This is a genomic window from Massilia sp. DWR3-1-1 (genome assembly GCF_049898325.1).
Taxonomy (GTDB): domain Bacteria; phylum Pseudomonadota; class Gammaproteobacteria; order Burkholderiales; family Burkholderiaceae_D; genus JAFCUW01.
Genome location: NZ_JAFCXL010000028.1, coordinates 1 through 46,834 on the forward strand (window position 1 = coordinate 1; position 46,834 = coordinate 46,834).

Sequence of the window (46,834 nt, forward strand, 5' to 3'; positions counted from 1 at the left end):
ACCTACTCGCACCGCCCTGGCATCATCAAATCGAAGCCTCGGGTCCCACGTCCGAAATCGCACAAGTTCATGAGCCAGAAGCCGTGCTGAGACGCGGCGCTGCTAAGTTCGGTGGATTGATCAACCCCCCCAGTCGGATTTGGCGCATATGTATATTCATTTAGCCCGCCTGATAGTCCAATAGGGTCGCGTGTGACGTAGCGGCCTGAATCAGGATCGTAGTACCTGTACCGATTGTAGAACAGGCCCGTCTCGCCATCCTCGTACTGTCCCTGGAAGCGCAGCGGCTGCGCGATCTCATTCACGACCGAGTCGGGGGCGCCGTAGTGGCTGCCTTTGAGCGCGCGGCCCCAGGCTTTGAAGCGCGCGGCCCAAACGACCCGGCCCTTTTCATCGACTAGTTCACGCGGCGTGCCCAAGTGATCGCAATTGTAGAAGTCGATGCGGTCCAGCGGCGCGACGTCGTCCGCGTCCGTTTGCCGCAGCAAGCACGCGGCTTGGTGCGCTTCCTCGGCGGGGCCGTCGGCCTGCTCGAGCGCCGCGCGCTTGTCCGCGTGCGTCGGGCCGGGCACCAGCCACTGCTTGACATATCCGAGGTGAACGGGCAAGGCGACGGCGGCGCCTGTTCCGCCCGCCCCCGCGAGGCTGCCATAGCCGCCCCGCGATTCCACGCGCGCCATCGGCACGAAGCTGTCCGGCTCGTACAGGTAGGTGACGGTGGCCTTGGGCGTGAGCTCCTGCGCCAGCACATCGCCATCCCACACGAAGAGCGTGGTCGCTTCGCTAACGCGGTCGGGCGCGTCGCGCTCGATCTGCTGGCCGTGCTGCCACCATTCCTCGACGACGCGCTTGGCCACCCGGCGGCTGTAGGCGTCGTAAAAATATGAGGCGCTGCTGCGCCGCAGGGTGCCGGTGCGTACGCTGCGGCGCAGCCGGTTGTCGGCGTCGTACTCCAGCAAGAGCGAGGTGGCGCCGCTCTCGGTCGCGTCGGGCGCCGTGTGCTTGGCGGTGACGTTACCCTGCGCGTCGTAGGTATAACTGTGGCCGAGGAAGCTCCTGAGCAGGTTGGCGGTGATGGGGGGCAACCGCGACGGGTCTTTCGACGCCGGCGTTGCATTGGCGGTACGCTGCGCCAGGCCCGGGTCGAGCAGATTGCCGGCCGGGTCAAAAAAGAAAATCTCATCGAGTTCGGGCTGGCTCGCCGACAGCAACTGGCCCACTGGGTCGTAGCTGTATCTGAAGGTGCCCAGCGCGTGCCTGCCGTGCTCGATACTGAGCAGGTTGCCGACCGCGTCGTAACGGAAGCGCCGTTCACGCAGCGGGCGTGCGTTCGGCCCGTCGGCGGGGCGCGTGAGCGTCATGTTGGTCAGGCGCGATTGCGGGTCGTAGTCGCGCGTCGCGGCCAGGCGCTCGGCGTCGATGCTGCGGCCGAGGCGGCGCGTGCGCTCGCGGTACTGGGCGTCGCTCTCGATGTCAACGATGGACGCGCCTTGCCACTGCGTGCCGTGCCAGTGGCCGCTGCCAAAGCGCAGGGTGTCGATGCGGCGCCCGTTCGGCAGCGTGGTGCGGGTGCGGTTGCCCAGTTCGTCGTAGGCGTGCGTCATGACGAAGGCGGCATCGGCCGCGCGGCTGCCGTCGACCGGCACCACCACCGGCGGCGCGACGAGAAAGTAGGCAGCGCGCTCCTCGACAAGCTGGCCCAGTGCGTCGTAGGCGAAGCGCTGTTCGGCCTGCGGTGCCGCCACCGCGGTCATGCGGCCCAGCGCATCGTAGGCGTAGCGCACCATGCCGTCGGCGTTCATTTTCGCCAGCAGCAGACCGCGCACATCGCGCACCAGCTCGTTGCGCTGGCCCGCGCACTCGCTCGCCGTCAGCTGGCCGGCCTGGTCGTAAGTGTAGGTCGTCGTCTTGCCGTCAAACCCGGTTTCGGAGGTGAGCGCGCCGTCGGCGTCGTAGGCCAGCAGGTAGCGCTCGTCCTTGGCGTTGGCCAGCTCCACCAGCCGCAGCGCCGTGTCGTAGCGGTAGCGCACCGTCTGGCCGATGGCGTCGGTGCGCGCGACGGGCATGCCCTGGCCGTTGTAGCGGTAGTGGGTCTGCCGGCCCAGCGCGTCGGTGTTGACCAGCACATTGCCGTCGGCGTCATAGGCATAGTGTTCGGTCGTCTTGTCGGGGTGCGTGAGCGTAATCAGGCGGCCCAGCGCGTCGTAGGCGTAACGGGTGATTTCGCCCTGGCCGGCGGTGGCGGCGATCACCTCGGCCAGCCTGCCTTGCGCGTCGTACGCGTAGCGGGTGGCGTTGTCGGAACAGTCGGTGTAGGTGATCAGGCGGCCGGCGCGGTCGTAGGCGAAGCGCTTGCTGCCGCCCTTGGCGTCGATCTGCTCGATGAGCCGGCCCTTGTCGTCGTAGCGGTAGCCGCTGACGTGGCCGAGCGCATCGGTGACGCTGGCGAGACGGCCGTCGGCGTCGTAGCCGCGCAGCGTGGTGTGGCCCAGCGCATCGGTGATGGCCACTGGCTTGTTGGCGCCGTCGTAGGTGATGTGCGTGGTGTGGCCGGCCGCGTCGGTGCTGCTGGTGAGGTTGCCGGCGGCGTCATAGGCGTAACGCGTGGTGTGGCCGATGCTGTCGCTGTCGGCTAGCAGCATGCCGTCGCTGTCCCATTCGCGCGTGCCCAGCGATGTGGCCACGCCGTTCGTCACGCGGGCCACGCAGGTAACGAGCCAGTTGTGATCAAACGTGTAGTCGAGCACGTCGCCGTTGTCGCTCACGCGCGTGGTGTCGATGTCGCGGTAGGCGAGGGTGACGCCAGAGCCCTCGCTGCCGTCGGCGGCGCGGCTGGCAGTGGCGCGCGCCTGGTAGCTGGTGGTGGGCGTGATCGGGAACGCTTCCGCCAGGGCGGCGTCGTCTTGCGCACTGCCGGCCCAGCGTGCGCGCAATGCTGCCAGGCTGACCCACTCGACGGTTTGGGTGAAGCCCGTGTAGCTGGTGCAGGCGCTCAGCAGGTGGTGCTGGTAGGTATAGGTGCGGGCGTCGCCCAGCTGGTTGGTCTGGGCGATCAGGTTGTAGCTGGGGCCGGGGAAGGGTGTGGCCGGCGCTTCGCCGGTGGGGGACTGGGGCACGGGTGGGGCGCTTGGGTCCGGCGCGTAGCGGTAGCGTACGTGGCGGATCCGCGTGCCATCGTCCAGCACTTGCTCCACGCGGCCGATGCGCGGGTGGCCGTGCGGGTCGGACACGTTCGCGCGCTCGGCGCGCGCGCGATCAATGTCGGTCTTCGCTACGGGCAGTTCCTCCCGCATGGCCTCGACCACCGCGCCTTTGTCGTCGCAGCGCACCCGCAGCAGCAGCGCGCCGGGCAGCGCCTGCGGCCACTGCTCAATGGTGAGGCCCCGGCCGTCGCGTGCGGCGCTGCGCACGAGGACGAAGCGCTCGGCGCGCAACGGGGCGTCCGCCTCGCGCATAGGATTGACGCCAGCGTAGCCATGCGGCAAATAGCCGTCGGTACCACGCGCGAAGGTGTCGGTGCTGCCGTCGCGCCAGGTGAGTGTGAAGCTGTCGGCGTCCCTGCGCGCGAGGATGAATCCCTCCTTGCGGTTGTCATGCGATTGACCGGGCGCCAGATGTGGCAGGCATAGCGCGCGACCCGATTCGTCGTGGTACACGCAGCCTTGCGCCGTGAGCGACACACTGGTGGTGAAGGCGCTTGACCAGCGGGCGCCGAGCAGCCCCCAATCCTCGGTCTCTGCACCAGAGCGGTAGGTGCGCGTCCAGTCAATCGGGATCGCGCCGGCGATCGCAAAATCGGTCTGCTCTAAAATCTCCTGGCCGGTACCGAAGTGAATGGGCTTTTTGCTTTTGACGGGCTTGCCGGCAGGCGCCTTGTCCTTCGGGCAGCAGTCCGACGGCGGCTCGGACTTGGGCGCCTTCTTGCCACGACTCTTGCCGTCGTCGTCGTGGGACGCCGGCGGTTTCGGCGGCGGGCTCGGAGGGCCGCTCGGTTTTTTTGCGGGCAGTGCCTTCTTCAGCAGTTTGCCTCCCAGTGCCTTGACCTTGGTTCCCAGCCAGCGGCCGAGTGGACCGAGCTTGTTCATGACGAGGCCTTCAACGGCGCCTGTCACGACGGTCGTCGCCGCGTCCACGAGATCCGGCGTCTGTCCGGTCAGGACGAATGCGGCCGCCTGGTCCAGCACGGTGGCTGAGGTGCTCATGACCGCCCCGCCGGCTGCCGCTGTGGTGCCGACGGTCACGACAGCGGCGCCGGCCGCCGCCATCGGCGCCCCTGCAGCTGCGCCCACGCCTGTGGCGGTGAGCACAACGCCCGTGCCCGCGACAGCGGCACCTGCGAGCACCGTCTTGCCGCCGGCATCCATTAAACGCTCGCCGGTGGCGTGCATCGGCGCCGAGATATCGTCCTGGTAGGCTTGGGCGGCCGGCTTGAGCGAATCGCGCATGTCCGCCACTTTTTTGTCGACGACCGCTGACAGGGTGGCAAGTAGTGGCCTGGCGGTCTCGCCGTCACGCTCATAGATTTTACCGACCGTGTTACGTGCGTTCATCCATACCTCGCGCCCAACCTGCACCAGATTGGCGCCGTTGGCGTGATGGGTCGTGCTCGATGTCTTGGTGTCGACCTGCTTGCCGACCGTGCCGCTCTTGACACCCCCGGCACGACCTGGTGCGTCGCCCTTCACGGTGGGGATCGTGCTGCGTTGATGCAGGATTACCGGTTCGCTGTGGGACTTGACGTTCGGCGAGGCGTTTGTCGCCTCTGAGAATTCGCCGACTACCGTGTAAGGCAGCGGTGGCGTGCTCGCACCGACGGGCGTCTTGCAGATGTCTGGCGTCAGACTGACACAGTAGAACCGCCCGGATTTCGTCACGGTTTCGTTGGTCATCGCGCGGGCCCCTGAGCGGCTGCTTTGGCATGGGCAGCGATCTGTGAAGCTTGTAGCTGCTCCAACTGGCGTACCCGCGCAATCTGCGCCGCTTCGGTGACCTGCATCAGGCGCGCCACACGCAGGTCGCAGTCCGTCGGCAACAACGCACGCCAGGTCAGCTCGACTCTGCCCTCATCCGGTTCGACGATAACGGTATCGATCACCATGCGCTCGATCATCAGGTCGTCGCAGCCATCGACAGCAAGCAGAAACAGCGCTTGCATCGGTAGCGAAAAACGCAATACGGCATTGCCGTTGGCATCGCTCGTGGCAGATGGATGGTCGGGGCGGCACAGGTTCAACAGGGTGAAGCTTTCTTCGCCACGCAGATAGGGACACTGCTGGTCGCGCGGGGCGCAGTTGTAGTAGGCGAAGTCGAAATCCTCGGGCAGATTGGGAACATCGTCGTTGGCGTAGGTCGCGTTGGCGTCGAAGGTGCCAGCGAGCGCGCGGCGCGGCAGCCAGCCTCGCCCGACGATGCCGAGTCCAACAGGGTCCGGAAGCGCTTCTCCGTGGGCCGCGCGCCAGAATTGAAGCGCGGTGCAGGGCCTCCATTCGGCGCTGATGCGAGGCGCCGCCATGGTTTTAATGTCGCTGGCATCGAGATACCAGCGACGTGTAAAGCCGCGTCCGAGCGGGTTGGCGTCGGAGGACTCATGCGCGACTGGCCGGGCGACGTTGGCGTACGCATTGTTTGTTGCCGCCTCGTCGCGCGGCAGGCGTGCGTTCGTCGGCACGCGCTTGGCGGCGCCATCATCTTCATCAATGCGGCATTGGCCACCGTTAGCGAACTCGTAGCGCAGGGGGATTTGGGCGGTGTCGTCGGCCAAGGCAAGCCGCCATGGATTGGGGCGCAGCACACCAAACGTGACGACCTTGACTCCCCATTGCAGCAGGCGCAAGAGCGCGATCTTTTTTTTGAAATTGCGCTCGCCGGTGATGCTGAGTGTTTTGTCGATTAACGGCGCTCGTGCAGACTTGGGCGGCGTGGCGTGGCCCGTGGCGCCTTCGGACGGTTCGGGCGGCGCCGGCTGCACCGCCAGGCGTACGCGAAATGCGGAGGTTGGCTTGCCGCGCGGAGCATGGGCAGTGGCGTTGACGATGACGTCGCAGGCGGGCTTGTAGGGGGCGAAATCGCTTTCATGACGCACGCTCGCGTTGCTGTCATCATCGAAATGGAGGTCCTCCACATTGAGTTTGGCAGCTGGCGACAGCGCTATGAGGGGCGCCATGCCGGTGGCATCGTGCGCGCCCAGGCTGTAGGCAGTTTTGGCCACCACCACATGGAAGGACGATCCGTACTGGTCAACCATGTCGAATTGGGCAGCGTCGAGACGCGTGCGATTCTCGAAGACCAAATTGGGGATTGAGAAGTGGGGCGCATGCGCGCGCTCCGCGCCGGTGGATGCGTTGACCGCAACGCCGTCGAGGTGGGACGTTGCTGCATTCACGGTCTTCATTTCAGCTGAAAGCATGTAGTTTTCTTTCTGCTAAAGAGAACGGCGGACGGGTTCGCGCTGGGCTGCCAATTTATTGCGGAGTGTGTCGCTGCATGAAACTGAAAGATTAGCTTTAGTACCTGGTCACTCGCTCCGGACTAATTATTTAGGTACATGCCCTTTAAAATCTATGGAGTCAATTTTATGATGAACTTCCATACATTATCGCGCTCGACAAATTCGGCAATCGCTTTTTTTCCTGTTGGGCTAAAGTCAACGCCATTGATTGCATACTCCACGAACAATATGCCTTTTGGGATGGTTTCACCTTTCTCATAGTCGTAAGCCGCGCTATCAAATATAAATCTTCCTAGTTTGTCCATGCGTACGTCAAGACAGGATCCGAAAAGACCCGGCAATTTGAAAAGCTTGACCGACTTGGATTTCCGGGCGTCCAAAATGTAAACCGAAAAATGGCGAACCGCCGTACCGCTGGAAGAGTTAGCTTGCCCTTCGAAACACGCCCACGATGCCATTTCGTATAAAACCGAGTTTCTTCCAAGATCATCATCGTTTGCTATTTCTCCGGGAAATACGATAGCCGAACGTATGTTAATCCTATGATTTTTCCAGTTAAAAGTGCTGTCCTTCAGTCCGGTGTATTTTACTGTGGACTCTTTCTTGAAAATACTTCCTGGAATTGTCGGATAATATTTTTCGTATCCATCAAAGATTATTGATGATCTGTCAATTAAAGAAAAAGACATCGCGGATGTAAGAACTAGCTGGAGTATTTTCATTTGTAAGCCTTTCCGCCAGTAGCTGTTAAATAATCAGTATCGTGAATCCAGAATATGGTCTTACCATGTGCGGAAGTCGATTTCCATACACAGTTATATTTTCCGCGTATTTTTGAATTTATTTCTTTCCCGGTCTTCTTGTCTCTCACCTTCCAATATATCGTTATGTCAACATTTTTTTCTGCGACGTTGAATATATTATGTTCTGGACTTCCAAAATGAAACCCGTCTTTGACCTTCGGATGTCGGTTGTAATTCGTCTTGAAATCAACACCATCCCACCAATATGCGCCATTTGAAGGATCTGGCCCTTCATTCTTTAGCGCGCGGCGTGCCGATTCGAGCGCAATTCGCATGCCATTGTTCTTGTTGATGCTTTCCTCACTTCCAGTAGCCATAAGTAGTTCATAACGCGCGTTCCCATCTTTGACTGCATAGGTATAATTCGGATCTGCTGAAAGTAACTCATCAAGCGATTTTCCGTTCCATGCTCGCGCGCGATTTGCTACAGCGAAAGCGATTCCGGCTATTTCGTCTGGATCGTTTGCCGCTGAGGCCTCTCCATATGCAATGGCTGCCAGCTTCTTTGTCTGCGGATCAATCGTGGTCATCGCGATACCTTCCAGCCGGTAAATGTTATCTCTGCTCCCAAGGGAAACGCTTTCGTTGCTCCGGAACTGATCACTTCTTCCACTAATTTTGTCCCTTCTGAATCGACTCGATAGCTAAGGTTTGCGGGTTCGCCCGAGCTATCGGATATTTCAAAATATTGTTCGAGATCGTTCTGATCCGGTCCAGATTTCGGGGGTTCAGTTTTGTCCAGCGTTATTCCCCCGCCAGGGTTGTTGTCTATATCATCGCCGTGTATTTGAACCTTCGTTCGGCCTTGAATAATCACCTCATCGGCGAGGATTTCGATACGTGTCCCGGTGATCTTGATCATCGAATTGCCGACGACAATCTTGTGCTCAATGCCAGCAGATAGCGCACTCGTCTGCCCCACAAAAACGGTCTTTGAAAGACCGACTTCTTCGGTCTGTGCCATGGCGACGGTAGTATTCATCGCGCCACCCACGGTCGTCTGGTAGACGGCGCCGATGGTCAGCGCCTTGCCCAGCCCGATCGTCTCCTCCTTGGCCAGTGTGACGCGTTCGCTTTTCATGCCATGCACACGGACGATGCGGTTGCCGCCGATGCTGATATTTTCGTTGTGATCAACCCGTTCGTTGCGGTCGTTATGAACCGTGATCTTCTCGTCATGCCCCACCGTCTCGGTGCGGTCGTTCTTGATGACCACCGTCTCGTCGTGGTCGACGTTCTTTCTGCGGTCGTGGCCCACCCAATGCGACTCGTCGTGCTCGACCTCAATGCGCTGATCCTTTTCGGCGTGCAGCCACAGTTCCTCGGCGCCGCGCGCGTCCTCGAAGCGCAAGGCGTTGGCGGTGCTGTCGGAGCCGCCCTTGGTCGAGCGCGTCAAGATGCCGCTTTGCGTCTTGTTCTCGGGTAGCGGCCAGGGCGGCATGTGATATTCGTTGTAGACCGCGCCGATGATGAGCGGGCGTGATAAATCTCCCTCTATAAATTGAATGACCACCTCCATCCCCACGCGTGGCACACTGATCTGGCCGAAGCGGCTGCCGGCCCAGCCCGTCATCACGCGCACCCACGGCGAACTCATGTGGTCGCGCTTGCCCAGTCGGTCCCAGTGAAATTGCACTTTCACGCGGCCGTAGTGGTCGGTGTAGATTTCCTCGCCGGGCGGGCCGACCACGATGGCCGTCTGCACGCCGAACACGCGCGGCTCGGTGCTGTTCAATCCACGCCCAGGTCGCCAGTTCTGGCGCTTGAGCACGCAGGTGAATGTATTGCTGTAGCTCGACGTGGCGCCACGCCCGTGCAGGTAGTTGTTGCTCGCCTCGTGGTGCACGGACACGATCAGGTATTTGGTGCTGGCCGGGTTCTCGCCGTTGGGCGTGCTGAAATGCTCGTCGAGCCAGAAGGTGCGTATCGGTTCGGCCATGCGGTCGTTGCCCTTGGCGCGGAACTGCAAGGCGCCCGCGTCCATTTCCTCGATGCGCAGGCGGACCTGGGCATTGCCGCCGTCGGCGTCTTTATAGGGGTAGGCGCCAGCGTTTTCGCGCACCTCGCGCTTGATCACCTGGCCCTGGCCGTTGGCCGACTCGCGCTCACTCTCCAGAATATGCATGGTCTTGAAATCGGTACTGGTGGCCGTGGCCTTGCCGGAGGCGGCGACGTGCCACGGCTGCCAATCATGGATGCCGTCGTCCTCGGCCGAGCCGCCCTCGTCGTGGAAGCGCATCTGCGGACGCCCTTTGTAGAGCGGCAGGTCGGTGATGGCCGATCCGTCGATCAGCCACAGGGTGTGGCCGTCAGGGCCGTGCTCGTAATAGCAGATCCAGCCGCGTGCCTCCCACAGGCGGTGCAGCAGGTTGTAGTGCGATTCGTTGTGCTGGCACACATAAGTCATCTGCGCGTCGCCGTCGCCGATGCTGTAGGTCCACTTGGCGTCGAGATAGTCGGCGAACACGCGCCTGGTGAGCTCGATCAGGTTCAGGTCGTGAAAGGCGACGCAGTCCTCGCCCAGCTTGAGAAAGTCGAGCCAGGGGCCGAGCACCATGGTGTAGCAGGCGAAACCGCCGTCGGCGCTGGTCAGGCTGAACGCGAATACGTGGCCGCTGAAGTGGCGCAGCGTGCCATCCTCGCGCACCAGGTCAATGACGACGAGCTTGCCCAGCATGTCGGCAAGCGCAAGCTGCGCGTTGTCTGACAGTACGCCGACCGTGTACGTGAAGCTGCGCGAGAGGTATTCGTCGGCATCAAGCGTGTTCGCCAACAACTGAGTCCGGGGTGGGGCGTTGTTGCGTGGGAAGCGCATCCGCAGCAGGCGCTTGCCCTGCGCTTCGTTGGCCCATGTCGTCAACGTCGAAGTGTCGCCCAGAAACCGGTTCATCGCTTCTCCCATGGTCGTCCGCGGCGTAGAGCTGTTGCGTGCCGGAACTGATCACGATAGCGAGCAGATCGATACCGACCTTGATGAAGATCAACAAAGACAGGCTTGGCGTCCGGCACGTGTCCGTGCCAGTCTGCGCCTGGCAGTCAGGTGGTCAATTGAAAACGGCAGCGCGGCAACAGCGGGGACGCGTGCGCGCCCCAGCAACAGGATTTGGGGGCGCGCCGCCTGCCGCTTGCGTCTATGCCTGGCCAGCTGGAATGGGTTCTCGGCTTGTTTCCTCTGGCTTCAGCCCGGTGCAATATTCTGGTTCGACCGGAACAGATTGTGCGGATCGACCTGGGCCTTGATGGCGCGCAGGCGCGCGTAATTGGGGCCATAGGCCTCGGTGATGCGGTCCGGTTCGTCGGCCGTCAGGAAATTGACGTACACGCCGCTGGCGGCGAACGGCGCTGCGCGGGCGAAAAATTCGCGCGCCCAGCCGATGCAGGCGCTGTCCTGCGCCGGCTCTTGCCAGCGCGTGTGCACGTTCATCGCCCAGCGCGCGGCGCGGCTGGGGTAGGCGGTGGCGGTGGGCGCCGGCCGGCTGGCTGCGCCCCCGAGCAGGCCCAGGAAAATTTCGCACTCCGGCCCCGGCAGCTTGCCCGCGTAGTCGACGATGACGTCGATGGCCGGATCGGCCAGTCGATCGAAATTGTGCGACTTCCAGTAGTTGCGCTCGCCCGGCGCCAGCAGGGGATCGAAGGCCTGCTGCCAGCTGACGTACGGCAGCGCACCCACGTGCTCGCCGACGGGGCTGCCGAAGCTGCGCACTTGTGCGATGGCGTCCTGCAGGGCGTCGGCCGGCAGTAGCGAAAACAGCACCAGCGCCAGCACCTGCTTGCCGTGCCAGTCGTTGGGCAGGAACGGCAGCGGCGGCGCGTGGCGCAGCACGCCCCATACGGACAGGTCGTCGCCCATGGTGTCGACCATGTCGCGGTAGCGGCCCAGCACCTGCCGGGCTTCGTCCAGCGGGAACACGATCATGCCGGCGCTGACCTGGGGACCGACCGGGTGCAGCTCGAATTCGAAATGGCTGACCACGCCAAAATTGCCGCCGCCGCCCCGAATCGCCCAGAACAGGTCGGGCTCGTGGCTGGCGTCGATATGCAGGCGGCTGCCGTCGGCGGTGACGATGTCGGCCGCCACCAGGTTGTCGATGGTCATCCCGTATTTGCGGCTGAGCCAGCCGAAACCGCCGCCCAGGGTCAGCCCGGCCACCCCCGTGGTCGAGTTGATCCCCAGCGGGGTGGCCAGGCCGAACGACTGCGCCTCGTGGTCGAAGTCGTGCAAGGTGGCGCCGCCTTCGACGACGGCGCGGCGGCGCGCCGCATCGATGCGCACCGCGCGCATCGCCGACAGGTCGATCACCAGGCCGTTGTCGCACAGGGCGCTGCCGGCGATATTGTGGCCGCCGCCGCGCACCGCCAGCGGCAGGCCCTGCTTGCGCGCGTGGCCGACGGCAGCCAGCACGTCGGCGGCGCCGGCGCAGCGCACGATCAGCGCGGGCCGCTTGTCGATCATGGCGTTCCACAGTTGCCGGGCGCTGTCGTAGGCGGCGTCGGCGGGGGTGATCAGGCTGCCGCGCAGCTGGCTGCGAAAATCGTTGATCTGCTCATGGGGGATGGTGTCCATGGTCTCTGCTCCTTCCAACGGGGGGTCACTGTTTCATCATAGTGAGCGCGCCGGCCGATGCAAGCGGAGCAGGACCGCCCCGTCAGCCGGGCTTGTCGCCGTCGTTCCAGCTGTTCTGTTCCTGCTTGATCGCGTCGAGGTCGCGGGCGAACATGGCGTCGAGTTCCTCGCGCGACTGCCGGGCCATCGAGATGGTCTGGTCCTGGTCCTTGTAGAACGGGTAGACCGCCTGCAGCGAGGCGATGTTGTGCTGCCTGAACTTGTGCGCCGCCTGGCGCGCCTGCCAGGCGCCAAAGCCCAGCTGGCGCAGTACCTGCTGGCCCAGCCGCAGGGCCGACTCGAACGTCTCGCGCTCGATGATCGTCACGCCGCGGTCCATCAGGTCGTACAGGTGGGTGACGTTGCGGGCGCGCGCCATGATGGGCAGATCGGGAAAATTCGCGCGCACGGCGTCGACCAGCGCCAGGCTGTCCTCGATGCCGTCGATGGCCACCACCAGCGCGCGCGCCTTGCCGGCGCCGGCCGCCTTGAGCAGGTCGATGCGGGTGGCGTCGCCGTAGAACACTTTCAGGCCGAATTTGCGCAGCAGTTCGATCTGGTCGGGGTCATGGTCGAGCACCGTCAGGGCCACCTGGTTGGCGCGCAGCAGGCGGCCGATGATCTGGCCGAAGCGGCCGAAGCCGGCGATGATGACGTGGTCCTCCTGCGTTTCGATGCGGTCGGCCGGGCGCACTTTCGCTTCGCGCCAGCGGGGCGCCAGCACGCGGTCGTGAAACAGCAGCAGCAGCGGGGTCGCCACCATCGACAGCGTCACCACCACCACCAGCACGGCGGCGACACCGGCGCTGAACACCCTGGCCGTCTCGGCCGCGGCGAACACCACGAAGGCGAACTCGCCCCCTTGCGAAAGGATGAAGGCGAACAGCGCCTGCTGGCTGCGCGGCACCCCGAATGCCTTGCTGAGCAGGTACAGCACGCCCGTCTTGAGCACCAGCAGGGCGGCCACCAGGCCCAGAATCAGGCCCGGCTGGCCGAACAGCACGCCGAAGTCGACCGACATGCCGACCGCCGTGAAAAACAGGCCCAGCAGCAGGCCCTTGAACGGTTCCAGGTCGGTTTCCAGGGCGTGGCGGTATTCCGAGTCGGCCAGCAGCACCCCTGAAATGAAGGCGCCCAGCGCCATCGACATGCCGATCCACTGCATCAGCAGGGCGATGGCGATCACCAGCAGCAGGGAGAAGGCGGTGAAGATTTCGCGCATGCCGGTGGCGGCGATGTAGCGCAGCACGGGGCGCACCAGGAAGCGCCCGCCCAGCACCAGGCCGGCCAGCACCAGCACCACGCGCAGGCCGCCCAGCAAACCCTGCTCGCTGCCTTGGGCGGCGGCCACGCCCAGCACCGGCACCAGGGCGATCATGGGGATGGCGGCCACGTCCTGGAACAGCAGGATGGAAAACGAGGCCGAGCCGGTCGGCGTCGCCGTCAGGTTGCGCTCTCCCAGGGTGGCCAGCGCGATCGCCGTCGACGACAGCGACAATCCCAGCGCCGCAATCAGCGCCACCTTCCAGTCGATCCCCAGCAGCAGGGCGGCGCCGGCGAGGGCGACGGTGACCGCGCCCACCTGGGCGCCGCCCCAGCCGAAGATGGGCCGGCGCAGCGCCCACAGGCGCTTCGGTTCGAGTTCCAGGCCGATCATGAACAGCAGCAGCACCACGCCGAATTCGGAAAAATGCAGGATGTCGTCGACCTCGGTGATCAGGCGCAAGCCCCACGGGCCGATGGCGACGCCGGCGATCAGGTAGCCCAGCACGGCGCCCAGGCCGAAGCGCTTGGCGATCGGCACGGCCAGCACGGCGGCGCCCAGGTAGACCACGGCATTGACGAGAAAATTAGTTTCCATCGACGGCGCCGCGCTGGACCAGTTGCTGCAGGGTGGCGCTGAAGCGGGCCACGTGGGCATCGACGGCGGCGTTGTCGACGCCATGGGCGTCGTAGAGCACCAGCGGCGCCAGCCATTCCATGCCGCACACGCGCGCGGTCTGCTCGATGGGCGCCAGGAACTGGTCCAGCGGGCGGCCGTGGCGGCCGCCCGCCGCATAGTCGCCGTGCGCGCCGCCGGTGCTGGTGACGAGCCAGCAGCGGCGCCCGGCGCCGCTGGCGGTGGGCCTGACGCGCTCGACCTGCCAGGCGTCGTGCAGCACCACGTCGAACCATTCCTTGAGCAGCGCGGGCGCGGCGTACCACTGGGTGGGAAACACCAGCACCAGCGTGTCGGCGGCCGACACCAGCGCGCGTTCGCGGGCGACGTCGATGAAGAAGTCGGGATAGGTCTCGTACAGGTCGTCGACGCCGACCCCGTCGACCAGGCGGGCCGCCTCGGCCAGCTTGCGGTTGACCCGCGAGACGCGCGGATGGGGATGCACGTACAGCACCAGCACGCGGCAGGCGGGAACGGTGGGGACGCTGCGCAAGGCGGCGCCCGCTTCCAGGCCGGCGGGGACGATGGCGTCGCTGGACGACGCCGCTGTGGACTGGGGCACGGTCGGCTCCTGGCGAGGTAGATGGCAAGAACACCATTCTACAAGCTGGGCGCCGGCGCCGGGGCGCCCGTTGCTTCAGCGCCGGCTGGCGCGCCTGCCCGCTGGCAACTGGAACGGCCGCGCTGGCCGGCGGCGCAACACCACCAGCAGTGCGGCGATGCCGGCGGCGGCCAGCAGGGCGGGGCCGCGCCAATGGGGCGCGGGGCGGGTGGGAAAGACGGTCACAGGGTGCATGGCGGTTCTCGCTCCTTGGCGTGCGTGCGCTGCGCGCCGGCGCAGCATGGCTGGAAAGAATGCCCATAGTAGCAGCGTGCGCCGATCGGGGGCGCGCCTTGCGTGGCGTTGGCGCCGCTCAGGGCGCCGGTGCCGCCACCGCCACCCGGTTGCGCCCTTGTGCCTTGGCCTCGTACAAGCCCTGGTCGGCCGCCTCGAGCAGCAGCCGGATCGACTGGCCGGGCTGCGGCTGCAGGACGGCGACGCCGGCGCTGAGGGTGACTTGCCGGAACGGGCTGCGCTCGTGCGCGATGGCGCGCCGCGCCAGCAGCGCGCGCGCCGCCTCGGCCACCGCCAGCGCCCCTTCGAGGTCGGTATCGGGCAGCAGGATGGTGAATTCTTCGCCGCCGAAACGGGCGCCCATGTCGGTGGCGCGGCGCAGGCAGCCGCCGATGGCGGTGGCCACCTCCTGCAGGGCGGCGTCGCCTTCGACATGGCCGTGGTGGTCGTTGAAGCGCTTGAAATAATCGACGTCGAGCATGATCAGCGCCAGCCCGGTGCCTTCGCGCATGGATCGTTTGAATTCGAGCTCGAGACGCTGGTCGAAGTGGCGGCGGTTCGGCAGGCCCGTCAGGCCGTCCGACAGGGCCAGTTCCTGCAGCGAGGCATTGCTCGCTTCCAGTTCGCTCTTGGCATCGCGCAGTTCGCGCTGCAGGCGCTCGCGCACCAGCAACTGGCGGATCATCGCGCTGCCCAGCATCAGCAGGGCCGCCAGCAGGGCGGCGGTGCCGGCTGCGCCCAGGTAGGCCGTCTGGCGCCACCGTTCGAGCACTTCGCGGTGCGCCAGCCCGACCCCCACCAGCAGGGGATAGCTGCGCAGGTGTTCGTAGGCGTAGCGCCGCTTGATGCCATCGGCGCCGGTGACCATCTCGGGGCCGCCGGCGTCCTGGCGTTGCCAGCGCGCGAACATTGTGTCGGCGGCGGCGACGGGCCTGGCCCCGGGGGACTCGAGGTCGGCCGCCGCGAACGGGCGCCGCATGATCAGTTTGCCATCGTCGCCGGCCAGCGCGATCACCCCATGGGCGCCGATATCGAAGCGCTCGAAGTAATTACGGAAATAGTCGTGGGTGACGGTGGCCAGCACCACGCCGGCGAACCTGCCGTCCGGGTGCTCGAGCCGGCGCGAGACGGGGATCACCCAGTTGCCGCTGGTGCGGCTGCGCACGGGCGCGCCGATGTGGGTGCCCAGGTCGCCTTGCAGGCGGTGATAGTTGAAGTACGCGCGGTCGCCGATATCGAGCGGTCCGGGTAGCGGATCTTCGAAGGAATTGAGCAGCCAGGTGCCGTCGGCGTCGTAAATGGCCAGGACTTCCACCGGCCCGGTGCGGGCGGCCATGATCACCAGGAACTCGCGCAGGCGCGCGCGCTCCGCGCCCAGGCCGTCGTGGCGGATCTGTTCGATCACGCCGGCCAGCACGCTGTCGACTTGGTCAAACACGCTGTCGGCATGGTCGGCCATGGCGCGCGCCACGTTCTGGGTGGCGACGTGCGCTTCGCGCAGCGACGCCGCGCGCGAACTGTAGATGCTCCAGCCCTGCACCGTCAGCAGCGACACGCACACCAGCGCCAGGAACAGGGTCGCCAGCCGCGCCGCCGAGCGACGAGGGCGCGGCGGCAGGGCGGCCGACAAGGACCGGTCCATCACGCCGGCCCGCATGGGGCCGACAGCAGTTTGGCAGTGAACATGCGTGACAATTGAAGGGCCAAGGGGCGCCAGCGGACGGCGCGGCGGAGTGCGGCGCGGGCGTCGTGCCCGCATGACGGCATAGGTATGCTACCGCAATTGTGGCATTTCGTGACAATTCAGATTGGAATGTTGCATTTCGATCGGTCGCGCCCGGTGCCGCTGGCCGTGTCCGGTGTTTAAAACAGGCTCGCCGTGGTGGCGCCCGGCTTGCCGCGCGGCGGCGGCGGCGCGGCGACGGCGACCAGGCGGTCGGCGTCATACGGCCGGTACAGCGCGGGATCGTTGACCAGCGCCCCTTCCAGCCACGGCTGGTACTGCTGCGGATCGAGCAGCACCAGCATGCGTTTTTCATCGTCCGGCTTGTGGAAGCGCTGCATCAGGGAATGGCCGTCGGCATTGATGGTCAACATCGAAAACGACAGCAGCGGCACGCCGCCGGGTCCATCGGCTTTCCACTCCCAGATGCCGGCAATGGCCAGCGCCTGGCCGTCGGCGCCGGCGATGCGCCAGCGCACCGGCTTGCCGCTCTCGTAGTTGGGCTCGTAAAAATTTTCGGCCGGCACGATGCAGAACTGGTTGCGCTTCCACGCATTGCGAAACGAGGGCTTGCTGGCCACGGTTTCGGTGCGCGCATTGTAGGTCTGGCGCGCCAGCTTCGGATCGGCCCAGTGCGGCACCATGCCGAACATGGCGGGGCGCGCCTCGACGACGCTGGTGCCGCTGTCGGCGTCGATCGCTTCGCGCAGGATCGGCGCCATATAGCCGGGAAACGCGTCGGCCGGATAGTCGAACGGGGCAGCGGCGCGGATGTCGAACAGGGCGCGCGCCAGCCCCCGCCGGTGGTTGATGGCGTCGACGCTGGCGGGGGTGTAGTTGGCGCACATGGGACGCTTACGCGCTTGCGGGCGCCAGCAGGGCGGCCAGGCGCGCCACCGCCGCTTCGATGCGCTCGAACGAGGTGGCGTACGAAAAACGCACGTGGCGCTCGGGGGCGGCGACGCCGAAGTCGGCGCCGGGCACGATTGCCACGCCGGTCTCGCGCAGCACCGCCAGGCAGAAGGCGGCGCTGTCGCCATGGTCCGGGTGCGGCAGGGCGCTGATGTCGGCGTAGACGTAGAAGGCGCCGTCGGGCATGACGGGGATGCTGAAGCCCAGCGCGCGCAGGGCTGGCACGAGGTAGTCGCGGCGGCGCTTGAACTCGAGCCGGCGCGCCTCGTAGGTGGCCAGCGAGGCCGGCTCGAAACAGGCCAGCGCCGCATGCTGGGCGATGGTGGACGGGCAGATGAACAGGTTTTGCGCCAGTTTTTCGAACACCGGCACCAGCGCCTCCGGCACCACCAGCCAGCCCAGGCGCCAGCCCGTCATGTTGAAATACTTGGAAAAGCTGTTGACGGTGATGACCGCGGGATCGAAGCGCAGGGCCGTCTCGGGCGCGGCGTCGAAGCTCAGGCCCTGGTAGATTTCATCGACGATGGCGAAACCGCCGTGCGCGCGCACCGCCGCCAGCATCTGCGCGAGCTGCGCCGCCGTCATCGCCGTGCCGGTCGGGTTCGAGGGCGAGGCGACGATCACGCCGCGCGTGCGCTCTGTCCAGTGCGCGTCGACGTCGGCGCCGCTCAGTTGATAGCGCTGGTCGGGGCCGGCCGGTACCAGCACCGGGTCGCCGCCGAAGGCGCTGACGAAATGGCGGTTGCACGGATAACAGGGGTCGGGCATGAGCACCTGGTCGCCTTCGCCCACCAGCGCGGCGCAGGCCAGCAGCAGGCCGGCCGAGGCGCCGGCGGTGACGATGATGCGGCGCCGGTCGATGGCGATGCCGTAGGTGGCGGCGTAGTGCGCGGCGATGGCCTCGCGCAGCGGTGCCAGGCCCAGCGCATCGGTGTACTGGGTGGCGCCGGCGCGGATGGCGGCGATGGCCGCCTCGGCCACTTGTTCGGTGGCGGTGAAATCGGGCTCGCCCACGCTCATGCTGATGACATCGACGCCGGCGCGCGCCAGTTCGCTGGCAGCCTTGACCACTTCCATGACGTGAAACGGTTCGATGGCGTGGACCCGCGCGGCCACCTGCATGGTGTGGGCGCTGGGGGTATGAGTCGCGGCTGGCTGGTCGGGCATGCTGGTCCTTCTGCTGTACGGTATGGGAGCGGGAAGCAAAATGGTACACGAAGCGGGGCCGGGCGGGGGTACGGCGCGCCGCACCCGATTCGGTGTAAGCTGACCGGTGCCGACCCGGCCGGCCTGAAGGAGCATTGTTTGACATCCGTACTGCAACAAGCACCCGCATCGAGCGATGCTGCCGGCGCAGCCGCGCCCGCGCCGCTGACCCTGGAAATCGGCGGCATGACCTGCGCCTCCTGCTCGGCGCGGGTGGAACGGGCCCTGCGCAAGGTGGCGGGGGTGGCCGAGGCCAGCGTCAACCTGGCCACCGAAAAGGCCACCGTCACGCTGGCCGCGCCGGTGCCGGCCGCCACGCTCATCGCCGCCGTCGAAAAAGCCGGCTACGCCGCGCACGAGGAAGCTGCCCAGCTTGATGTCGTCACGGCGCCGTCGTCGACCCTGCCCGCGTGGTGGCCGGTGGCGGCCGCGGCGGCCTTGTCGCTGCCCCTGCTGGCGCCCATGCTGGCCGAGCTGGCGGGGCTGCACTTGATGCTGCCCGGCTATCTGCAGTGGGCGCTGGCGACCCCGGTGCAGTTCTGGCTGGGCGCGCGCTTCTACCGCGCCGGCTGGCGCGCCGTGCGCGCCGGCGCCGGCAATATGGACTTGCTGGTGGCGCTGGGCACCAGCGCCGCCTACGGCCTGTCGGTGTACCTGCTGCTGGTCCACGGCGCCGGCCATCACCTGTATTTCGAATCGTCGGCGGTGGTCATCACCCTGGTCTTGCTGGGCAAGTCGCTCGAGGCGCGCGCCAGGTTCCAGGCCATCGAGGCGATCCGCGCGCTCGAGTCGCTGCGTCCCACCACGGCGCTGGTGCGGCGTGGCGGGGTCGACGTGGCCGTGCCGGTGGCGCGCCTGCGGGTGGGCGACCTGCTGGTGGTGCGCCCCGGTGCGCGGGTGCCGGCCGATGGCGTCGTCATCGAGGGCAGCAGCGAACTCGATGAAGCGCTGCTCACGGGCGAGAGCATGCCGGTGCCGAAAAGCGTGGGCGGACACGTTTCCGGCGGCGCCGTCAACGGCGACGGCCTGCTGCTGGTCGAGGCCAGCGCGGTGGGGCTCGACACGGTGCTCTCGCGCATCATCAAGCTGGTCGAGGACGCCCAGGCCGTCAAGGCGCCGATCCAGCACCTGGTCGACCGGGTGGCGGCCGTGTTCGTGCCGGTGGTGCTGCTCATTTCGGCAGTGACGCTGCTGGCGTGGGGCTGGCTGACGGGCGACTGGCAGCAGGCGCTGCTCAACGCGGTGGCGGTGCAGGTGATCGCCTGCCCGTGCGCGCTGGGGCTGGCGACGCCGACGGCGATCATGGCCGGCACCGGGGTGGCGGCGCGCCACGGCATCCTGATCAAGGACGCCGGCGCACTCGAGACGGCGCACGCGGTGGACGTGGTGGTGTTCGATAAGACCGGCACCCTCACCGAGGGCAAGCCGGCGCTGCTGCGGGTGCAGGGCGCCGGCGAAGGCGAGGGCGCCAGCGATGCCTGCCTGGCGCTGGCCTGGTCGGTGCAGCAGCACAGCGACCATCCGCTGGCGCAGGCAGTGGCGCGGGCGGCGGCGGCGCGCGCGCTGGCGCCGACGGCGGCCACGGATGCGCAGGCGCTGCCGGGGCGGGGCGCGCGGGCGCAGGTGGGCGATGCCGTGCTGTACCTGGGCAACCGTCGCCTGATGGACGAACTGGGGCTGAGCGCCGGCGCCGCCCCGCCGGACCAGACCGTGTCGTGGCTGGCGCGCCAGCGCGCCGGCCAGCCGGCCGAGTTGCTGGGCATGCTAGCCTTCGGCGACGCCGTGCGGCCCGGTTCGCGCGCTGCCGTGGCGCGCCTGCGCGCGCTGGGCATCCGCGCCATCATGCTCACCGGCGACAACGCCGGTGTCGCCGCCGTGGTGGCGGCGCAGCTGGGCATCGACGAGGTGTACGCGGGCGTGCTGCCGGCCGAAAAACGCGCCCGCATCGACGCCCTGCGCGGCGCCGGCGCGCGCGTGGCGATGGTCGGCGACGGCATCAACGACGCGCCCGCGCTGGCCGCCGCCGACGTCGGCATCGCCATGGCCGGCGGCACCGACGTGGCCATGCACACGGCCGGCATCACCCTGATGCGGCCCGATCCCACGCTGGTGGTCGACGCCATCCTCATCTCGCGGCGCACCTGGCGCAAGATCGGCCAGAACCTGGGCTGGGCGTTCGCCTACAACCTGGTCGGCATCCCGCTGGCCGCGTGGGGCCTGCTCAATCCCGTGCTGGCGGGGGCGGCGATGGCGGCCAGTTCCGTCTGCGTGGTCGGCAATGCGCTGCTGCTGCGGCGCTGGCGCCCGCAAAGGCCCGCCTGATACGAGGGCGCACAGCCGTTCCCGTATTTTCCCGCCGCTCAGATATACTTGCCGGTTGGGATTAATCTGACTATTGGACCACCTACAGTGAACGAACAACCGTGAACGAATTCTGGAAGCGCCTGCAAGTGCGCCTGCTCAAGGCCTTCGACGGCGCCCGCGGCCTCGCGCAACTGCGCTACGCGCACGCCCGGCACACCCTGTCGCGCCAGCCGCCGTGGGCGCGCGTGGTGCTGGTGGCCCTGTGGGCGCTGCTGGCACTGCTGGTGCTGTTGCTGGTGTACGTGCTGATCCTTATTCCCGTCACCCCCGGCATCCGCGACCTGAAGCAGGCGCGTGCCGCGCGCGCCTCGGTGATGGTGTCGGCCGACGGGCGCGAGCTGGCCAGTTTCGACCAGGGCCTGCAGGAGCGCGTGAAACTGGCGCAGATTTCGCCCAACGTCATCAACGCCCTGATCGACACGGAAGACAAGCGCTTTCGCGACCACCATGGCATCGACTTCAAGCGCACCGCCGGCGCCATCGTCTACAGCCTGCGCGGCGACGCCCAGGGCGGCTCGACCATCACCCAGCAGCTGGCGCGCAATATGTTCCCCGAGGAGATCGGCCGCTCGCGCAATCTGAACCGCAAACTCAAGGAGCTCATCACCGCCCTGAAGATCGAGGCGACCTACAGCAAGGATGAAATTCTCGAGGCCTACCTGAACACGGTGCCCTTCCTGTACAACACCTTCGGCATCGAGATGGCGGCGCGCACCTACTTCGACAAGAACGCCGCCCAGCTCGACATTCTCGAGTCGGCCACGCTGGTGGGCATGCTCAAGGGGACCAATTACTACAATCCCGTCACCAATCCGCAGCGGTCGGTCGAGCGCCGCAACGTGGTGCTGGGGCAGATGGTCAAGGCCGGCCACATCACCGAGGCGCGCTTCAGGCAGCTCGCCAGGCGCCCCTTGCGCGTGCATTTCAGCCGCCAGGCCGAGCGCCCCGGCACCGACAGCCACTTCACCGCCTACGTGCGCAAGTGGCTGATCGACTGGGCCGACGAGAACGACTACAACCTGCAGCTCGATGGCCTGGTGGTGCACACCACGCTCGACTTCGCCCTGCAGCAGGCGGCGGTGTCTGCCGTCGAACGCCAGGCCAATGCCTTGCAGGCGGTGGCCGACGTCGAATGGAGCCAGGCGGGGGTGAGCGGGGCGACCAATGTCGGCGCCTACACCGCGGTGCGCGCGTCGGTCAGGCCGTTTCAGTATTTCTGGCAGTCGCACCCGGCACTGGGCGACGCCTTCGTGCGCGAAACGGGCGAGTACCGCAAGGCGGTCGAGGGCGGCGAAGGGGCCGCCGCCGCGCTGGCGCGCCTGAAGGGTGACCGCGCCTTCATCGCCAGCCTGCACGCCGTCAAGTCGCGCCTGGAAGCGGGCTTCGTCGCGCTCGATCCGGCCAGCGGCGCCGTGCGCGCCTGGGTCGGCAGCCGCGACTTCCAGCGCGACCAGTTCGACCACGTGGTCAAGGCGGCGCGCCAGCCGGGATCGACCTTCAAGCCCATCGTCTACGGCGCGGCGCTGGAAAAAGGGCTGCTGCCCGATCACCCCTACCGCGACGCCGTCACCAACATCAAGGCGGGCGACGGCACCATCTGGCGCCCCACCGACATGAGCGGCACCACCGGCAACACCATGACCATGCGCGACGGCCTGGTGTTCTCGAAAAACACCATCACCGCGCAAGTGATGCAGGATGTGGGCCTGCCCGGCATCGTCAGCCTGGCCAAGGCACTGGGCGTGAACCAGAGCAAGCTGCAGGCGGTGCCCTCGCTGGCGCTGGGCACCAGTCCCGTGACCTTGCTGGAAATGGTCAATGCCTACGCCACCATCGCCGCCCAGGGCGAGTACCGCAAACCCATGTTCGTCACCCACATCACCGACCGCGACGGCAAGGAAGTGGCGCGCTTCGCCGTGACGGCGCCTGTCCGCGCCATGTCGCAGGCGGGCGCCGTCACCCTGATCGACATGCTGCGTGGCGTCGTCAACCGGGGCACCGGCACCGCCATCCGCAACCGCTTCGGCATTCTTGCCGACGTCGCCGGCAAGACCGGCACCACCCAGAACAATACCGATGGCTGGTTCATCCTGATGCACCCGAACCTGGTGGCCGGCGCCTGGGTGGGTTTCAATGACAACCGCGTGGCCATGCGCAGCAGCTACTGGGGACAGGGCGGCCACAACGCCTTGCTGCTGGTGGGCGACTTTTTCAAGAACGCCCTCGACGCCGGCAAGATCGACGCCGCCGCGCAGTTCCCCAACGCGCCGCCGCGCAGCGCCACACCGCGCCCGGAGGTCGAGGAAGTCATGGAAGAGGGCGGCGACATGCAGCAGGATGGCGTGGCGCCGGCGCCGGAGATGCCGGCCGGCCCCGTCATCGACGAGTTCGAGCCGGTGCCCGAGCGGCGCGACGACCGCGCGGTGCGCGAGCGCGACGCCGAAGTGGACCGCCAGATCCGCGAGGAGCGCCAGCAGCAGTACGAGCGCCAGCAGATCGAACGGCAGTTCCGCCAGGACGCCCCGCAGCAGGCGCAGCCCGAGCCGAATAACTGAGGGGCGCGTCGTCGATTGTCAGATCGGACGCCGTGACTTGGAAACAACGGTGGCCGCTTGAATCATTTGGGAATTTAAGTTTTTCTTGGGCATCATCTCTTGGGTGGGTTAAAGTTGTTCGAATTGAAATTTCGCGCATCTTAACGGAGTCATGATGGCCCTGCTGTCCCAATTATTCAGCCGCAAACCGAAGTACCAGTCGCTGGTGGCGGAGCGGGCGGTCGCCGTGATCGACAAGGTGATCTACGACGTCGGCGTCGACGCCCTGGTAGGCGGCACCTTCGTGCTCGATAAAAAATTCCGCCTGCGCTTTGTCGGTGCGCCGACGCCGGTCGGGCCGAACGTGCACGCCGCCGTCAAGGTCGGTGAGATCGCCGAAGCGCAGCTGTTCCGCGCGCTCGGCTACGACGCGCCGATCGAAAGCACCATCCTGAAGGCGCACGGCGCCACCCTGGCGCAGGCGGTGGTGCGCGAGTTGGGCAGCCGCTCGCCCGCCTTCGGCGCCCTGCCGGCCAGCCGCCAGGCCTGAGCCGGCTGGCGTTCAGGCGCCGGGCAGCGCCCCGCCTTTCCACGATGAGCGCAGCGCCGACGACTCGAAATAGATCGTGTGGATCGCCCCGTTGTGGGCGTTGACGGCGCGCTCGAGCCGGTCGATGGCCTGTTCCACCTGGTCGATCGTCATGCCGCGCTTGAACTGCACGGCCGCCGTCAGCAGGATGTCGCTGGGCCCCATCTGCATGCTGGCCAGTCGCCCCACCTGTTCGATGGCCGGGTCGGCGTTGATCACCGCGCGCAGGGCGGCGGCGGCCTCCTTGCCCATGCCTTCGCCCACCAGCAGGGCGCCGGTCTCGCGCGCCAGGGTGAAGGCGGCGCCGATCAGCAGCAGGCCGATCACCACCGAGGCGGCCGGATCCCAGCGCGCCTCTCCCGTCCACTGGGCCAGGCCGATGCCGGCCGCTGCCACCAGCACGCCCAACAGGGCCGCGCTGTCTTCGATGAAGACGGTGAACACGGAGGCGTCCTTGCTGGCGCGTACCGCCTGCCACAGACTGCTGCCCGGCTTGCGCAAGCTGTTCAGGCTCAGGCGGGACACATTCCAGCTGTAACCCTCGAACACGAAGGCCACCGCCAGCACCAGGTAGCTCCAGAACGGGTCTTGCAGCGGTTCCGGCGCCATCAGGCCGTGCACGCCGTGGTTGATCGACAGTCCTCCCCCCAGCGAAAAGACGGACAGGGCCACCACCAGGGCCCAGAAATAAATCGATTTGCCGTAGCCGAAAGGGTGCCTGGCGTCGGCCGGCCGGCTGCTGCGCTTTTCGCCGATCAGCAGCAGCAACTCGTTGCCCGTGTCGACCGCCGAGTGGATCCCCTCGGCCATCATGGCGGCGCTGCCGGTGACGGCGGCGGCGATGAACTTGGCCACCGCGATGCCCAGGTTGGCGGCGACGGCGGCATAGATGACCTTGCGGGTGGCGGCGGCCTTGTCGTGCCGGTCGGGGGCGTCGGCGTCGGGTGTTGCGAATGTCATTGCCGGTCCTGAGCGCTTGCGAAAAGCGCAAGTATAGGCAGCGGCGGCAAATCCGGTAGCACGCCAGCGCCGCGCCCGCTTATTTGGGCCTGGCGCCGCGAAAGCGCACGTCTTCCTGGACGACGGGCGCGTTGGCGGCGGTCTTGGGCTTTTTCGGCTTTTTTGGCTTTTTGACGATCTCGCCGCGGGTGTCGGTGAGCGGCACCCGGTGCTCGGGCTCGAAGCCGGCTTCGTCGATCCGGCGCAAGGTCTGCCCCGTCAGCACTTCGATGGCGGCCAGTTGCACCACCTCGTCGGCGCACACCAGCGACACCGCTTCGCCGGAGGCGCCGGCGCGGCCCGTGCGGCCGGTGCGGTGGACGTAATCCTCGGCCACGATGGGCAGGTCGAAATTGACCACCAGCGGCAAGTCGTCGATGTCGAGGCCGCGCGCGGCGACGTCGGTGGCCACCAGGATGCGCGCTTCGCCCGCCTTGAAGCGGTTCAGCGCGCGCAGGCGGGCCGGCTGCGGCTTGTCGCCGTGGATCGAATCGGCGGCGATGCCGTGCGCTTCGAGCGTCGCCACCAGCTGGTCGACGCCTTTGCGGGTCTTGACGAACACCAGCACCTGGCCCCAGCGGTGCTTGTTGAGCAGGTGCATGAACAGCTCGGGCTTGCGCTTTTTGTCGACCGGCACCAGCGACTGCGTGATCGCCTTGACGGTGGTGTTGGGGGCGCTCACCTCGATCTGCACGGGGTCGGCCAGCAGCTTGGCCGCCATGGCCCGGATCGGCTCGGAAAACGTGGCGGAAAACAGCAGCGTGCGCCGGCGCGCCGGCAGCGCCGCGAACACGGCGTCGAGCTCGCGCGCAAAGCCCAGGTCGAGCATGCGGTCCGCCTCGTCGAGCACCAGGGTGGCCACTTCGTCGAATCTGACGGCGTTCTGGCGCTGCAGGTCGAGCAGGCGGCCCGGGGTCGCCACCAGCACGTCGAGGCCCTTGCGCAGCTTCATCATCTGCGGGTTGATGCTGACCCCGCCGTACGCGACCGCGGTGCGCAGCGGCAGCTGGCCGCCGTAGCTGCGGAAACTCTCGTGCACCTGCTCGGCCAGTTCGCGCGTGGGCACCAGCACCAGCGCGCGCACGCAGTTCGGGCTGACCTGGCCGGCCAGGGTCAGCATCTGCAAAATCGGCAGGGCGAAGGCGGCCGTCTTGCCCGTGCCCGTCTGGGCGGCGGCGAACACGTCGCGCGCGGCCAGCACGGCCGGAATCGCCTTGGCCTGCACGGGCGTCGGGTTGTGGTAGCCGAGCGCCTCGAGGGTGCGCAGCAGGGGATCGATCAAACCGAGAGAAGCAAACGACATGGACAACCTGACGTAACAATGAACAGGCTGCAGTTTACCTCTTGTTCGGGCCGGCAGGGGAGTCGGCCGCCGATACGGCCGGCGCCGCGCCCACGGTGGGCTTGAGCGGATCGTGTTTTTCGCGGCAGCCGGCCAGGCCGGCGAGCAGGGCGGCGGCGATCAGGGCGCCACGCGCCAGCCGGTGCAAGGGCCGGCCGGCGCGGCGAATCGGACGAATTGGGCGAGCGGCGGCTGCCATGATGGACTCCGGTGCGCAAAATACCATCATACGGGCGCGCCCGATCGGGTGGCGCGCGCCGCGCCAGGGCCTTGCTCCCGGGTTAATTGTTGCATATCATTATCGCTTCGCGTGATTCTCTGCCCCGCTTTTCCCCGTTTCGTCGGCCTGATGCCCGTTTCGTCGGAAACGGGCACGGCCCCCGCCCGGCACTTGCTACGGTGGCGCCATCTTCAATCACCCAGGGGTTCACCATGTTTGCCAGCCTGTTTTTCATTGCCCGCCTGAGCGTCGCCTGGTTCTTGCTGTACCTGCCGCTTGCCATCTTCACGCACGAAGTGGTTTTCAGGCACAACGGCTCCGATGGCTTTATCGTCGCGATGGGGGCCTTGCTCGTCGTCGTCACCATCACGGGCGCCTTTTCGCACGTCAACCGGGTGCGCCTGATCGCCGGCCACGTCACCGCGTCCGCGCTGTCGCGGCGCCAGCGGCGCCAGGTCGAACTGCCGCTCGAAGCGGGCGAGGCGTTCGACCTGGTCGACGCGGCCATGCGCGAGCTGCCCGGCGTGCGCGCCGTCGAATCGGCGCGCGACAGCCTGCAAAGCCGGGTGCGCATCACCCGCGTCAATCCCTATCCGGGCGACTCGGTGTCGTGGCGCTGGATCACCAACTTGCACAGCCTGCGCAACCAGGTGTCGATGACGGTCACGCCGAACGGCGACGCCGGCAGCGTGATGCTCATTTGCGAGCCGGAGCGGGCCGCCTGGACCGACTGGCTGTTCATCGACTACGGCACCAACCTGGAAACGGCCGAGGCGCTGTCGCGGGCGATTGCCCGCCGCGTGGCCGAGCGGCGCCGCACGGAAAACCTGTCGGCGGCCGAGTCGGCCACCGAGAAGGCGCTGACGGTGGCCAAGCTGTCGCTGCTGCACGCCCAGGTCGAGCCGCACTTCCTCTACAACACCCTGGCCAGCGCGCAGATCCTCACCCGCAGCGACCCGGCCCGCGCCGACGCCATGCTGGGCAACCTGATCACCTACCTGCGCCACTCGCTGCCGCGCACCGGCGACGACCTGTCGACGCTGGGGGTGGAACTCGAGCGCGCCCACGCCTACCTCGACATCCTGAAAATCCGCATGGGTAGCCGGTTGCAGTTGCAGGTCGACGTGCCGGCCCCGCTGCGCCAGCTGGCGTTTCCGCCGATGATGCTGCAGACGCTGGTGGAAAACGCCATCAAGCACGGTCTCGAGCCGCAAAGCGGCGGCGGCACCGTCTGGATCCTGGCGCGCCAGCTGCCGGGCGATGCGCTGATGCCCTTCGGCGGCGTGGCGGTGACGGTGGCCGACGACGGCCGCGGCTTCTCCAGCGAAGGCGGCGGCACCGGCATCGGCCTGCGCAATGTGCGCGAGCGCCTGCGCCTGGCCTACGGCGCCGGCGCGACGTTCAATATTGTTGCCAATTTTCCCGCCGGCGTGGCCGCCACCATCAGCGTGCCGGGGGTGGCGCCATGATGGGGCGCGCCACCTGTGTCGTCGCCGAAGACGAAGCGCTGCTGCGCGATGAGCTGGTGCAGCAGTTGATGCGCGCCTGGCCTGGGCTCGACATCGTCGCCGCCTGCGAGGACGGCGGCGCCGCGCTCGAGGCGATCGCCGCGCACCAGCCCGATGTGGCCTTTCTCGACATTCGCATGCCCGGCCTGACGGGGCTCGAGGTGGCGGCGGCGCTGGCCTCGTGCAGCCCGCGCACCGAAGTGGTGTTCGTCACCGCCTACGACCAGTACGCCATCGACGCCTTCGAGCGGGGCGCCGTCGATTACCTGCAAAAGCCGGTCAGCGCCGAGCGCCTGGCCGCCACCGTGCAGCGCCTGCAGCGGCGCGCGGGCGCCGCGCCCGACGCGGCCCGGCTGGCGGCGCTGCTGCGCCAGCTGGGCGCGGCGCCCGCCGCGCCGAAACCGCCGCCGCTGGTGTGGCTCACCGCCAGCGCCGGCAGCGAAACGCGGCTGATCATGGTCGACGATATCGCCTACTTCCAGTCCGATTCGAAGTACACGGTGGTGATGACGGCGGCCGGCGAAGCGCTGCTGCGCAAACCGATCCGCGAACTGCTCGAGGTGCTCGACCCGGACATCTTCAAGCAGATCCACCGCTCCACCATCGTCAACCTGAAGGCGATTGCCGCCATCAGTCGCGACGAGACGGGACGGGGCGTACTGAAACTGAAGACGCGGCCGGAAACGCTGGCCGTCAGCCAGCCCTTCATGGCGCTGTTTCGCTCGATGTGAGGCGGGCCGGGGTGCGCCGGCCGTGTTACCACATGTAAGTCTGGTAAGAATGGTACTCCAGCGTACAGACAGCGCCGGGCGCTCTGCTAGAGTAGCCCCATCGTGACAGCACACCTGTGCCACCATTTCAAAGGACCACCATGAACACTTCCCGCCTGGCGCGCCTGCGCCGCGCCGCCCAAGCAGCCGTCACCATCGCCACTGTCGCCCTTGGCGTCGGCATCGCGGCCCCGGCCGCCGCCCAGGTCAGCATCAACATCGGCCAGCCGGGCTTTTATGGCCAGCTCAACGTGGGCGGCTACCCGCCGCCCGTGCTGTACTCGCCGCGCCCGGTGGTGATCGAGCGCAGGTACTCGGGCGCGCCGGTCTACCTGCGGGTGCCGGAAGGCCATCGCCGCCATTGGTCGCGGCACTGCAACCGCTACAACGCCTGCGGGCGCCAGGTGTATTTTGTGCAGGACAGCTGGTACCAGAACACCTATGCGCCGCGCTACCGCGATGGCCATTACGGTGGCCGCCCCGCGGTGCGTGAACAGTTCTATCGGGAGCCTCATCGCGAAGGCCACCGCGACATGCAGCGGGGCCCCGAGCGTGGTCCCGACCGTGGCCCCGGGCGCGATGATCACCGCGGTGACCGCGGCGAGCACGGCGGCGGCCACGGCCGTGGCGGCCACGACCGCGGCGATAACCACGGCAACGGCAACGGCCACGGCAACGGCAACGGGCACGGCAGGTAAGCTGCCTGCCAGCGTGTAGACTAATGGCGTGTTCGATAACATCGACACGCCATTTTTTAATGCTGGAGCGAAAGCCCGCGGTGTCGTCGCCGCGTGACAAGGAGAACTGAGTGCGTAGCGAAATCGTGGTGGTCGGTGGCGGGGCGGGCGGGCTGGAGCTGGCCTGCAAACTGGGACGCAAGCTGGGGCCGAGCAAGGTGGCGCTGGTCGACAGCCGGCTCTACCATATCTGGAAGCCGTCCCTGCACGAAGTGGCCGCCGGCACCCTCGATATCCACCAGGAAGGCCTGTCCTACCAGATGCTGGCACACGACAACGGCTTCACGTTCGTGTACGGCGCCATGACGGGGCTCGATACGGCCGCGCGCCGCATCGACGTCGCCGCCGTCGGCAGCGGCGGCGAGGAAGTGCTGCCGGCGCGCACCGTCGAGTTCAGCAAACTGGTGCTCGCCGTCGGCAGCACCTCGAATTATTTTGGGGTGCCGGGCGCCGCCGAGAACACCATTTCGCTCAACGCCACCGAAGACGCCGAGCGCTTTCGCCTCAAGCTGCTGCGCCTGATGACCATTGCCGACCAGAGCCGTAGCGGCAAGGCGGCCGCGCCCGAGCTGGCCAAGGGCGAGGGCGGCGGCGTCGACATCGTCATCATCGGCGGCGGCGCCACCGGCGTCGAACTGGCCGCCGAGTTGCGCGAGGCCAGCAGCGCGTACGCCAGCTACGGCTTCGAGCGCCTCGACGCCTTGCGCGACGTCCACCTGACCTTGCTGGAAGGGGCGCCCCGCATCCTCTCGCCGCTGCCCGAAAAAGTCTCGAACGCGGCGCTGGGCCTGCTGCACGAGCGCGCCATCAAGGTCGTCACCAACTGCCGCGTCACCGCCATCGAAGCGGACCACGTGCTCGACGCCGCCGGCAACCGCTACCCGGCCGACCTGTGCGTGTGGGCGGCCGGCATCCGCGCGCCCGAATGGCTCTCGGCGCTGGGCTTACCGACAGGGCGGGGCGGCCAGATCGAGGTGGACGAGCGCCTGCAGGTCAAGGGGGTGCCCGGCATCTACGCCATGGGCGACTGCGCCGCCTGCATCGATGCGAAAGGCGCCAGCGTGCCGCCACGGGCGCAGGCGGCGCACCAGCAGGCCGCCTACCTGCTCGACTGCTTCGTGCGCGCGGCGAAGGGCCAGCCGGCGCCGGCCAAGGGCTATGTGTATACCGATTACGGCTCGCTCGTCTCGGTGGGCAATACCACCTCGGTGGGCAGCCTGATGGGCGCCTTGCAGGGCTTTAACTGGTTCGTCGAGGGCATGTTTGCCCGCATGATGTATGTGAGCCTGCACCTGATGCATCACCGCGCCGTGCTGGGCACGGTGCGCACGGCCCTGCTGGCGCTGGCCCGTTTCCTGATCCGGCGCACCGCGCCGCTGGTGAAACTGCACTGACGGTTCAGGCGATGCCGGCATCCTGGCGTGGCAGGATGAAGGTCAGGCAGGTGCCGCTGGCCCCTTGCGGCGCCGGTCCCACCACCAGGCTGCCACCCAGGTAGAGGGCGCGCTCGCGCAGGCTGCGCAGGCCGTGGTGCTCGCCGCTGAAGGCGGCCGCGCCGATGCCGATGCCGTTGTCGCGCACCGTCAGCATGACCTGGTCGCCATCGTCGTCGAGAATCACGTCGACCTCGGTGGCGCCGGCGTGGGCGACGATATTGCTCAAGCCTTCTTCCAGCGCCCGCATCAGCGCCGCCGCCTGCTGGCGCGGATAGCTGACTTCCTCGTCTGGCAGGCTCAGGCGGGCAACCAGGCGCTGGCGCTCGCGGAAGCGCTCGAGCACCTCCGTGATGGCGGGGCGAACGCCGAGAAACTCCAGGCTGTCGTTCCACAAGGCCAGTTGCATGTCGCGGTTGGTGTTGATGATGGTCATCAACAAGGTCTTCATCTGCGCGCTGCGATCGAGCAGGGCTTTTTCCTTCGGCATTTGCTGGGTCAGCAGGGCCAGGTGCATGGTCAGCGCCGTCATCGACGAGCCCAGGCTGTCGTGCATCTGGCGTGCCAGCGCGCGGCGCTGCATGTCCCAGCTATCGGTCATGTGACCGAGCAACTCGCGCACATCGCCGGCACTGCCGCCCGCGGCCGCATCGGGCGCCGGTTCACCCGGCTGCTGGGCGGGCGCATCGGCAGGGGGGGACGGGGGTGCGCGCATGATCGGGCCTTGGAAAATGTTTCCGGGATCATACAACAGAGCGCGCCGTGGTGGCGCTCGTGTTAGCTGGCGCACAGTCAGGCAGGTGAAATTTTATGATGATAATTAAATGGCATTTAGCCACCAACAATCACATTTAAATTTCGCCACGGGACTCCCATGAACCAGCCAAAAGATGCCATCGCCCTGCTCACCGCCGACCACGAAGAAGCGCGCGCCCTTTTCAGCAAGTACGAAGAACTGGGCGAACGTGCCTGGGTCAGCAAGAAAAAGCTGGCGACCGAGGTGTGCCAGGCGCTCACCGTGCACGCGCAGATTGAAGAGGAGATTTTCTATCCGGCCCTGCGCACCCAGGGCAAGCCGTTCCAGGACCTGCTCGACGAAGCGCAGGTCGAGCACGCGGGCGCCAAGGCCCTGATCGCCCAGATCGAAGCGATGGCGCCGCAGGACGATTTGTACGATGCCAAGGTCAAGGTACTGGGCGAACAGATCGACCACCATGCGACGGAAGAGGAGGACGAGATGTTCCCGAAATGCCGCAAGACCACGCTGGACCTGGTGGCGCTCGGTGAGCAACTGCTGGCGCGCAAGCTGGCATTGATGGCATCGCTGTAAGGGACGCTCTGCGTGCCGGGACGAGCGGATCGCCCGTCTCAGCGCCGCGTCGAACGGATTGCCGCGAGCAGCCGTTCGATGTCGACCGGCTTGACCAGGTGCATGTCAAAACCTGCTGCCAGCACCCGGCGCTGGTCTTCGGCCAGGCCGTAGCCGGTCAGGGCGATCAGCTTGATGGCGTGCGTGGACGGCTGGGCGCGCAGGCGGCGCGCCACTTCGTAGCCGTCGATGCCGGGCAGGCCGATGTCGACCAGCGCCACCTCCGGCACGCACGCGAGCGCCATGCGCACACCTTGCACGCCATCGGCGGCCTGGTGCACGACGACACCGTAGGCGTCGAGCAGGGTGGCCATCATGTCGCGGCCGTCATCGTTGTCTTCGATCAGCAATACCGAAGACGCCAGCGCGTCGATGCGCTGCGCGCCGGGCGGCGCGGAGGGCACCGCCGGCTGGTGCTGCGGCAGGCGCATTTCAAATACGCTGCCGCGGCCGCTGCCGGCGCTGGTGGCGCTGACGCTGCCGCCGTGCAGCGCCACCAGGCGGCGCACCAGCGCCAGGCCGATGCCCAGTCCCCCTTGCGCGCGGTCCAGGCTGATACTGCCCTGGACGAACACGTCGAACACATGGGGCAACAGTTCCGGCACGATCCCCACCCCCGTGTCGGTCACCCGCAGCACGACCTGGCCCTGCGCCGGGTCGGTGCCCACCTCGATGTCGATGGTGCCGCCGGCGGGCGTGTATTTGAGGGCGTTGTCGATCAGGTTGGTGGCAATCTGCTCGAGACGGATGGGGTCGCCACTGACCCAGCAGGGCGCCAGCCGCAGCGCCGGCGTGAACGCACCCATGCGGCCGGTGGCGCGCAAGGTATCGAGGCAGGCGCCGACCACGGCGGCCAGGTCGAGCGGCTGGCGCGTGAGCACGATCTTGCCCGACATCGCCCGCGCCAGGTCGAGCAGATCGTCGACGATGCGCGACAGGTGCTGGCTCTGGCGCTCGATGATCCGGCCCGCGCGCAGCACGCCGTCGGCGCCCGCGCCCGGCAGGCCGAGCAGCGAGGCCGCGCTGCTGATCGCCGACAGCGGGTTGCGCAGTTCATGGCCCAGCATGGCCAGGAATTCATCGTTGGCGGCGTCCTTGCGTTCGGCGTCGCGCCGCTCCTGCACTTGCTCGCTCAGGCGCAAGTTGGCGGCGGTCAGCTCGAGCGCGCGCTGCCTGAGCGCGCGCGACTGCTCTCTGAGCTCGGTATTTTTCAGCGCCAGCGCCACGAACACGGCCACCTTGGCATGCAGGATCGGCGCACTCACGGGGGTGAACAGGATGTCGGCGCCACCGCGCTGGTAAGCCTTCAGGCGGTCGGTGTCGTCGGGCAGGAAAGCGCTGACGAAAATGATGGGGATGTCGGCCGAGCGGGCGCGCTGGTGGATCGCCTCGGCGGTCTCGAAGCCGTCCATGCCGGGCATATGGACTTCGAGCAGGATCACGGCCACATTGTGCAGCAGCACCAGGCGCAAGGCTTCCTGGCCGGAGCGCGCCGACAGCACCTTGTAGTGGCCGGCTTCGGCCCGCTGCTCCAACAGGCTCGTCAGCGCCAGCAGGCTGCCCGCATCGTCGTTGACGACCAGGATATGGGGTTTGTCGTTGTGTGACACGGTTTCCGGCGCTGGCAAAGTTGGCGAATGAGGTGGTTTGTTACCAAGAGTATCAGAAACATTACCGGCAGTACGCACGAATCGCTGCCGTGCGCACCCCTGGTCCACCCCGATCGTCGCCGTGGCCGGTAGCGCGGCGCCGCAGGCGCGCGCACTGTACGCTGACGCACAGTCACTATGCGGGGGCCATGCCATAGTGTGTCCATGTCCTGTCCTCCCGCGAGGAGCGACCGGTCCGCAACCCTGACAAGGACACCCCATGCATATCCAATCGATCATCGACGAAGCCTTTCACACCCACACCTTTCGCGAGCTGGCCGAAGCGCCCGTGAGCGCCTTGCGCGGCGTCAGCCCGTCCGACGCCCGCGCACTGAGCCAGGCTTTCGGCGTCAATACCATCGCCGAACTGGCCAATCTGAATTTCTTCAAGTGGGCCTGTGCCATCCAGACCCTGGCGGAAGTGGAATCGGACACGCCGCAGCAGCAGGCGGGCGAAAGCCTGGTCGACGACGCCGTCGAAATGACCTTCCCGGCCAGCGATCCCATCTCTGTCGATGCCGGCATCACCCGCATCGAAGTGGCGCCCGACATGGTCGACGCCGCGCGCGACCACCAGCACGCGGCCCAGATCAAGGCCAATTCCAGCAAGGCCAAGTAAGCCACTGCAATGTGACGGGCAACAAAAAGCCGGCGCATGCCGGCTTTTTGTTGCCCGTCAGCCAGCGTCAGTTGCGCGCAGGTTCCTTGACCGCCGCGCCGTCCTGGGCCACCGGCTGCGAGGAGGTGGCGCAGAAGCGGTTCTTGCCGCCCCGTTTGGCTTCATACAGGGCGTAATCGGCAATGCTGATCAGCGCGTCGACCGTTTCGGCATCGTCCGGATAGATGCTGATGCCGATGCTGGTGGACAGGCCCAGCGTCAGATCGTTGATGAAAATCGGTTCCGACACCGCCTCGACGATCTTGGCGGCCGGCCCCTGGGCATCGGCCAGGCCGTTCACTTCGCTCAGCACCACCATGAACTCGTCGCCGCCCAGGCGCGCCACGGTGTCTTCCTTGCGCGAGCAGTCGAGCAGGCGCTTGGCGACGGTCTTGAGCACTTCGTCGCCGTAGGCATGGCCGTAGGTGTCGTTGATGGCCTTGAACCCATCGAGGTCGATGTACATGATCGCCGCCTTGTGGTGGTTGCGATTGGCATGTTGCAAGGTGGTGGCGATGCGGTCTTCCAGCAGGCGCCGGTTGGGCAAGCCGGTCAGGGCGTCATGCAGGGCCAGTTCCTGCTGGGCGCGGCTGTACTGGGCCAGTTCGCGGTACAGCAGGCGCACTTCGAGCATGTTGTGGATGCGCTTGTGCACTTCAAGCAGGTCGAAGGGCTTGCTGATGAAGTCGCGCGCGCCCGCCTCGAGCGCGGCGATCTTGAAACTGGGTTGGGCCGTCAGCGCCAGCACCGGCAGGTAGCCGCCGTGCTCGATCTCCTTCAAGCCCTTCATGACCTGGAAACCGTTCAATCCCGGCATTTGCAGGTCCAGCAAGATCAGGTCGTAGTTGTGTTGGCGATGCAGCGGGCACACCTGTTCAGGCAGCATGGTCGAGCTGACGCAGGTGTACCCTTCGGCCCGCAATATCTCTTCCATCAGTTCGATATTGTCGGGCGAATCGTCCACCACCAGGATTTTTGCGTTAAGGATGTCTTCTCTGCTCGGCATGCGGGTCTCGGTCTGTGCGCACTGGTGTCCCGCGGCGGTACAGGCGGACATCTTGCGCTGTCGGCAAGGCCGTCCGCTGCCTCGGATCAGGCTAGCTCGGGAAGCGGTCCAGCTTATTCCGTCCCAGTGTACCAAATTCCCTTAAGTTTCTTGTAGGACAGTGCCCCGCACGGGGGTAGGAACAGTTTGGGCGCGGCCTTCAGGCCAGACCCTGCTTGATCCCCGCCACGGTGGCGATCAGCTGGGACGGCTCGACGGGCTTGGAAATGTGCGAGGCGAAGCCCGCTTCGAGCGCGCGCAAGCGGTCTTCCGAGCGGGCGAAGGCGGTCAGCGCCACTGCCGGCACCAGGCCGCCTTCGGCCGGTGGCAGGGCGCGCACGGCCGCCAGCAGGGCGAAGCCATCCATGCCGGGCATGCCAAGGTCGCTGATGAGCAGGTCGGGCGGGTCGCTGCGCAGGGCATCGAGGGCGGCCGCGGCGTTCGGCGCCGTGTGCACGCGGGCATTGCAATCGGACAGGATGCGCTTGATCAGGTCGCGTGCGTCAGGCTCGTCATCGACCACCAGCACCGTCATGCCCGACAGGTCGCGCGCGATGAGGTCGGGGGTCAGCGGGGACGGCGGGCTGTAGGGCGCGCGGTCGGGGCGGGCGGCCAGCACCTGCGGGGTGGCGGCCGGCAGGGCGACGGTGAAACAGGCGCCCTGCTGCTCGCCTTCGCTGGCGGCGGCCACGGTGCCACCGTGCTGCTCGATCAGGTGCTTGACGATCGACAAGCCCAGGCCCAGGCCGCCGTGCTGGCGGGTGGTCGACGAGTCGCCCTGGCGGAAGCGTTCGAACACGTGGGTGAGAAATTCGGCGGCAATCCCGGCGCCGCTGTCGCGCACGGCAATTTCGACATTCGCGCCGGCCGGCCGCACCAGCACCTGCACCAGGCCGTCGCGGGGAGTGAACTTGATGGCGTTCGACAGCAGGTTCCAGATCACTTGCTGCAGGCGGGCGGGGTCGCCGGCAATCATGCCGACGTGCTCCGCGTAATGTTTTTCGAGGCGGATGTTCTTCGCCTCGGCGGCCGGGCGCAGCGTGTCGATGGCGCCATCGATGAACACGGCCGGGGCGATGGTCTGGATGTCGAGCATCACCTTGCCCGAGGTGATGCGGCTCATGTCGAGCAGATCTTCGATCAGCTGGGCCTGGGCGCGGGCGTTGCGCTCGATCGTTTGCAGGCCCCGCTGCAAGTCGTCCGGACCGCGCGTGCCCCGGCGCAGCACCTGGGCCCAGCCCAGGATGGCCGACAGGGGCGTGCGCAGTTCGTGCGACAGGGTGGCCAGGAATTCATCCTTCATGTTGCTGGTGCGCTCGGCCTCGGCGCGCGCCAGCCGTTCGCTCTCGAGCAGCTCTTTGCGCTCCTCGGCGGCGCGCTGGGCGGCCTCGTACAGGCGGGTGTTGTCGATCGCCACCGCGGCCTGGGCGGCGATGCCGCCGACGATGCGCTCGGTGCGCTCGGAGAAAATGCCCGCTTCCGGGTGGCCGAACACCAGCCGGCCCACCAGTTCGCCCGAGCGCGACACCACCGGCACGGCCAGGTAGCTGCGCATGGTCAGTGGCGCGGCGTCCGGCTGGTCGGGGGTGGCGAAGCGGGCGTCGTGCGTCGTGTCGTTCGAGCGCAGCACGGCGTCGCGCGCGCCGGGGCCGGGCGCCAGCGGCGGGATGCGCGCCAGTTCCTCGCAGACGGCGCCGGCGCGGGTGGTGACGGTGAACGGCGCGCCGTCGCCATCGCGGCCATGATAGAAGAACGCGCCACAGCGGGCGCCGCTGATGCCGGTGGCGGCGTCGGTGACGGTTTGCAGCAGCGAGCGCAGGTCGCGCTGGCGGGCCAGCGCGCTGCCAGTGCTGTTGAGCAGTTCGAGCACATTCGATTCTTCGCGCAAGGCTTGCTGGACGCGCTTGACCTGGTCGACGTCGGTATTGGTGCCGAACCAGCGCACCACGTGGCCGAGGCGGTCGCGCACCGGGTTGACGCGGGTGAGAAACCAGCGGTACTGGCCGTCGCCGCCGCGGATCGGGTATTCCATGTCGAAGGGCTGGCCCGTGCGGATCGATTCGTGCCAGCGCTGCAGCACCAGCGGCAGCACATCGGGATCGACCACCGATTGCCAGCCCCAGCCGGACATGCGCTCGAGCGCCGTGCCCGTGTATTCGTACCAGCGTTCGTTGAACCAGACGATATCGCCGTCGGCCTGCGCCATCCAGGCCAGCTGCGAGACGGAATTGGCCAGCGCGCGCAGCACTTCCTCGCTCTGGCGCAAGGTGTCTTCGGCGCTCTTGCGGGTGCTGATGTCCTGCGCCACGCCGGTCATGCCCAGCACGCGCTGCTGGCCTGGCGTGGCCCGCGGCTCGGCCAGGTCGGCGCGCCCGACCAGCGACACCCAGCGCAGTTCGCGTCCGGGCACGTCGATGCGGCATTCGATATTGAGGTCGGCGCCGCTGGCGCAGGCACGCTGGAATTCGTGGTCGACGCTGGCGCGGTCCTGGCGGGCCAGGCGTTCCTGCAGGCGTTCCCAGGCCAGCGGCGTTTCTGCCGGCAGGCCGAACAGTTCGGCGGCGCGCGCACCCAGGGTCAACTGGTGCAGGGCGGCGTCCCAGCGCCAGTCACCGAGCCGGCCCGCCGCCAGCGCCACCTGCAGGCGGGTGCTGGCCGCCAGCAGGGCCTGTTCCTCGGCCTTGCGCGCGGTGATGTCCTGAAAGCGGCAGATCATGCCGTCGCCGTACGGGCTGCCGTGCAGCGCGAACCAGCGGCCCAGGGCCGCATGCAGAAATTCGCAGCAGGCGCTGGCGGGCGCCGTGCTGACTGCGCCCGCCAGCCGGGCCTGGAAGCGCTGGACGGCGGCGGCATCGAGGCCGGCACCACGCCACAGATCGCCGCCGGTGGCGCCGACGATGGCGGCGGCGGCGCGGTTGCGCCAGAGCACCTTCCATTGGCCATCGACGGCGCACACGCCGTCGCCCAGATGCTCGAACATCGCTTCGAAATCGACACCGTCCGGCGCATCCCGGACGGCGCCGCCGTGGGCCCGCGCGGCCGCCGCGGCCAGCTTCGACGGTGCGTCGGGCTGGATCATGGCACGCCTGCTGCAGCGCTGGTGCGCGCCGCGGTGGGCCGTTGTGCCGCTCGGTTCGAGTTCATCTGGTGCGTCGCAATCATGGGGTCCGGCGATCAGCGCGGGCAGGCGCGGGATGTCAGTGTGGCGATTTTAGCGCAGTGGGGCGTCGGCCAATCACACGCTTGCGGCGGCGTCGGCCAGCGCCTGTTGCAACTGCTCGATCTCGTAGGGCTTTTGCAGCGACAAATAGGGAAATTCGATCTGGCGCAGCAGGGCGTCGCCGTAGCCGGAGGCGAAGATCACCCGCAGTGCCGGATACAGTGCGCGCGCGCGCCGCGCCAGGTCGACGCCGGACATGCCTGGCAGGCTGACGTCGGTGAACAGCACGTTGAAATCGCCCTTCGCGAGCAGTTCCAGGGCCCCCTCGGCGTGGCCGACCCCGGCGTTGTCGTGGCCGAACGCACTGAGCATTTCGCAGACCAGAAATTGCGAATCGAGGTTGTCCTCGACCACCAAGATGCGCAGGGCGGCGCCGCCGGTGGCCAGTTCGGCGGCCAGCGCCGGGCTGGTCGGCGGCGCCACCGCGCACAGCACGCCACCGACCGTGCCGTCGGCCAGGCGCACCGGGGTGAAGTGCAGATCGGCGTCGTGCACCGCGCCGCTGACGGCAAAGCGCAGCGGCCGGCGCGGCTGGTGCGATGCGAGCCCGGCGAATGCCCCTTCGAAGCTGTCGCGGGCGGCCGCCAGCGGCGCCGGCAGCAGGGCCGGGACGGCGCCGCCGGGCGCTGCCGCGTGGGCGGGACCGGCCAGTTCGGCATATGCCTGGTTGAACAGCACCGCCCGTTGCGGCCCCCAGCACAGCAGCAGCGGCAGCGGCGTATTGAACATGATGTCGACCGTCAGGCGCAACGCCAACGGCCAGCTGTCGGCGGCGCCGACGGCGCTTCGGGACCAGTCATGGTTGCCGGCCGGGCCGGTCAGCGGTGCAGCGTCGAACATAGGCGAAATCGATCAGGTGAACTGAGGTAAAGGCGTGGAAACGAGCATCGTACACCAAAGCCGGGCCTGTACCGGGTCAGTGGCGTGCTGGCCTGTCGCCGCTGCGCCGCTGCGCCGCTGCGCCGCTGCGGCAAGCAACCGGTGCAGCAACGGGGTCGTGCGCCCAAGCACAGGGCCTGCCGCGCGCGTTGCTTGACGCCCGCTCCCGTCGCGGGCAAAAAAAAGCCCGCTACGGGAGCGGGCTGAATCTATTTTCTTGGAGGAGAATAGAGGAGACAGGTGCTATATTGTTGCATCGCAAAACGTTTGGCCAATTTTTGTTCGTGATGAGAGATATAAGCGGGGCGCATAGCGGGCACGACGCTAGTGCCTGGCCCATGTTTAGGGGCGTCGGCCGCGTCCGTCAACCGGTTCAGTGCCATGGTCAGTGTCGTTAAACATCGTCAAGTCAATATCGTTCTGCTCGAGGCCGATGAGCCCGTGCGCGCTCATTGCGCGCCGGGCGATATCGCCCTGGTGACGGAGCGGGCAGGGTGGTTCTTGCATTTCATAAACGCCGATGGCGGCCTCGACAGTTACGAGCAGCCGTACGCCAGCCAGAAGGAAGCCTTGTGGGCCGCCAAGGCGGCGGCCGAGTTCGGTTTCAGTTAGGGGCGCGCCAATGAAACGCCAACTGTCTGCGGGGCAAGTTATCATTACGTAAATCCTGCCCTGCGCCGCGGGACTAGATGCGCCTTGGTACCCACCGGCCCGTCTCCACCGTACCGTACGATCACCGCCATGTTGAAACGACCATTGTTCGCCTTGTTGCTCCTTGCTGCCGACCGCCGCGTGCAGGTGGTCGGGCTGCGCGGCGCGCGCGTGGCCGCCAGGCCGGGATGGCGGTGCTGATGGTGGCGTCCTCGCGTCGTGCCGGCCCCCGCCGCCAGTTGCTGGTCGCCGTGTGCGCGCTCGCCTGCGCGACGCTGCTGGCGCCGGCCATGGCGCACCAGACCGACGAGCGCGCGCGCAGCGTTAAGGCGGCCTTCCTGGTGAAGTTCCTCGACTATGCCGATTTTCCCGCCCATGCCTTCAGCGATGCCGGCGCCGCCCTCGTCATCGGCGTGCTCGGCGCCGACGAGATGGCGCACGAAGTCCAGCACATCGTCGGCGCGCGCGCCATCAACGGCCGCCCGGTGATGGTGCGGCCCGTGCGCGAAGGCGATACGGCCCCCGTGCACCTGTTATTTGTGGCAGGGTCCGACAGCATGCGGGTCACGCGTGTGTTGCGCCAGTGGGCGCCTGCGCCGATACTATTGGTTAGCGAGTGCGGCCATGGCCTGGAGGCCGGCAGCACCATTAATTTTAAGATCATCGAACAACACGTGCGTTTCGACGTGTCGCTCGATGCCGCCGAAAAAAGCAATATCAAACTGAGTTCGCGCCTGCTGTCCGTCGCCAACCACGTCAGTAAAGGAGTACCGTGATGCCGACGCCCGTCAGCGGACACAGTAGCAAGAACGACCACGGCTCGGTCCGCAGCAAGCTGATCATCATGGCCGTCTCGACCACCTTCGTGGCCCTGCTGGCGGCCGCCGTCGCCATGCTGCTGTACGACCTGCGCACCTTCCAGCAGAACTGGGTCGACGATCTGACCACCCAGGCCGACATCATCGCCGCCGTGACGGCGCCCGCGCTGTCGTTCTCGGACGCCCGCTCGGCCAGCGAGAACCTGGCGGTGCTGCGGGTGCGCCCGCAAATCGTCGCCGGCGCCGTCTACACGGCCGCCGGCGTGCGCTTCGCCTCGTACGCCCAGCAGCAGTCGCAGGAGCTGCGCTTTCCGCAGCATCCGGGCGCGCCCGGGGCGCGCGTCGAGCATGGCGAACTGGTGGTGGTGCGCAATATCGTCGACCGTGGCGAACTGCTCGGCACCGTCTACCTGCGCAGCGGCTACGACCTGGTGGGCCGCATGCTCAATTACGCCGCCATCCTCGGCGTGGTGATGCTGGGAGCCCTGCTGATCGCCGCGCTGGTGGCCTCGCGCCTGCAGCAGGGCATCACGCGGCCCCTGATCGCCGTCACCAACGTCGCCCGCGACGTCATGGAGCAGCGCGACTTCACCTTGCGCGTGCCGGGCGACGAGCAGGGCGAAATCGGCGTGCTGGTGTCGGCCTTTAACGACATGCTGGCCGAAATCGGCCGCCGCTCGCACGCCCTGCAGGAAGCCAATCTGACGCTCGAACACGAGGGCCAGGTGCGCCACCGCGCCGAGCAGGCCCTGCTCACGGCCGACCGCCGCAAGGACGAGTTCCTGGCCACCCTGGCGCACGAGCTGCGCAATCCGCTCGCGCCCATCCGCACGGGGCTCGACATCCTGCGCCTGCGCAGCGGCGACGCCCAGGCCACCCAGCGCGCCACCGACATCATGGAACGCCAGCTGCGCCAGATGGTGCGGCTGGTCGACGACCTGCTCGACGTCTCGCGCATCAACACGGGCAAGTTCGCCATCAAGATGGGCCGGGTGGAACTGAAGGCGGTGGTCAACGACGCCCTCGAGGTGGTGCGTTCCTACATCGAGCTGCACGGCCACGAACTGGTGATCGACCTGCCGGACCGGCCCGTGTTCCTCAACGGCGACGCCACCCGGCTGGCGCAGGTGCTGTCGAACCTGCTCAACAACGCCGCCAAGTACACCAACCGGGGCGGCCGCGTCAGCCTGGGCGCGCGCGCCGAGGACAAGACGCTGATCCTCACCGTGCTCGACAACGGCATCGGCATCGCGCCCGACATGATCGCCAATGTGTTTGAAATGTTCGTGCAGGTCGATTCCACGCTCGAGCGCACCAACGCCGGGCTGGGAGTGGGGCTGTCGCTGGCGCGCCGGCTGGTCGAGCTGCACCACGGCAGCATCGAGGCGAACAGCGCCGGCATCGGCCGCGGCACCGAATTTACCGTGCGCCTGCCGATCGTCGTCGAGCCCGAACTGCCCACCAAGTCGATGCCGGCCGCCTTCATCAGCGCCGAGACCTACCGCATCCTGCTGGCCGACGACAACGTCGACTTCGTCAACAGCATCGGCGCGCTGCTCTCGGCGATGGGGCACAGCGTCGTCATCACCCACAACGGCCCCGACGCGCTGACGGCGGCGGCGCGCTTCTGCCCGGACTTCGCTTTTCTCGACATCGGCCTGCCGCAGATGTCCGGCTACGACCTGGCGCGCGGCATCCGCAAGCTGCCCACCGGCTCGATGACGATGCTGGTGGCGGTGACGGGCTGGGGCCAGGAGAAGGACCGCCAGCTGGCCTTCGAGGCGGGCTTCGACCATCACATGGTCAAGCCGGTGCGCTTCGAGCAGATCGAGGAAATTCTCAGCAACCGGGCGATCGAGCACCGCACCACCCGCACCTGACGGCGGGCGGTGGGCGCCGCTGATTACTGCGCTACCGACTGCATGATTTTATACAGATCGGCCTTGCCCTCGAAGCCGATGCCGGGCAGGTCGGGCATGGTGATGTGGCCGTTCTTGACCTGTACGCCGTCCGGAAAACCGCCGAAGGGCTGGAACAGGTCGGGGTAGGACTCATTGCCGCCCAGCCCCAATCCGGCGGCGATATTGAGCGACATCTGGTGCCCGCCGTGCGGGATGCAGCGCTGGGCCGACCAGCCGTGCTGGCGCAGCATGTCGAGCGTGCGCAGGTATTCGACCAGGCCGTAGCTGAGGGCGCAGTCAAATTGCAGGTAGTCGCGGTCGGCGCGCATGCCGCCGTGGCGGATCAGGTTGCGCGCATCCTGCATCGAGAACAGGTTTTCGCCGGTGGCCATGGGGTTCTTGTAGTAATTGCGCAAGGTCGCCTGCAGTTCGAAATCGAGCGGGTCGCCCGCTTCCTCGTACCAGAACAGGTCGTACTGCGACAGCGCCTTGGCATAGGCGATGGCGGTGTCGAGGTCGAAGCGGCCGTTGGCGTCGACCGCCAGCTTCTGGCCGTCCTGCAGCACCGACAGGATCGAATCGATGCGGCGCAAGTCCTCGTCGAGCGAGGCGCCGCCGATCTTCTTTTTGACCACCGTGTAGCCGCGGTCAAGGTAACTGCGCATCTCGTCCTTGAGCTTGGCGTGGTCCTGGTTCGGATAATAATAGCCGCCGGCCGCATACACGAACACGGAGCGCTGCGGCGTGCCATTGCCGTAGCGCTCGGCCAGCAGCTGGAACAGGGGCAGGCCGGCGATTTTCGCCACCGCGTCCCACACCGCCATGTCGATGGTGCCGATGGCCACCGAGCGCTCGCCGTGGCCGCCCGGCTTTTCGTTGGTGAACATGGTCGCCCAGATCTTGTGCGGGTCCAGGTTGTCGCCGGCCTCGTTGAGCAGGCTGGCCGGCGCCGCTTCCAGGATGCGGGGAATGAAGCGCTCGCGCATGAGCATGCCCTGGCCGTAGCGGCCGTTCGAATTGAAGCCGTAGCCGATCACCGGCTTGCCGTCGCGGATGACGTCGGTGACGACGGCGACCAGGCTCAGGTTCATCTTGCTAAAGTCGATGTAGGCGTTGCGGATGGGTGAACTGATGGGGAAAGTCTGTTCGCGGATGGCGACGATGCGCATGGCGGGCTCCAGTGATGTGAAAAGTCCAGCTTACGCCGCCAGGGCAGGTCTATACTTTACTTGAAAACAATACACTTATACGCACAGGTACATGATCGTGCCCAGTGAACTCGATTTTTTTGCCGTGCTGGCGCGCCTGCACAGCCTGTCGGGGGCGGCCCGCGCGCTGGGCATGACGCCGCCCGCCGCCAGTCGCCGGCTGGCCCAGATGGAAGCGCGCCTGGGCGTGCGCCTGGTCAACCGCAGCACCCGCACCCTGAGCCTGACGCGCGAGGGCGACATCTATCTGGCGCACGCGCTGGCCATCCTGGCCGATCTGCGCCGCATGGACGAGGCGGTCTCCGGCGGGGCGGCGGCCTTGCGCGGGCTGCTGCGGGTCAATGCCACGCTGGGCTTCGGCCGCACCACGATCGCGCCGCTGTTGTCGGCGTTCGCGCGCCAGCATGCCGACATCGCGCTCGAGCTGACCCTGTCGGACAGTCCCGTCGACCTGGTGGGCGACGGTGTCGACCTGGCGGTGCGCTTCGGCGCCGTGCCCGACCAGCGCCTGCACGCGCGCCTGTTGATGAGCAACCGCCGCTACCTGTGCGCCTCGCCCCGCTACCTGGAGCGGCACGGCGTGCCCGCCACCCTGGCCGACCTGGCCCGCCACCGCTGCATCGTGCACCGCCAGAATGACGACGCCCACGGCGTCTGGCGCTTTTCCCGCGACGGCCAGGACGAAGTGATGAAGGTCGGGGCGGCGATGGCCAGCAACGATGGCGACGTGGTGCTGGGCTGGGCGCTGGACGGCCACGGCATCCTGATCCGCTCCGAGTGGGACGCGGCGAAGTACCTGGCCAGCGGCCGCCTGGTGCGCCTGCTCGAGGACTTCACGCTGCCGTCGGCCGACCTGTTTGCGTATTACGCCAGCAAGACGGGGCAGCCGGCGCGGGCACGGGCGCTGGTCGACTTCCTGGCAGGCAAGCTGCAGGGCGCTTTGACCGTCAAGTAGTGGGGGTAGGACTAATGGTACTGAGGCACCGCACAAAGAAAAACGCCCCGCAGCGTTGGCTGCGGGGCGTTTTCTGGTACTGCTTTTACGAATTTTGGTGCGGCTGGCAGGAATTGAACCCACGACCCCTTGGTTCGTAGCCAAGTACTCTATCCAACTGAGCTACAGCCGCGAAAGACAAGATTATAGCAGCACATTGTGGCTTCGCCAAGTCGAAATGTGCTGCGTCATTCCGGCACGCCCTGGTAGCCGGGATGGGCCGCCATGCGGGCCGTCAGCGTGGCGCCCAGCGCCGCCACGCGGGCGTCGGCCGCCAGCGCCGCGCGCCCCGCCAGGTAATACGTCTCCAGGCCCACCGGCAGGAAATCGACGGCCAGCCCGGCGGTGGCGGCGCGCACGGCGAAGGTGACATCGGCGGCGCCCGCGGCCACCGCCTGCACCACCGCCGAGTGGGTGAATTCTTCCTGGCGATAGCCGCGAATCGCGGCCGGGTCGATGGCGGCGTCGACGATGAGCTGGTCGAGCCACGAGCGGGTGCCCGACTGGCGCTGGCGGTTGATCAGGCGTACCTCGGGGCGGGCCAGGTCGGCTGCGCCCCGTATGCCCAGCGGATTGCCGCGCGCCACCACGAAGCCCAGTTCGCGCTGCATCAGGGGGCGCACGAAGAAGGCGGGGTCGGCCGCCAGATCGGCGATGGCCTCGCCCGCCCGCGGCGGATACGCGCCGTGAAAGCCGGCCAGGTCGGCGCTGCCGGCGCGCATGGCCTCGACCGCCTTGTACGAGCCCATGGTGCGGATCTGCCAGTGCTCGAGCAGGCCCGCCTGCACGCAGTCTGCCAGCGCGATGTCGTGGCTGCAAAACAGGGTCAGGGGCGCCGCGCTGTGCCCCAGCAGGCGATCGAGCGTGCGCTGGGCGGCTTGCAAGGGCCCGTTGGCCTGCTCGCGGACGGCGCCGCGCAAGGCTTGCACGGCAGCGACCAGTTGCAGGCCGGTGTCGCTCAGTTCGCTGCCGTGCCCCTTGCGCTTGACCATCAATTGCTGGCCCAGCAGGGTTTCCGCACTGTCGAGCTTGCCCCACACGCTGCGGTAGGACAGGCGCAAGCGGTCGGCCGCCGCCTGCACCGTGCCGCAGGCAGCGACGACCTCGAGCAGGTCGGCGAGGGCGCCCAGGTCGACGCTGGCGTCGCCGTCGCGCCAGTCCAGGTCAATGCGCAAGTGCAGGGACATATATGAAGATGCTTTCCTATTGAATATGCAAACAGAATTCATTACACTACAAGCAATGCACATCATGGCGCAGGCGCGCCGGTCCGGTCAACCGTGGCGGCCCGTCGGGGCGCATGCATCCGTCGTTCCAGTTCCTGTAGGGCCTTATCGGGCGGAAAAATTTTCCGCCCGTTTTTTTTGGCGCTTTCACCGTTACCGTGAAAGCCCATTAGCGTAAGCACGCACCATCCAAGCCCACCCCGCGATGGGTTCGAGGCGAGCGCCGGGTCCGACCCCTCGTTTCGGCGCTT

Annotated in this window: 35 protein-coding genes and 1 tRNA gene; 13 read left to right on the top strand and 23 right to left on the bottom strand. The window is 67.1% G+C overall.

The genetic code is table 11. From position 1 onward, the window contains the following. Positions 1-2: 2 nt before the first annotated feature. The 12 genes from ACP7EY_RS21590 to ACP7EY_RS21645 form a co-directional block, all read right to left on the bottom strand. Positions 3-4,889 carry a PAAR-like domain-containing protein gene (locus tag ACP7EY_RS21590; RefSeq protein ID WP_426197287.1) on the bottom strand — a complete coding sequence of 1,629 codons (4,887 nt, stop codon included), beginning with the start codon at positions 4,887-4,889 and terminating at the stop codon, positions 3-5. Further along, positions 4,886-6,406, bottom strand: coding sequence for a DUF2169 family type VI secretion system accessory protein (locus ACP7EY_RS21595; protein WP_426197289.1), 1,521 nt, complete (start codon positions 6,404-6,406; stop codon positions 4,886-4,888). The genes ACP7EY_RS21590 and ACP7EY_RS21595 overlap by 4 nt, the downstream gene beginning before the upstream one ends. 152 nt (positions 6,407-6,558) lie before the next feature. Beyond that, positions 6,559-7,170 carry a hypothetical protein gene (locus ACP7EY_RS21600; protein WP_426197291.1) on the bottom strand — a complete coding sequence of 204 codons (612 nt, stop codon included), beginning with the start codon at positions 7,168-7,170 and terminating at the stop codon, positions 6,559-6,561. Then, positions 7,167-7,781, bottom strand: coding sequence for a hypothetical protein (locus ACP7EY_RS21605; protein ID WP_426197293.1), 615 nt, complete (start codon positions 7,779-7,781; stop codon positions 7,167-7,169). The genes ACP7EY_RS21600 and ACP7EY_RS21605 overlap by 4 nt, the downstream gene beginning before the upstream one ends. Further along, positions 7,778-10,141 carry a type VI secretion system Vgr family protein gene (locus tag ACP7EY_RS21610; RefSeq protein ID WP_426197295.1) on the bottom strand — a complete coding sequence of 788 codons (2,364 nt, stop codon included), beginning with the start codon at positions 10,139-10,141 and terminating at the stop codon, positions 7,778-7,780. Before ACP7EY_RS21610 ends, ACP7EY_RS21605 begins: the two co-directional genes overlap by 4 nt. Positions 10,142-10,429: 288 nt before the next feature. Then, a complete protein-coding gene (locus ACP7EY_RS21615) occupies positions 10,430-11,815 on the bottom strand; it encodes an FAD-binding oxidoreductase (RefSeq protein ID WP_426197297.1) in 1,386 nt (461 codons plus the stop codon). A gap of 82 nt (positions 11,816-11,897) precedes the next feature. Next, positions 11,898-13,715, bottom strand: a complete 1,818-nt coding sequence (gene kefC, locus ACP7EY_RS21620) for a glutathione-regulated potassium-efflux system protein KefC (RefSeq protein WP_426197298.1) — start codon at positions 13,713-13,715, stop codon at positions 11,898-11,900. After that, positions 13,705-14,355, bottom strand: coding sequence for an NAD(P)H-dependent oxidoreductase (locus tag ACP7EY_RS21625; protein WP_426197300.1), 651 nt, complete (start codon positions 14,353-14,355; stop codon positions 13,705-13,707). Before ACP7EY_RS21625 ends, kefC begins: the two co-directional genes overlap by 11 nt. A gap of 75 nt (positions 14,356-14,430) precedes the next feature. Continuing rightward, positions 14,431-14,589, bottom strand: coding sequence for a hypothetical protein (locus tag ACP7EY_RS21630; RefSeq protein ID WP_426197302.1), 159 nt, complete (start codon positions 14,587-14,589; stop codon positions 14,431-14,433). Between the two features lie 118 nt (positions 14,590-14,707). Further along, the gene (locus ACP7EY_RS21635; RefSeq protein ID WP_426197304.1) at positions 14,708-16,270 is read right to left on the bottom strand and encodes a diguanylate cyclase domain-containing protein; all 1,563 of its coding nucleotides are present in this window, start codon (positions 16,268-16,270) and stop codon (positions 14,708-14,710) included. A gap of 221 nt (positions 16,271-16,491) precedes the next feature. Continuing rightward, positions 16,492-17,199: an SOS response-associated peptidase gene (locus ACP7EY_RS21640; RefSeq protein ID WP_426197305.1), complete on the bottom strand. Its 708-nt coding sequence runs from the start codon at positions 17,197-17,199 to the stop codon at positions 16,492-16,494. Positions 17,200-17,206: 7 nt separating this feature from the next. Beyond that, complete coding sequence (locus ACP7EY_RS21645) at positions 17,207-18,430, bottom strand: pyridoxal phosphate-dependent aminotransferase (RefSeq protein ID WP_426197307.1); 1,224 nt, start codon at positions 18,428-18,430, stop codon at positions 17,207-17,209. A gap of 138 nt (positions 18,431-18,568) precedes the next feature. Here ACP7EY_RS21645 and ACP7EY_RS21650 point away from each other — a divergent pair, with 138 nt between their 5' ends. From ACP7EY_RS21650 to ACP7EY_RS21660, 3 genes are all read left to right on the top strand, one after another. Then, positions 18,569-20,791, top strand: a complete 2,223-nt coding sequence (locus tag ACP7EY_RS21650; protein WP_426197309.1) for a heavy metal translocating P-type ATPase — start codon at positions 18,569-18,571, stop codon at positions 20,789-20,791. Between the two features lie 101 nt (positions 20,792-20,892). After that, the gene (locus ACP7EY_RS21655) at positions 20,893-23,388 is read left to right on the top strand and encodes a penicillin-binding protein 1A (RefSeq protein WP_426197311.1); all 2,496 of its coding nucleotides are present in this window, start codon (positions 20,893-20,895) and stop codon (positions 23,386-23,388) included. 151 nt (positions 23,389-23,539) lie between these two features. After that, positions 23,540-23,917, top strand: a complete 378-nt coding sequence (locus tag ACP7EY_RS21660; protein WP_426197313.1) for a hypothetical protein — start codon at positions 23,540-23,542, stop codon at positions 23,915-23,917. A 12-nt stretch (positions 23,918-23,929) separates the two neighbouring features. On the opposite strand, the gene ACP7EY_RS21665 is transcribed toward ACP7EY_RS21660, so the two are convergent. From ACP7EY_RS21665 to ACP7EY_RS21675, 3 genes are all read right to left on the bottom strand, one after another. Continuing rightward, complete coding sequence (locus ACP7EY_RS21665; RefSeq protein WP_426197315.1) at positions 23,930-24,916, bottom strand: cation diffusion facilitator family transporter; 987 nt, start codon at positions 24,914-24,916, stop codon at positions 23,930-23,932. 79 nt (positions 24,917-24,995) lie between these two features. After that, positions 24,996-26,258: a DEAD/DEAH box helicase gene (locus ACP7EY_RS21670; protein WP_426197317.1), complete on the bottom strand. Its 1,263-nt coding sequence runs from the start codon at positions 26,256-26,258 to the stop codon at positions 24,996-24,998. Positions 26,259-26,292: 34 nt separating this feature from the next. After that, entirely contained in the window at positions 26,293-26,496 is a 204-nt protein-coding gene (locus ACP7EY_RS21675) for a hypothetical protein (RefSeq protein WP_426197319.1), read from the bottom strand. A 233-nt stretch (positions 26,497-26,729) separates the two neighbouring features. Between ACP7EY_RS21675 and ACP7EY_RS21680 the strand changes: the two genes are divergently transcribed. The 4 genes from ACP7EY_RS21680 (at position 26,730) to ACP7EY_RS21695 (ending at position 30,926) form a co-directional block, all read left to right on the top strand. Continuing rightward, a complete protein-coding gene (locus ACP7EY_RS21680) occupies positions 26,730-27,986 on the top strand; it encodes a sensor histidine kinase (RefSeq protein ID WP_426197321.1) in 1,257 nt (418 codons plus the stop codon). Beyond that, positions 27,983-28,756, top strand: coding sequence for a LytR/AlgR family response regulator transcription factor (locus tag ACP7EY_RS21685; protein ID WP_426197323.1), 774 nt, complete (start codon positions 27,983-27,985; stop codon positions 28,754-28,756). Before ACP7EY_RS21680 ends, ACP7EY_RS21685 begins: the two co-directional genes overlap by 4 nt. Positions 28,757-28,896: 140 nt before the next feature. Next, positions 28,897-29,493 (top strand): hypothetical protein, encoded by a 597-nt coding sequence (locus tag ACP7EY_RS21690; protein WP_426197325.1) that lies wholly within the window; start codon positions 28,897-28,899, stop codon positions 29,491-29,493. A gap of 110 nt (positions 29,494-29,603) precedes the next feature. Then, positions 29,604-30,926 carry an NAD(P)/FAD-dependent oxidoreductase gene (locus ACP7EY_RS21695; protein WP_426197327.1) on the top strand — a complete coding sequence of 441 codons (1,323 nt, stop codon included), beginning with the start codon at positions 29,604-29,606 and terminating at the stop codon, positions 30,924-30,926. Positions 30,927-30,930: 4 nt separating this feature from the next. Here the strand turns inward: ACP7EY_RS21695 and ACP7EY_RS21700 are convergent, their stop codons facing one another. Then, complete coding sequence (locus ACP7EY_RS21700; RefSeq protein ID WP_426197329.1) at positions 30,931-31,680, bottom strand: sensor histidine kinase; 750 nt, start codon at positions 31,678-31,680, stop codon at positions 30,931-30,933. 159 nt (positions 31,681-31,839) lie between these two features. On the opposite strand from ACP7EY_RS21700, the gene ACP7EY_RS21705 reads away from it, so the two are divergent. Further along, the gene (locus ACP7EY_RS21705; RefSeq protein ID WP_426197331.1) at positions 31,840-32,295 is read left to right on the top strand and encodes a hemerythrin domain-containing protein; all 456 of its coding nucleotides are present in this window, start codon (positions 31,840-31,842) and stop codon (positions 32,293-32,295) included. A 38-nt stretch (positions 32,296-32,333) separates the two neighbouring features. Here ACP7EY_RS21705 and ACP7EY_RS21710 read toward each other — a convergent pair whose 3' ends face one another. After that, a complete protein-coding gene (locus tag ACP7EY_RS21710; RefSeq protein ID WP_426197333.1) occupies positions 32,334-33,944 on the bottom strand; it encodes a response regulator in 1,611 nt (536 codons plus the stop codon). Positions 33,945-34,203: 259 nt separating this feature from the next. On the opposite strand from ACP7EY_RS21710, the gene ACP7EY_RS21715 reads away from it, so the two are divergent. Further along, complete coding sequence (locus tag ACP7EY_RS21715) at positions 34,204-34,602, top strand: hypothetical protein (protein ID WP_426197335.1); 399 nt, start codon at positions 34,204-34,206, stop codon at positions 34,600-34,602. 67 nt (positions 34,603-34,669) lie between these two features. On the opposite strand, the gene ACP7EY_RS21720 is transcribed toward ACP7EY_RS21715, so the two are convergent. The 3 genes from ACP7EY_RS21720 to ACP7EY_RS21730 all read right to left on the bottom strand — a co-directional run bounded on the left by ACP7EY_RS21720 (position 34,670) and on the right by ACP7EY_RS21730 (position 39,746). After that, the gene (locus ACP7EY_RS21720) at positions 34,670-35,647 is read right to left on the bottom strand and encodes a diguanylate cyclase domain-containing protein (protein ID WP_426197337.1); all 978 of its coding nucleotides are present in this window, start codon (positions 35,645-35,647) and stop codon (positions 34,670-34,672) included. Between the two features lie 199 nt (positions 35,648-35,846). Continuing rightward, positions 35,847-38,765: an ATP-binding protein gene (locus ACP7EY_RS21725; RefSeq protein WP_426197338.1), complete on the bottom strand. Its 2,919-nt coding sequence runs from the start codon at positions 38,763-38,765 to the stop codon at positions 35,847-35,849. A gap of 156 nt (positions 38,766-38,921) precedes the next feature. Continuing rightward, entirely contained in the window at positions 38,922-39,746 is an 825-nt protein-coding gene (locus ACP7EY_RS21730; protein ID WP_426197340.1) for a response regulator, read from the bottom strand. A gap of 420 nt (positions 39,747-40,166) precedes the next feature. On the opposite strand from ACP7EY_RS21730, the gene ACP7EY_RS21735 reads away from it, so the two are divergent. The 3 genes from ACP7EY_RS21735 (at position 40,167) to ACP7EY_RS21745 (ending at position 43,134) form a co-directional block, all read left to right on the top strand. Beyond that, positions 40,167-40,397: a hypothetical protein gene (locus tag ACP7EY_RS21735; RefSeq protein ID WP_426197342.1), complete on the top strand. Its 231-nt coding sequence runs from the start codon at positions 40,167-40,169 to the stop codon at positions 40,395-40,397. Positions 40,398-40,636: 239 nt separating this feature from the next. Continuing rightward, positions 40,637-41,212, top strand: a complete 576-nt coding sequence (locus ACP7EY_RS21740; RefSeq protein WP_426197344.1) for a YfiR family protein — start codon at positions 40,637-40,639, stop codon at positions 41,210-41,212. Beyond that, complete coding sequence (locus ACP7EY_RS21745; RefSeq protein WP_426197346.1) at positions 41,212-43,134, top strand: hybrid sensor histidine kinase/response regulator; 1,923 nt, start codon at positions 41,212-41,214, stop codon at positions 43,132-43,134. The genes ACP7EY_RS21740 and ACP7EY_RS21745 overlap by 1 nt, the downstream gene beginning before the upstream one ends. A gap of 23 nt (positions 43,135-43,157) precedes the next feature. On the opposite strand, the gene ACP7EY_RS21750 is transcribed toward ACP7EY_RS21745, so the two are convergent. Further along, the gene (locus ACP7EY_RS21750) at positions 43,158-44,324 is read right to left on the bottom strand and encodes a mandelate racemase/muconate lactonizing enzyme family protein (protein ID WP_426197348.1); all 1,167 of its coding nucleotides are present in this window, start codon (positions 44,322-44,324) and stop codon (positions 43,158-43,160) included. Positions 44,325-44,415: 91 nt separating this feature from the next. On the opposite strand from ACP7EY_RS21750, the gene ACP7EY_RS21755 reads away from it, so the two are divergent. Continuing rightward, a complete protein-coding gene (locus tag ACP7EY_RS21755) occupies positions 44,416-45,318 on the top strand; it encodes a LysR family transcriptional regulator (RefSeq protein WP_426197350.1) in 903 nt (300 codons plus the stop codon). A 95-nt stretch (positions 45,319-45,413) separates the two neighbouring features. Here ACP7EY_RS21755 and ACP7EY_RS21760 read toward each other — a convergent pair. Both ACP7EY_RS21760 and ACP7EY_RS21765 read right to left on the bottom strand, forming a co-directional pair. Continuing rightward, positions 45,414-45,490, bottom strand: a tRNA-Arg gene (locus tag ACP7EY_RS21760). A gap of 55 nt (positions 45,491-45,545) precedes the next feature. Continuing rightward, positions 45,546-46,544, bottom strand: coding sequence for a substrate-binding domain-containing protein (locus ACP7EY_RS21765; RefSeq protein WP_426197352.1), 999 nt, complete (start codon positions 46,542-46,544; stop codon positions 45,546-45,548). Positions 46,545-46,834 lie beyond the last annotated feature (290 nt).

What these genes read in the sequence shown, in the direction of transcription:
- ACP7EY_RS21590 (WP_426197287.1), bottom strand. Translation starts at nt 4,889, where the DNA reads ATGACCAACGAAACCGTGACGAAATCCGGGCGGTTCTACTGTGTCAGT.
- ACP7EY_RS21595 (WP_426197289.1), bottom strand. Translation starts at nt 6,406, where the DNA reads ATGCTTTCAGCTGAAATGAAGACCGTGAATGCAGCAACGTCCCACCTC.
- ACP7EY_RS21600 (WP_426197291.1), bottom strand. Translation starts at nt 7,170, where the DNA reads ATGAAAATACTCCAGCTAGTTCTTACATCCGCGATGTCTTTTTCTTTA.
- ACP7EY_RS21605 (WP_426197293.1), bottom strand. Translation starts at nt 7,781, where the DNA reads ATGACCACGATTGATCCGCAGACAAAGAAGCTGGCAGCCATTGCATAT.
- ACP7EY_RS21610 (WP_426197295.1), bottom strand. Translation starts at nt 10,141, where the DNA reads ATGAACCGGTTTCTGGGCGACACTTCGACGTTGACGACATGGGCCAAC.
- ACP7EY_RS21615 (WP_426197297.1), bottom strand. Translation starts at nt 11,815, where the DNA reads ATGGACACCATCCCCCATGAGCAGATCAACGATTTTCGCAGCCAGCTG.
- kefC (WP_426197298.1), bottom strand. Translation starts at nt 13,715, where the DNA reads ATGGAAACTAATTTTCTCGTCAATGCCGTGGTCTACCTGGGCGCCGCC.
- ACP7EY_RS21630 (WP_426197302.1), bottom strand. Translation starts at nt 14,589, where the DNA reads ATGCACCCTGTGACCGTCTTTCCCACCCGCCCCGCGCCCCATTGGCGC.
- ACP7EY_RS21635 (WP_426197304.1), bottom strand. Translation starts at nt 16,270, where the DNA reads ATGGACCGGTCCTTGTCGGCCGCCCTGCCGCCGCGCCCTCGTCGCTCG.
- ACP7EY_RS21640 (WP_426197305.1), bottom strand. Translation starts at nt 17,199, where the DNA reads ATGTGCGCCAACTACACCCCCGCCAGCGTCGACGCCATCAACCACCGG.
- ACP7EY_RS21645 (WP_426197307.1), bottom strand. Translation starts at nt 18,430, where the DNA reads ATGCCCGACCAGCCAGCCGCGACTCATACCCCCAGCGCCCACACCATG.
- ACP7EY_RS21660 (WP_426197313.1), top strand. Translation starts at nt 23,540, where the DNA reads ATGATGGCCCTGCTGTCCCAATTATTCAGCCGCAAACCGAAGTACCAG.
- ACP7EY_RS21665 (WP_426197315.1), bottom strand. Translation starts at nt 24,916, where the DNA reads ATGACATTCGCAACACCCGACGCCGACGCCCCCGACCGGCACGACAAG.
- ACP7EY_RS21670 (WP_426197317.1), bottom strand. Translation starts at nt 26,258, where the DNA reads ATGTCGTTTGCTTCTCTCGGTTTGATCGATCCCCTGCTGCGCACCCTC.
- ACP7EY_RS21675 (WP_426197319.1), bottom strand. Translation starts at nt 26,496, where the DNA reads ATGGCAGCCGCCGCTCGCCCAATTCGTCCGATTCGCCGCGCCGGCCGG.
- ACP7EY_RS21680 (WP_426197321.1), top strand. Translation starts at nt 26,730, where the DNA reads ATGTTTGCCAGCCTGTTTTTCATTGCCCGCCTGAGCGTCGCCTGGTTC.
- ACP7EY_RS21685 (WP_426197323.1), top strand. Translation starts at nt 27,983, where the DNA reads ATGATGGGGCGCGCCACCTGTGTCGTCGCCGAAGACGAAGCGCTGCTG.
- ACP7EY_RS21690 (WP_426197325.1), top strand. Translation starts at nt 28,897, where the DNA reads ATGAACACTTCCCGCCTGGCGCGCCTGCGCCGCGCCGCCCAAGCAGCC.
- ACP7EY_RS21700 (WP_426197329.1), bottom strand. Translation starts at nt 31,680, where the DNA reads ATGCGCGCACCCCCGTCCCCCCCTGCCGATGCGCCCGCCCAGCAGCCG.
- ACP7EY_RS21705 (WP_426197331.1), top strand. Translation starts at nt 31,840, where the DNA reads ATGAACCAGCCAAAAGATGCCATCGCCCTGCTCACCGCCGACCACGAA.
- ACP7EY_RS21715 (WP_426197335.1), top strand. Translation starts at nt 34,204, where the DNA reads ATGCATATCCAATCGATCATCGACGAAGCCTTTCACACCCACACCTTT.
- ACP7EY_RS21720 (WP_426197337.1), bottom strand. Translation starts at nt 35,647, where the DNA reads ATGCCGAGCAGAGAAGACATCCTTAACGCAAAAATCCTGGTGGTGGAC.
- ACP7EY_RS21725 (WP_426197338.1), bottom strand. Translation starts at nt 38,765, where the DNA reads ATGATCCAGCCCGACGCACCGTCGAAGCTGGCCGCGGCGGCCGCGCGG.
- ACP7EY_RS21730 (WP_426197340.1), bottom strand. Translation starts at nt 39,746, where the DNA reads ATGTTCGACGCTGCACCGCTGACCGGCCCGGCCGGCAACCATGACTGG.
- ACP7EY_RS21735 (WP_426197342.1), top strand. Translation starts at nt 40,167, where the DNA reads ATGGTCAGTGTCGTTAAACATCGTCAAGTCAATATCGTTCTGCTCGAG.
- ACP7EY_RS21740 (WP_426197344.1), top strand. Translation starts at nt 40,637, where the DNA reads ATGGTGGCGTCCTCGCGTCGTGCCGGCCCCCGCCGCCAGTTGCTGGTC.
- ACP7EY_RS21745 (WP_426197346.1), top strand. Translation starts at nt 41,212, where the DNA reads ATGCCGACGCCCGTCAGCGGACACAGTAGCAAGAACGACCACGGCTCG.
- ACP7EY_RS21750 (WP_426197348.1), bottom strand. Translation starts at nt 44,324, where the DNA reads ATGCGCATCGTCGCCATCCGCGAACAGACTTTCCCCATCAGTTCACCC.
- ACP7EY_RS21755 (WP_426197350.1), top strand. Translation starts at nt 44,416, where the DNA reads ATGATCGTGCCCAGTGAACTCGATTTTTTTGCCGTGCTGGCGCGCCTG.
- ACP7EY_RS21765 (WP_426197352.1), bottom strand. Translation starts at nt 46,544, where the DNA reads ATGTCCCTGCACTTGCGCATTGACCTGGACTGGCGCGACGGCGACGCC.